Source organism: Comamonas testosteroni ATCC 11996 (genome assembly GCF_000241525.1).
GTDB classification, from domain to species: Bacteria; Pseudomonadota; Gammaproteobacteria; order Burkholderiales; family Burkholderiaceae_C; genus Comamonas; species Comamonas testosteroni.
In genome coordinates this window covers 1-54,750 of record NZ_AHIL01000004.1, presented here as the reverse complement: position 1 = coordinate 54,750, position 54,750 = coordinate 1, and the positions used below count along the sequence as shown (strand labels likewise).

Genomic DNA, 54,750 nt, shown 5'->3' with positions numbered 1-54,750 from the left:
CTGCAACTCGCCCACGGCCTGGCCGTGGCCGGGGAGGCGCTTGGCGAGGTTCTCGTAATAGATGTCGTTGGGCGCGGTCAGCAGCGGAATGCCAGCCATCTGCAGGCTGTCGATGGCCGTGGGCAGGTCTTCGCACAGCAGTGCGATGTGCTGTATGCCCTCGCCGTTGAACTTCATCAGGAATTCCTCGATCTGGCCACCGCCCTGCTTGGCCTCCTCGTTCAGAGGAATGCGGATCAGGCCGTCAGGCGCAGTCATGGCCTTGGAGGTCAGGCCCGTGTACTCGCCCTGGATGTCGAAGTAGCGAATTTCCTGGAAGTTGAACAGTTTGTTGTAGAAGTCGGCCCAGTAGGCCATGCGGCCACGGTAGACGTTGTGCGTGAGGTGATCGACGACCTGGAAACCGTGGCCCTTGGGATTGCGGTCCACACCGGGCAGAAACTCGAAGTCGATGTCGTAGATGGACTTGCCGTCTTCGTAGCGGTCGATCAGGTACAGCGGCGCACCACCGATGCCCTTGATGGCGGGCAGGCGCAGCTCCATGGGGCCGGTGGGAATGTCCACGGGCTGCGCGCCCAGCTCCAGTGCGCGCTTGTAGGCCTTGTGCGCATCCTTGACACGGAAGGCGAGGCCACAGGCACTGGGACCGTGCTCGGCCGTGAAATAGGCTGCCTGGCTCTTGGGCTCGCGATTGATGATGAAATTGATGCCACCCTGGCGATACAGCACCACGTCCTTGGAGCGATGCTTGGCCACCAGCGTGAAGCCCAGCTTCTCGAACAGAGGCTCCAGCACACCGTCGGCAGGCGAGGCGAACTCGACGAATTCAAAGCCGCACAGGCCCATGGGGTTTTCGAACAAATCGGTCATGACGAGGTTTCCTGCAAAAAAATGAAATGGATACGACTTACGCAAATCAGGCTCAGGCAAGACGCCTACCCCATGGGCATGCCTCTTATGCACCCTTGTTTGCGTAAGTCCTGATGGATGATGGCGCGATCAGACTGCTTTATCCAGTGCCTGGACTTCGATCTCAACGCCAACGCCAAAAACCAGCTGTGCCTGCACCAGGCTGCGCACCGGGTAACTGCCTTCCTTGAAATAGCTGGCGTAGACCTTGTTGAAGGCATCGAAATGAGCCAGGTCGCTGAGCCAGATATTGGCCTTCACCACGTCGTCCAGCGAGCTGCCCACTGCCTCCAGCCGCGCCGCGATGGCCTTGAGCACGGCATGTGTCTGCTCTTCGATGGGGCCGGTAAGCGGGCGCTTGTCCTCGCCGAAGGGGATCTGCCCCGACAGCATCAGAAAGCCGCCTGCACGGACTGCAGAAGAGAAGGGCATGCCGCCGGGCGCGGGATAGAAGGTTGCAGTGGAGTTCATCGAAGTGCTCTCAAGGTTCAGGGGTTACAACAGGCTGGCGCAAAGGTCTGCGCAAGCCCTCATTCACACGACTTGCGCAAATCAGGTTCGAACAAGAGCTTTTCCTCAAAAAAACAGTCCTGCCGCATCCTTGTTTGCGTAAGCCCTCATTCAATCAAACCGCAGTCTGCACCAGCCGAACGGGCTGGCGAAAAACCATGCGGTACATGGCATAGACCGCCAGCACCCACACCGGAATGGCATAGGCAGAGGCACGTACTCCGGGCGTGAGCAGCATCACGACCACCACCAGCACCATGGCCACCAGACAGATGTAGTTGGTCAGCGGGAACAGCGGTGCCTTGAAGCTGCGCGGCGTGCCCTTGGCGTCATGTAGCTTGCGGTAGTTCAGGTGCGAAATGATGATGATGGTCCAGATGATCACCAACGCCGCCGTGATCAACGAGATCAGCAGCTCGATCACGCCGGCAGGCGCCACATAGTTCAGCACCACGCAGAAGGCAGTGACGATGCCGGGGTAGACGATGGCCTTCACGGGCACACCGCGTTTGTTGACTTCACCCAGCGACTTGGGGGCGTTGCCTTCCTGGGCCATGCCATACAGCAGACGGCTGGAGCTGTAGACCATGCTGTTGTAGACCGACAGCGTAGCGGTGAGGATCACGAAATTCAGCATATGCGCGGCCAGGTGCTCGCCCATGCCCGAGAACACCAGTACAAAGGGACTGCTGCTGTAGGTGCCGCCACCAGCCTTGAGCTGGGCCACCAGATCAGTCCAGGGCGTCAGCGACAGCAGCACGGCCATCGAGCCCACATAGAACAGCAGCACGCGCACCATGAGCTGGTTGATCGCCTTGGGGATGACCTTGCGCGGCTCTTCGGTTTCTGCAGCGGCAAAGCCCAGCATTTCCACGCCGCCGAAGGCGAACATGATGAAGGCAAAGGCCATGAACAGACCCTTGAAGCCGTTCGGCAGGAAACCGCCTTGCGTCCACAGGTTGCTGATCGTCTGCGTGGGGTTGTGCGTGGTGGACAGCAGGTAGATGCCGGTGGCGATCATCGCCACCACGGCCACGATCTTGATCAGCGCGAACCAGAACTCAAACTCGCCATAGGCCTTGACGTTGATGAAGTTCACGCCGTTGATAAGCACAAAGCAAACGGCGGCCGTCACCCAGACCGGGATATCGGGCCACCAGAACTGGATGAACTTGCCCACGGCGGTCAGCTCCAGCATGCCCACCAGCACATAGAGGGCCACGCAGTTCCAGCCCGACAGGAAACCGGCAAAGCGCCCCACGTAGCGGTTGGCGAAATAGCTGAACGAACCGGCAGAGGGCTCCTCGACCAGCATCTCGCCCAAGAAACGCATGATGAAGAAGATCAGCAGGCCGCCGATGGTATAGCCCAGCAACACGCCAGGGCCGGCCAGCTCGATGATGCCGGCCGAGCCCAGAAACAGCCCGGTGCCTATGGTGCCGCCCAGCGCAATCAGCTGGATATGGCGGTTCTTGAGCTTGCGCTCCAGATGCCCGTTGGAGGAAGGGGTATGCATGGTTTGTCTCCTGTTATCTATATCTACCTATGCGGATCCGAAAGGCGCTTACTGCTCGGCCCGGCCACGCCACATATCCCATGCCAGCGTGAGTCCCACGCCGACGTCGCGCAGCGGGCGCGGCGGGATGTAGTTGGCAGTGCCCTCGACGAGGAAGTCGTCGATCAGCGGGTTCTTGCGGCCCAGCGCCAGGTCGGCGATCAGCATGCCGGCAGCGGTGTGGCGCACGATGCCCGAGCCGTTGCAGCAGGACGCTGCCCAGGCGTTGTCGCCAATCCGGCCAAAGGCGGGCGCATGGTTGTGCGAGACCGCCAGCCAGCCCATCCAGAAATGCTCGAGCTCGATGGCCCCGAGTTGTGGAAAGCGGCGGCGCAGCAGCGCCTGGTTCATGGCCCTGGCCTTAGCGCGTCGCCCGTCAGTGGTGCGCAAGCTGGGTGAATACTCGAACCCCTGGCGGATCATCAGCCGCCGGTCGTGCGTCAGGCGTACCGTGGAACCCGCCACACCATGCGCGGGCGTCACACCCCAGGCGGCATCCGTTCCCAGCTGGGCGATCTGGGCATCGCTGAGCGGGTGAGTGAGGCTGGCGAACAGCAGAATCGGTACCTGGCGCTCCTGGTAGACGCCGAATGACTGCGAGAACGCATTGACGGCCAGAATGGCCTTGCGCGCACGGATGCTGCCCTGAGCCGTGCGGACAAAGGGAGCCGCGCCTTCGAGCTTCGCCTCGATGACCGGCGAGTTCTCGAACAGCTGCACCTGGGACGGCAGGCTGTCGGCCAGACCACGCACCAGCGCCGCTGGATTCATGAGGCGCGTGCCCGGCGTGTAGACGGCTGCCGCGTAGTAATCGGAGCCTATGCGCTGGCGCAGCGCATCACGGTCCAGATATTCATGGGACTCCTGCCAGGCATCCAGATTGCGTGCATAGGGCTTGAGCGACTTCTGCGCCACCTCCTCCGTCACTGCCACGTGGTAGCGGCCGCGCTTTTGCCAGCCACAGGAGATGCTGTGCTCAGTCACTGCCCGCTCCAGCGCATCCACCGCAAAGCGGTTGACGCGGATCACGCGGCGGCCCGCCTCCACGGCGGCGTCCGATGGCGCCGAGCTGTGCGGCAGATCGATCGCGAAGCCCGAGTTGCGGCCCGAGGCATTCTCCCCCACCACGCCCGCATCCACCACGGCGATGGAAGCATCAGGTTGCTGTTGTGCCAGCTGGCGTGCTGCCGCCAGCCCCGCATAGCCGGCGCCCACGATGACCCAGTCCACCGCCACATCGCCCTGCAGCGGCGCCTTCGACTGACGAGTTCCCAGCAGCGCGCTCCATCCATTGGTGCGGTCGTCGGCGGGAAGGCGGTAAACAGAGCGTGGCATGGCGGTTTCCAATAAGAGCCCTCGGAAGCTGACTCGCTCTCCAAGGTCGCTGATGAACAACAATGGAGGCGGAGTCTAAAACATAAAACATTAAACGTTTAATCTTTATTCCTCATGGATTACCCGAGGGTGAAATTACCCAAACAGGCCCATCCAGCCATCAGTGCCGGAGCGTGTAGCATCTGGTGTGGTGCGTCATCGACGCCTTATGAATCACACACGCAGCCCATGAATCAAACAGGAAGCAAAACCGCCCCCCGCCGTACCCAGGCAGAACGCAGTCAGACCACCCAGCGCAAGATCATCAAATCCGCCATACGGCTGCTACAGAAGGTTGGATTTCAGCAGACCAATCTGCAGGAAATTGCGCGTGGTGCCAAAGTCACGCTGGGGGCGGTTCAGCATCAGTTCGGCAGCCGCCAGGCGCTGATGGAGCAGGTGGTCGATGAAATCATGGCGCCGCTGGCGGCTGCGGGCGCAGGCTGGCCCGAAGATGCCGCGCAGCTGCCGCTGGAGCCGCGCGCTCGCGAATTCGTGCGCAGGGCCTGGCAAACCGTCTATGCCCAACCCAGCTATGTGGCAACCTGGAGCATGTTTTTCGGCTGCAAGAGCACACCGCTATTCGAGCGCATCAACGCGCACCGCTCCCAGCATGACCCCGCCTCCTTCGAACACTTCGTGGAGGTTTTCCCGGAAATCGCCGAGCGCCATCCTCAGCCCAGCCACTTTGCATCTGTGGTGTTTGCTGCGCTGCGAGGCCTGGCCGTCATGCGCCTGTTCGAGATAGACGATGCAGCAGCCGAACATCAGTTGGAGGTGATCTCCCAGATGATCGTGAACGCAGGCACGATCAACCAGGCTTGAGCCGCGGGCAGCAGCGGCTTTCGCACCCTGAACAAGCCAGGTCCATATTCAGCCAAAGTGGCCTGAAACCATTTCTGTACAAGCGCCTCACGCTATCAAATATGGGAACCAACCTCAGGCTGTTGACCGACGCCCCCAGTTCATCACGGCTGTACCCAGCACCGCCATGGCGCCGCCGAGCACCATGGAGCCTTCAATACTCTCGCCCAGCAACAGGGCTGAAAGCAGAACGCCGATCACCGGCACCAGCGTGATATAGCCCGAGGCGGCACCCGCGCCCAGCGATTTGACGCCCGCGAAGTACCAGGCATAGGCCAGAGCCGTGGAGCCATAGGCCATGAAGACCATGGCAGTCCAGGCCGTGCCACTGGCCTGAAATGCCGCAGCCAGCCCCTGCGGGCCTTCCAGCACCAGACTGGTGGTCAGAAGCAGCAAGGCACCGAAAATGGAAGTCACGGTGGTCGCAGCCAGCGCATCCACGCCTGCCAGCATGGCGCGGCCGATCAGCGTGTAGCAAACCCAGCAGGCCACGCAGCCCAGAATCAGCATCTCGCCCACCCCTATTGTTCCGCTCAGCAACTGCATGGGATCGCCATGCGAGATGACCACCACGGCGCCGCAGGCCGCCAGCAACATGCCCAGTGCAATGGTGATGTTGATGCGCTCCTTGAACAGCCACACGGCGAACGCCAGCGTGACCACCGGATTGAGCGTGATGAGCAGCGCCGCCTTGCCCGCAGGCAGATGCTGCAGACCCGTGAGGAAAAAGCTGGCGTAGCCGAACACCCCGGTCGCGCCTGCGGCAAACATGCCCAGCCAGGTCTTGACAGACCAGTGCCGGAGAGCTCCCAGCCCGCCGGAGAAATACAGCCAGGGCAGCAACAGGGTCGCGGCCAGCAAAAAGCGCAGCGCCGATGCCGCCAGCGGCGGCATGTTGAGCGCCAGAATGCGGCCTGCCGGCCAGGAAGCGCCCCACATCAGGGCCATGCCCAGCAGGCGCAGATGTGCGCTCATCAAAGAGCTCTTGACGGATTCGGAAGTCATGAAGATGGCAATAAAAAAAGCCGCGGCCATTCGATCGCGGGCAGCGGCTCAGATCAGGGATCTGAAGACCCAATATACCCGCTACGGGCGTATAGGCCGCTCTTTTTTTCAGTGCGCAGCGCTATGTCTGCACATGCCCCAGCATTGCCGCATGCTTGTGCAGCGCGTCGCGCACCAGAGGCCGCAGCTGCGCGGCTTCGGAAGGCTCGTTCAAGGCCGCCAGAATGCGAAGCCGCATGCGCGGCTCCCAGAACTTCTGGATATGCTGGGCAACACCGTCGAGCGCCTCGTCATGCTCGGGCATGGCCTCGAAGAACTCGGCTATGCGATTGGCCATGCGGATCAGGTTGTTCACATCCATCACTGACCTCCCATCTCCAGCTGCGCCGCGGCCAGATGACCGAGCTGCTGGTCGTTGAAACGCCTGTAGCCCTGCTGCCAGCTTGAAGGCTGGGCCACGGGCAATACCTGCACGGCCGTCACCTTGTACTCGGGGCAGTTGGTGGCCCAGTCCGAGCTGTCGGTGGTGATCACGTTCGCGCCCGACTCGGGGAAATGGAAGGTGGTGTAGACCACACCGGGCTGTATGCGCTCGGTCACCGTGGCGCGCAAAACCGTCTGGCCGGAGCGGCTTTCAATGCCCACCCAGTCGCCATCGCGGATGCCGCGATCCTGTGCGTCATGCGGATGAATCTCGAGTCTGTCTTCACCGTGCCACTGGCTGTTGGCCGTGCGCCGCGTCTGCGCCCCCACGTTGTACTGCGAGAGAATGCGCCCCGTGGTCAGCAGCAGCGGAAAGCGCTGCGTGACCTTTTCATCGGTGGCAACGTACTGCGTGATGATGAAGCGGCCCTTGCCGCGCACGAACTTCTCCTTGTGCATGATGGCCGTTCCCGCCTCTTCGGTGCTGTCGTTGCACGGCCACTGAACGCTACCCAGGCGCTCGATCTTCTCGTAGCTCACGCCTGCGAAAGTGGGGGTCAGCTCCGCAATCTCGGCCATGATTTCACGCGGATGGCCGTAATTCATGGGGTAGCCCAGTGCCTTGGACAAGAGCTGCGTCACCTCCCAGTCGGCATAGCCGGCCAGCGGCTGCATGAGCTGGGTCACGCGCGAGATACGGCGCTCGGCATTGGTGAAGGTACCGTCCTTTTCCATGAAGGACGATCCGGGCAGGAACACATGGGCGTACTTGGCGGTTTCGTTGAGGAAGATATCCTGCACCACCACGCACTCCATGGCCGACAGCGCTGCCGTCACATGCTGGGTGTTGGGGTCGGACTGCACGATGTCCTCGCCCTCGCAGTACAGACCCATGAAGCTGCCTTCCAGCGCGGCCTCGAACATATTGGGAATGCGCAAGCCCGGCTCGGGACTGAGCTTCACGCCCCAGGCGCCTTCAAACTCGGCTCTGGTGATGCTGTCCGAGATATGGCGATATCCCGGCAGCTCATGCGGAAAGCTGCCCATGTCGCAGGAGCCCTGGACATTGTTCTGCCCGCGCAAGGGGTTCACGCCCACACCTTCGCGACCCACATTGCCCGTGGCCATGGCCAGATTGGCAATGCCCATGACCATGGTCGAGCCCTGCGCATGCTCGGTCACTCCCAGGCCGTAGTAGATGGCCGAGTTGACCTGCCTGCCTGCCGGATGATCCATCGCCCCTCGCGCATACAGCCGCGCCGCGCCGCGTACCAGCTCGGGAGCCACGCCGGTGATGTCGGCCGTGGCCTCGGGCGAGTTCTCCGGCCTGGCAACGAACTCCTTCCATTGCGCAAAGGACTTGGCGTCGCAGCGCTCGTCAATATAGGCATCGGCCAGCCAGCCCTCGGTGACGATCACATGGGCCAGCGCCGTGATCATGGCCACATTGGTGCCGGGCTTCAGCTGCAGGTGGTAGTCGGCCTTGACATGGGGCGAGTTGACGAGCTCGATCTCGCGCGGGTCGATCACGATCAACCCGGCGCCGGCACGCCGGGCGTCGCCACGCAGCCGCTTTTTCATGCGCGAGCCAAACACCGGATGCGCCGTCGTGGGATTGGCGCCGATCACCATGATCACATCGGAGTGCTCGACCGACTTGAAGGTCTGCGTGCCTGCCGACGTGCCATAGGTCTGGCCCAGGCCATAGCCCGTGGGCGAGTGACAGACGCGCGCGCAGGTATCGACATTGTTGTTGCCGAAGGCTGCGCGAATCAGCTTCTGCACCAGATAAGTTTCCTCGTTGGTGCAGCGCGACGAGGTGATGCCACCAATCGAGTCCCTGCCGTGCTTGGCCTGGATGCGGCGGAATTCGCTGGCCGCATGACCAATGGCCTCCTCCCAGCTCACTTCGCGCCAGGGGTCGGTGATCTTCGCGCGGATCATGGGCTGGGTGATACGATCCTTGTGCGTGGCATAGCCCCAGGCAAAACGCCCCTTGACGCAGGCATGGCCTTCGTTGGCCTTGCCGTCCTTCCAGGGCACCATGCGCACCACCTGCTCGCCCTTCATCTCGGCCTTGAAGCCGCAGCCCACGCCGCAGTAGGCGCAAGTCGTGATCTCGCTGTGCTCGCTCTGGCCCAGCTCGACCACGGTCTTTTCCTGCAAAGTGGCCGTGGGGCATGCCTGCACGCAGGCGCCGCAGCTCACGCAGTCGCTGGCCATGAAGCCGTCGCCCTGGCCTGCCGTGATGCGCGACTCGAAACCGCGTCCGCTGATCGTCAGCGCAAACGTGCCCTGCGTTTCCTCGCAGGCGCGCACGCAGCGATTGCAGACAATGCACTTGCTGGGGTCGTAGTTGAAATAGGGATTGGAGGTATCGACCTCGACCCTGGCTTCGCCCTTGAAGTGGTTGGCTCCGTCCATGCCATAGCGCACCTCGCGCAGACCGACCACTCCGGCCATGTCCTGCAACTCGCAGTCGCCGTTGGACGAGCAGGTCAGGCAGTCGAGCGGGTGGTCCGAGATATAGAGTTCCATCACGCCCTTGCGCAGCTCCTGCAACTGCGAGCTCTGGGTGCGCACCTTCATGCCCGCTTCGGCAGGCGTGGTGCAGGACGCAGGAAAGCCCTTGCGCCCCTCGATCTGCACCAGACACAGACGGCAGGAACCAAAGGGCTCCAGCGAATCCGTGGCACAGAGCTTGGGCACCTTGATGCCGCCATCGACGGCGGCGCGCATCAACGATGTACCCTTGGGCACGGTGACCTCCCGGCCGTCGATATGCAGCGTGACCAGTTCCTCGGACAGGCTGGCAGGCGTTCCGCAATCGGTGTTCTTCAGATGTTCCAGCATGGCGCTCTCCTCAGGCGGGGTTCATGGTCTGCACGGGCTCGATACCGAAGTCCTGCGGATAGTGCTGCAGCGCAGAGCGCACTGGATAAGGGGTCATGCCGCCCATTGCGCACAGGCTGCCGTGCTGCATGGTGTCGCACAGGCTCTCGAGCAGCGCCACATTGGCAGCATGCTCGGAGCCGCCTTGACGCGTGATGCGGTCTATCACCTCAATCCCTCGCGTGGAGCCGATGCGGCAGGGCGTGCATTTGCCGCAGGACTCGATGGCGCAGAACTCCATGGCATAGCGCGCCAGCTGCGCCATATCGGCGCTGTCGTCATGCACGACCAGCCCGCCATGGCCGACCACATTGCCTTTTGCGGCATAGGCTTCGTAGTCCAGTGGATCATCCCAGTCCTCGGGAGCCACATAACTGCCCAGCGGGCCGCCAACCTGAATGGCCTTGACGGGCCGGCCGCTGGCCGTGCCGCCGCCAAAGTCCTGCACCAGCTCGCGCAGCGTGAGGCCGAAAGCTTTTTCCACCAGCCCACCTTGCGCAATATTGCCTGCCAGCTGGAACGGCAGCGTGCCGCGCGAGCGGCCCATGCCATAGCCCTGATAGAAGGCCGCGCCCCTGGCAAGGATGATGGGCACAGTCGCCAGCGTGATCACGTTGTTGATGACCGTGGGCTTGCCGAACAGGCCTTCGATCGCGGGCAGCGGCGGCTTGGCACGCACAATGCCACGCTTGCCTTCGATGCTCTCCAGCATGGCGGTCTCTTCGCCGCAGACATAGCTGCCCGCGCCCTTGCGCACCTGCAGATAGAACGCCTTGCCGCTGCCGGCCACATTGCCGCCCAGCCAGCCTGCGGCACTGGCACGTGCAATCGCCTCGTTCAGCACCGCAATCGCATGCGGATATTCGCTGCGCACATAGATATAGCCCTGAGTCGCTCCCACGGCCAGACTTGCGATCGCCATGCCTTCGATCAGGCAGAACGGGTCGCCCTCCATCAGCAGGCGGTCGGCGAACGTGCCCGAATCGCCTTCATCGGCATTGCAGGCAATGTACTTCTGCGGCCCTGTTCCCGCACTTTCTGCAGCCGCAACGGTCTTCCATTTGATCCCCGCCGGAAATGCCGCCCCGCCACGACCGCGCAGGCCGGAGTCCAGCACCTGCTGGACGATGGCTTCGGGTGCCATGGCCGCAGCGGCCCTGAGGCCTTGCCAGCCGCCCTGTGCCTCATAGTCCCGCAGACTCAGCGGATCGATGATGCCCACGCGCGCAAAAGTCAGGCGCTCCTGCCGTGCCAGATAAGGCATCTGTTCGGTCAGCCCATGGCATAGCGCATGGGGCTGGCCCTGCAGCATGCCGGCGTCCAGCAGCCCCGGCACGTCGGCCGCCTGAACCGGGCCGTAGGCCACGCGGCCCTGCGCAGTCTCGACTTCGACCAGGGTCTCCAGCCACAGCAAGCCGCGCGAGCCATTGCGCACCAGCTCCACCGCCAGGCCTCGCGTCGCGCACTCGCGCTGCAGCGCCTGGCCCACCGCATCCGCGCCCACGGCCAGGGCTGCGGCATCGCGCGGCACATAGATGCGCGTGGCAGCAACAGCTTCACGCTCGATAGCTGGCTTCGGTTCATCTGCCTTGGTTTCAAGCTGCTTTTGCTGAATTTCCTCCAGCAGGGCATCGAGCCGGTCAGCAGTCATCCGTGCATGGACTTCGCTCTCGTCGACCATCACGGCCGGCGACTGGGCACACAGCCCCAGGCAGTAGACAGGCTCCAGCGTCACGCTGCCATCGGCGCTCGTGCCATGGGCCTGGCAGCCCAGTGTCTCTTGCGCATGGGCAAACAGTGCATCGCCACCACGCGACTTGCAGGCTTCGGCCCGGCAGACCTGGATCAGCGTCCTGCCGTGCGGCTGCTCGCGCAGATGTGGGTAATAGCTGACAACACCATGGACCTCGGCACGCGAAAGATTCAGGGCCTCGGCAATGGCGGGCACCGCAGCACGGGGGATGAAGCCCAGCCTGTCCTGCAGGGAATGCAGCAGCGGCAGCAAACCACCTGGTTCCTGGCCAAAGCTTGTCAGACAGTGCGTCAGGGCGTCCTGCTGTTCGAGGCTGAGCAGCGGCGCAGACTCCTGCGGCTGCGCAATAGGGTGATGGGGCATGGGGCGACCTTGTTATGAGGGCGCACCAGCGCCCTTTGTCTCATGCCGTATTTCAGCCCCGGCCGTATCTCAGGTCAAATTCTTTGAATTGATGAAGCGATTCAAATTGCAAATCAACGCACGGCCCCGGCAAAGCTCGCACATTGCTGACGCCAGGCCTGGGATTGCATGAGCGCAAGGGCGGCCTGCTGCGCGCGGGTCGCCTGATCCTGCGAAGGGGCCAAAAAAGCGATGGCTGTCTGCACCTTGGGCGCAATCAGAGGGCGCACCGAGATCCGGTCCGATTCGGGCAACGTCGCCACCAGCGCACCGGGCAGCACGCTGTGCAGACCGCCTTCGGTCACGGCCAGCATCAGGCTCAGCACGGAATTGGTCTCCATGGCCGCACTGACCCCGCAGCCTGCCGCCATGAAGCTCTGATCCACAATCAGCCGGTTATGCATGTCCGGCGTCAAAAGACATAGCGGCAGCCTGGCCGCCTGAGACCATTTCACAGGCTTCTGGCTCTGCTCTGCCGCCGCAGGACTGAGCAGGAAATAATGCTCCTGATACTGCGGCCAGACGGAGATGCGAGCGCTGCGCGCCGCACGGCTGCCCGACTCCAGCCTTTCGCTGTAGCCCAGGGCCAGGTCCAGCGAGAGATCTTCGAGTCCGGTTTCTATCTCCAGCGAGCTCATGGAGAGAACCATGGGCGTGATGCCCGGGTGCTGGACCCGCAGCAGCGCGGCAAAGCGCGTCAGCATGGGAATCGCCGTAGGCACGGCAGCCATGCGCAACTGCCCTTTGAGCTGGCCGGCTGCGGCGCTCAGATCCTGTCTCAGCGCCTCCTCGGCTCTGAGCATGGACAGCGCCGTGACCAGCACCTGCTCGCCCTCGGCGGTCAGTCCGCCAAACACGCGACCGCGCCTGACGATGACGGCACCGAACTCGTCCTCCAGCGCCTTAAGCGCATTGGACAGTGCAGGCTGCGTGATATGACAGGCCTGCGCCGCCCTTGCGAAATGGCGGTGCTCGTTAAGCGCCACCAGATAACGCATGGAGGTCAGAAGGTTCATCAGGTATTGCTGCTGACCGTGATCGTGGGGAACTTGCTGGAGAAGTCCTTGGCCTTGAGAGCCACCTTCACGGCCAGATCGCGCGCCACCTTTTTGTAGACCTGGGCAGCTTCGCTCTCGGGCTCGGCCACCACCGTGGGCTTGCCGCTGTCGGCCTGCAGACGGATCTGCAGCGACAGGGGCAGCGCCCCCAGATAGTCGATGTTCTGCTCGCTGGCCATCTTCTTGCCGCCGTCGGCTCCAAAGATATGTTCGACATGGCCGCAATTGGTGCAGACATGGGCGGCCATGTTTTCGACCAGGCCGAGAATCGGCACGCCGACCTTCTCGAACATCTGAATGCCCTTCTTGGCATCGATCAGGGCGATGTCCTGGGGCGTGGTCACCACCACGGCGCCCGTCATGGGCACGCGCTGGGACAGCGTCAGCTGGATGTCACCGGTCCCGGGGGGCATGTCGACCAGCAGATAGTCCAGATCCTTCCAGTTGGTCTGGCGCAGCATCTGCTCCAGCGCCTGGGTGGCCATGGGACCGCGCCAGATCATGGCCTGGTCGTTGTTGACCAGCAGCCCGATGGACATGACCTGCACGCCATGGTTCTCCAGCGGCTCCATGGTCTTGCCGTCATGGCTTTCGGGCTTGCCCGAAACGCCCATCATCATGGGCTGGCTGGGGCCGTAGATGTCGGCGTCCAGAATGCCCACTCGGGCACCTTCGGCGGCCAGCGCCAGCGCCAGATTGGCCGTGGTCGTGCTCTTGCCCACGCCGCCCTTGCCGGAGGAGATGGCGATGATGTTCTTCACGCCGGGCAGCAGTTGCACGCCGCGCTGCACGGCATGCGAGGCCACCTTGGTGGTGATGTTGACCGAGACATTGCCCACGCCCGCCACAGTCCTGGCTGCAGCGATGAACTGGCTGCGCAGCTCAGGATGCAGGCTCTGGGCCGGATAGCCCATTTCCACATCGAACGAGACGTCGTCACCGGCAATCTGCAGATTGCGCAGGGCGCGCGTGCTCACAAAGTCCTTGCCAGTGTGCGGATCAAGCACGGTGGCCAGCGCGCTCAGAAGCGCTTGTTCTGTAACAGCCATTGGATTTAGTTTTCCAGAGGTTTCTTCAATGAGGGATAGTCTAGCGAAGCTGTCCAACCCCTGTGCACAGGAGACAATGCAGCCCTTTGCCCAAGATTTGAGAGACAGCCCGTGAAATTGAAGATGGCCGAAAATTCCCTGTTCGCAGTCCTGATGCGCTCGCGCTGGTGGATCAGCTTTGCGATCTGCGCTGCGGTGGTGTTGGTGTCGCTGGCAGTGTTCCCCAAAGACATTTCGCCTTTTGCCGCCCTGGGCGCCTTCCCGTTCTTCGTCGTCGGCTGCATTGCCTGCTACAGGCAGCTGCGGGCCCCCAGCCCGGCAAGGCTGGAGCAGATTCAGCAGGTGATCGCCGAGCAGTCCTGGGCCGACTTCAGCGCACAGTTGCAGACGGCCTGGCAATCCGAAGGCTATGAGGTTCAGCGCCTGAACCAGGCCGGCGCCGACCTGCTGCTGACGCGCAACGGTCAGACCAGCGTGGTCGGCGCGCGCCGCTGGAAAGCCGCCGCCCATGGCGTGGAGCCGCTGCGCGAGCTGCAGGCCGCGCAGCACAAGCTCAAAGCCGATCTCTGCGTTTACGTGGCTCTGCAGCCTCTGGGCGAGAATGCCGCGAGCTGGGCCGCGCAGAATCAGCTGGTGGTGCTGGATGCCAAGTCCATCGCCACACTGATTGCCAAGAACCAGAAAAAGAGCTGACAGCCGCCGCAGACTGTCCCCAGGGCCGCCGCCGTCCCGCTCGACGGCCCGGCCCACCTACCGCCCGCGGCCCAATCCGGGCACACTGCAGCCATGGCGGCAGTTCAGTTCTCTCCCACCCTCCCACCCAGTCTTGCCGAAGCAGAGCGGCAGAGCTCCATAGGCCCTAGCTCCAGCATCGGGCTGACCGGCCTGTTGCTCAGCGGCGGCGGCGCCCGGGCTGCCTACCAGGTCGGCGTGCTGGCCGCCATCGCCGAGCTGCGCCGCGCTCGCGGTCTGCAGCATGGCCCCAATCCCTTTCCGGTACTGGCAGGCACATCGGCAGGCGCCATCAATGTTGCAGCCCTGGCTTGCCATGCCGATGCCTTTGACAGCGCAGTGCGGCGCATGCTGCATGTCTGGGGCCATATGCATACCGAGCAAATCTACAAGGCCGACTCGCTCAGCGTGCTGCGCAGCGGCGCACGCTGGCTGACGCTGTTGTCGCTGGGCTGGGCGCTGGCCCGCTGGAGCCGCATGCGCCCGCGTTCGCTTCTGGACAACGCTCCGCTCAAAGCCCTGATGAACAGCGGCCTCATGCCTTTCGAGCGCATTCCACAACTCATCGACAGCGGTCATCTGCACGCCCTGGCCATTACCGCATCCAGCTACAGCAGCGGTCAGCACATCACTTTCTTTCAGACCCGCGAGGCCTTGAGCCCCTGGGTGCGCGACCAGCGCAAGGCCGTGCAGGCCCTGCTGAGCGCCGATCACCTGCTGGCCTCGTCGGCCCTGCCCTTCATCTTTCCAGCCATGCCGCTGCCCATGGACGGACATCTCGAGCATTTCGGCGACGGCTCCATGCGCCAGACTGCGCCCCTGGCACCAGCGATTCATCTAGGTGCCAGCAAACTGCTGGTCGTCGGCGCAGGCAGACGCCACGAGCCTGTGAACAGCCAGCCGCAGATCGATGCCAGCTATCCCACTCTGGCCCAGGTGGCCGGGCACGCGCTGTCCAGCATCTTCCTGGACACGCTGGCTGTGGATATAGAGCGTGCCGAACGCATCAATCACACGCTGAGCCTGATTTCGCCGGCCGAGCGCATCCACAGCCGGCTGCGCCCTATCGAGGTACTGGCCATCACCCCCAGCGAGCGCATCGACGATATTGCCACGCGCCACATCGACAAGCTGCCGCTGCCGGTGCGCACCCTGCTGGCCACGCTGGGCGTGCGCGCCGGCACGGGCAACCCCATGCGCGATGGCGCGCTGGCCAGCTACCTGCTGTTTGAGCAAGGCTATACCCGTGAACTGATAGCACTGGGCCGCAAAGACGCGCTGGCCCGAAGTGAGGAGCTGTGCGCCTTCCTGGATTGGCCTCAAGAATGTAACAAATGTTAATGATGCGAAAGGAGCCTGGCAAATGATGCGTGAGACACTTTGCATGACCTTCATCATCGTTCCGACAACCGCCTAGTGACTCCATCCTCGCAGCCCATCCGCGCTTCCAAATCGCTCAAGCTTTCGCTGATCCTGCCTTTTGTTGCACTGATTGCGCTGCTGACATCGGCCCTGGGCATGCTCTGGTACTGGACCGGCAGCAACACGGTGTCCGCCTTGTCAGAGCAGGTGATGCAAGAGAAAGCCGAGCGCATCGCGCTGATCGTGGATCGCCACCTGTACCCGTCCAGCGCAGTGCTGGAGGCTGCGTTCCCCAGCGGCCAGCCCGTCGCTGCCGATATCAGTGACCATATCCCCGACCTGATCTCCCGGCTGTGGGTGGCGACCTCGCTGCATACCCGACCCAATGACTATGTGTACTACGCCAATATCGCGGGCCAGGGCATTGCTCTCAAGCGAGTGGCTCCAGAACTGGGCCAGTTGCGCCTGAAGACTCAGCCCGGCGAGCACCGCAGCTACTTCAAGATCGCCGGCATGCCTGCCGAGCCGATCTACGAATCCACCGAAACCAATCTGTTCGAGCCGCGCCAGCGCCCCTGGTTCAAGCTTGCCGCGGAGTCGGCCGATGTAATCTGGACTCCTGCCTATATCGACTTCAGTGCCAAGGACCTGGTGCTCACGCGCGCACGCCGCATTCTCTCCAGCAAGAGCAGTCTCGAGGGTGTGGTGGCCACTGATATTTCGCTTCGCGCGCTCAACGAATTCGTCAACCAGTTGCACCTGAGCGAACATGGCCGGGCCTTCATCATCGAGGCCGACGGCTCCCTGATCGCAGCCACCGGCATGCCCAACATCCACCAGCGCGAAGACGGCAAGCTGGAGCGCATGACCGCCGCCAACAGCCAGGACCCGCTGATTCAGGCGGTGTACGAAAAAATCCAGGGCGCCTTCCAGTCCTCGCTGTCCAGTGACGGCCCCGGCACGGCGCTGCTCGAAGATGACAGGCACAACCATATTCGCATTGCCTACCGGCGCCTGAGCAATGGAGCCGGTCAGGACTGGATGGCCGTGGTGGCCGTGCCGCACAAGGACATGCTGGCCGGCGTCTACCGCCATATGGCCCTGGTGGGCAGCCTGGGCCTGCTGGCCCTGGTCGTGGCCGTCGTCATCGGCACCCGCATCTTCGGTGCCGTGGCCAACGATATGCGCTCGCTGACCCGCGCCGTGCGCCGCGTCGGCCAGGGCGAGATCGACACGCCGATCGAAGTGCAGCGCCGCGATGAAATTGGTGAGCTGGCCCACAATTTCCACCGCATGCGCCACAGCCTGTTTACCGATCCACTGACCGGAGCCAGCAACCGCAGCGCACTGCAGCATATTCTGACCACACTCACCCGCCCCCTGCCCGGCCAGAACATGGCCGCCCCGTTTGCCCTGCTGTTTGTGGACCTGGACCGCTTCAAGCCGCTCAATGACCGCTGGGGCCATGACAACGGCGATCTGGCACTGGCCGAGATCAGCCTGCGCCTGCGCAATCTGCTGCGCCCCGACGATGTCGTTGCCCGCCTGGGCGGTGACGAGTTCATCCTCATCCTGCGCGGAGTCAGCGACGAGGAGCAGGTTCAGGCCGTGCGCCTGAAGATAGAACATGCGCTGCAGCAGCCGCTGAGCACGCTGCAAGGCATTCCCGAGGGCGAAGCCGTGACCGTGGGCGCATCCGTAGGGCAGGCCCTGTATCCCAGGGATGCGCAGGATGCGCAAAGCCTGCTCAAGGTGGCCGACCAGGACATGTACCGCAACAAAAGGCCTGCAGTGAGCTGAGTGCAGCCTCGGCTATCGCTTCCAATTTCAGAGCTTCTGACGCTTTATATTCATGGAATTAACGTTGTTTTCATATTGAAAACAATATGGAAGCTGCGTAACCAGCTACAAAAAACAAAGCAACTACCGTTCCCGAACGAACTCGGCGGGTGCCGCCGCAAAACCCGCGCCCGCAGCCTGGAGCCAAGCCCTTCTAGAATGACGGGTTCTCTGTGAAAGCTGTTTCCTCATGACCGCACGCAAACTATTCGTCACCACCGCCCTGCCGTACGCCAACGGCAACTTCCACATCGGCCACATCATGGAATACATCCAGGCCGACACCTGGGTGCGTGCGCAGCGAATGCAGGGCAATGCGGTCAACTTCGTGGGCGCCGACGACGCCCACGGCGCCCCCATCATGATTGCCGCAGAAAAGGCCGGCAAGACGCCCCAGCAGTTCGTGGCCGACATCGCCGCCGGCCGCAAGCAGTATCTCGACGGCTTCCACATCGCCTTCGACAACTGGAGCAACACCGACAGCGCCGAAAACCACGAGCTGTCCAAGCAGATCTATCTGGACCTGAAAAAGGCCGGCTTCATCGAAACCCGCACCATCGAGCAGTTCTTCGACCCCGAGAAGAACATGTTCCTGCCCGACCGCTTCATCAAGGGCGAATGCCCTCGCTGCCACGCCAAGGACCAGTACGGCGACAACTGCGAAGTCTGCAGCTCGGTCTACGCGCCCACCGACCTCATCAACCCGTTCTCGGCCCTGTCGGGTGCCACGCCGGTGATGAAGTCGTCCGAGCATTTCTTCTTCAAGCTCTCGGACCCGCGCGCCGTGGAGTTCCTGACCGAGTGGACGCAGAACGGCAAGCATGTGCAGCCCGAAGTGGCGGCCAAGATCAAGGAATGGTTCGGCGTGCGCACCAACCCCGACGGCTCGACCAGCGAAGGTCTGGACGACTGGGACATCAGCCGTGACGCGCCTTATTTCGGCATCGAGATTCCCGATGCGCCGGGCAAGTACTTCTATGTCTGGCTGGATGCGCCCGTGGGCTATCTGGCGTCGCTCAAGGAGCTGCTCAACAAGCGCGGTGAGGACTACGACGCCTACATGGCCGATCCCGATCTGGAGCAGTACCACTTCATCGGCAAGGACATCATCACCTTCCACACGCTGTTCTGGCCTGCGATGCTCAAGTTCAGCGGCCGCAAGACGCCGACCAGGATCTGCGTGCACGGCTTCATGACCGTCAACAACGGCGAGAAGATGAGCAAGAGCCGCGGCACCGGCCTTGATCCGCTCAAATACCTGTCGCTCAAGATGAACCCCGAGTGGCTGCGCTACTACCTGGGCGCCAAGCTCAACGGCAAGAACGAAGACATCGACTTCAATCCCGAAGACTTCATGCTGCGCGTCAACTCCGACCTGATCGGCAAGTACGTCAACATCGCTTCGCGCGCCGCAGGCTTCATCAGCAAGCGCTTTGACGGCAGGCTGGGCGTGGTCAGCGAAGACGGCCAGGCCCTGCTGGCCGCGCTGCGCGAGCAGCAAGCCGCCATCGTCGCCGCCTACGAAGGCCGCGACTCGGCCCGCGCTGCACGCGAGATCATGCTGCTGTGCGACAAGGTCAACAGCTATGTGGACGCCAACAAGCCCTGGGAGCTGGCCAAGAAGGAAGGCATGGATGCACGCCTGCACGATGTGTGCACGACCTGCATCGAAGCCTTCCGCATCCTGACCATCTACCTGAGCCCCATCCTTCCCGGCGTGGCCGCAGAAGTCGCCAACTTCCTCATCGTGCCGCCCGAGAGCTTTGCCGACGTGGTCAAGCCCCTGGGCGCAGGCCACCAGATCGGCGTCTACCAGCATCTGATGCAGCGCGTCGATCCCAAGCAGCTCGAAGCCCTGTTTGAAGCACCCGCCGGTCAGGCAGCCCCCGCCGCCGAACCCGCCAAGGCCGAGAAAAAGGCCGCCAAGAAGGCCGAGCCCGTGATCGACCCCAACGCCCCCGGCGGCGAGCCGCTGGCCGAGACCATCAGCATCGACGACTTTGCCAAGGTCGATCTGCGCATCGCCAGGATTCTGGAATGCAAGTCAGTCGAAGGCTCGACCAAGCTGCTGCAGCTGACGCTGGACGTGGGCGAGAAGGACGAGAACGGCCAGCCCAGGACCCGCAATGTGTTCAGCGGCATCAGCAGCATGTACCAGCCCGAGCAGCTGCAGGGCAAGCTGACGGTGATGGTCGCCAATCTGGCACCGCGCAAGATGAAGTTCGGCCTGTCCGAAGGCATGGTGCTGGCCGCCAGCCACGCCGACGAGAAGGCCCATCCCGGCATCTATGTGCTAGAGCCCTTCCCCGGCGCCATGCCCGGCATGCGGATTCATTGATCTCATGATCCCCCCTGAGCCGCCTTCGGCGCCTTACCGCCGGGGGGACGACAGCCTCGCGGCGGGGCGGCGGGGCCGCCTTAGGCCCTTGCTCGGTGTCTCCTCGCGGGGACGTGCCTCATCAGGCTCCTACGGCTTCTGGCTGGCTGGAGCTTTTTTATGCCTGGCGCTCTCGGGCTGCACCGTGATCGCCGTCACCGGCACCGCCATCAGCGTGACGGCCGGGGCCGTGGGTCTGGCCGCCGATGCCGCCATCGGCACAGCCAAGATCGTGGGCAAGGGCGTGGGCAAGGCAGCTGACGCCTTGATGGATGACGACCCGCCCGATACCAGCGGCGTGAATATTCGCTACCGCGATCCGTCGGCCACCGCTCCCGCAGCGGCAGAAATGCCGGCAACGACCGCCAGCCCCACACCTGCCACGCCCTCTGACGGACTGCCGCCGCAAAACTAACGAACCGCTCGCATTCGTTAACAGGAAACCACATTGCGCTACATATAAGATAGCGAAATGCGGTTTTTTCATGCCCTGAAGCGCAGCTGCAAGCACAAGCGCAGCGCATAACTAAATAACCAATAACTTCCTGTTACACCACCGGGATATTGAGCTTGTCAGGACGGGGCCGCTTCCTAGAATCCGACTCCATCAGCTCTGCCTGCTCCGCCCCTGCCCAGAAGAATGCTCGACATTCGCCACACATAACAAAGGCCGCGCACATTCAGGCATCGAGGTCATAAATCCCCCACGCGGCCTTGCGTGGGGACAACGGGAGGCCCCATGCGATCGAAACTCTTGCTCACTCCAGCGCGCCCTGCGCTATGGCTGGCTTTTGCCCTGGCAGCGCCGCTGCCCGGCCTGGCCAGCTCTGCCGCCACCTCCTTGCGTGTGCAGGATGTGGCCGTGCTGGCTGCCAGTTGCGCCAACTGCCACGGCCCGGACGGCCGCTCCACGGGCGTCATTCCTCAGCTGCGCGGCCTGCCTGAAACCCATCTGCTGCAGCGCCTGCAGGCCTTCAAGGCCGGCACCGCCAAGGACGCCACCGTCATGACCCGTCTGGCCAAGGGCTACGACGATGAGCAACTCAAAGCGCTGGCCCAGTGGTTCAGCAAGAAGGGCCAGTAAATGCAGATCAATCGTCGTCAAATTCTCGGCGGTGCCGCCGCTGGTGCAGCCAGCTTCGCCATGCCCGCCATCGTGCAGGCCAAGGCAGCTTCGGCCCATGTGGTCGTGATCGGCGGCGGCTTTGGCGGAGCCACGGCCGCGCGCTATCTGCGCCAGTTCGCGCCGCATATCCAGGTCACGCTGGTGGAGCCGGCCGAGCGCTTCTATACCTGCCCTTTCTCCAATCTGTACCTGGCCGGCCTGCGCAGCTGGGACAGCATAGGTCACGGCTACGGCGGTCTGCGCAAGGCCGGCGTGAACGTGGTCCACGCGCGGGCCGACCAGGTCCTGACCGACTCCAGGCGCGTGCTGCTGTCCAACGGTCAGGCGCTGAGCTATGACAAGCTGGTGCTCTCGCCCGGCATCGACATGCGCTGGAATGCGCTGGAAGGCTATGACGAGGCGGCAGCCCAGCTTGCCCCCCATGCCTGGAAGGCCGGAGCGCAGACCCAGTTGCTCAAGAAGCAGCTCGAAGCCATGCCCGACGGCGGCAAGTTCGTGATGGTCATTCCTGCCAACCCCTTCCGCTGCCCGCCCGGCCCCTACGAGCGCGCGGCCATGGTGGCCCACTACCTCAAGCAGCACAAGCCCAAGTCCAAGATTCTGCTGCTGGACGACAAGGATGCGTTCTCCAAGCAAGGTCTGTTCATTCAGGGCTGGAAGGCGCTTTACGGCGACATGATCGAATGGGTCAAGCAGGCCGATGACGGCAAGGTCACGCGCGTGGATGCCAAGAACCTGGAAGTGGAAACCGCATTCGGCACCAGGCACAAAGCCGATGTGCTCAATGTCATCCCGCCCCAGAAGGCCGGCTTTATCGCCGACCGCGCCGGCGTGACCAACGCCAGCGGCTGGGTACCGGTCAAGCCAGAGTCCTTTGAATCCACCCAGGTCCCACATGTCTATGTGCTGGGTGACGCCACGATTGCCGCGCCCATGCCCAAGTCGGGCTTTGCCGCCAATACGCAAGGCAAGGTGGCCGCAGCCGCGATTGCCGCCGAACTGAGCGGCAGCCCCCTGCCTGCAGCGGCCTTTGCCAACACCTGCTACAGCCTGATCGGCACCGACTACGGCATCTCCGTGGCCGGCGTCTACCGCACGGCGGCGGGCAAGCTAATCGAGGTGCCAGACTCAGGCGGCGTGAGCCCCTTGAACGGCGATGCAGCCTTCCGCAAGGCCGAGGCCGACTACGGCGCAGCCTGGTACAAGGCCATCAGCGCGGATATCTGGGGTGGTTGAATAGAGGCATCCCCCTGAGGCGCTGACGCGCCTTCCCCCTTCTCTCGTGGCGCTTCGATTGCGGGAAGGGGGACGCTGGCTTTGCTGCGGGGCGGCCCTTGCTCGCCAGCCCGGGCGAAAGTTCACGCTTCATGCGTCTGGTGTGAATCTCTGCCGCCCGTCCTCCTCTGCTTTATTGAACGACTGATATGTTGTTGTGGTCTGTTTTTTTGCTGGGCATGGCCTTCGGCGTCGCTGCGCGGCTGGGGCGATTCTGTCTGCTGCGCGGGCTGCGCCAGCAAATGGGGCTGGATACCGAAGTCGCTGCGGGCCAGGCACCTGCATTGCAGGCCTTTGCCCTGGCATTGGCCGTGGCCTTGCTGGCCTCGCAGGGGCTGCAGGCTCTGGGAATGCTCGATCTGGGCCAGGCCGCCATTGCGCGGCCCGGCTTTTCCATGGCTGGCGTGCTGATTGGCGGTTTGCTGTTTGGCATCGGCATGGTGCTGGCCCGCGCCTGCGGAGCACGCTCTCTGGTGCTGCTGGCAGGAGGCAATCTGCGCTGCCTGGTCACCGTCGTGTTTCTGGCGCTGGGCGCGCAGCTGGCCATGACCGGTGTACTGACGCCTCTACGCCTTTGGCTGCAGGCCCTCGCCCCCCTCACGCTGGCCCAGGCAACCTTGCCCGCCTATCTGTCTTCCGTGAATACATGGCTGCTGACGCTTGGTCTGGCCTTGCTGCTGCTGGCCTACGCCCTGCTGCGCCCCGGCCTGCGCCAAAGCCGCTTGCAGTGGGGCAGCGCGTTGCTCATAGGCCTGCTGGTGGCTGCCGGCTGGTGGCTGACTGCGCATATCGGGGTCGATGAGTTCGAGCCGGCCCGCCTCACCTCGCTGAGCTTCATCGGCCCGATTGCCGAGGCCCTGCTCTATCTGCAGCTGTCCGTGGGACGCGAGCCCGGCATAGGCCTGGCGCTGACGGCGGGCGTGCTCGCCGGCGCCTTTCTCGCAGCCCTTGGCAGCCGCACGGCGCGCTGGGAAGGCTTTGACTCCACCAGCCGCCTGGCTGCCAGCGCCGGTGGCGGCCTGCTGATGGGCATTGGCGGCGTGCTGGCCGCAGGCTGCTCCATCGGCCAGGGACTGAGCGGGCTGTCCACTCTGTCGCTGGCCAGCTTTGCGGCCGTTGCCGGCATCCTGCTCGGAGCGCTTGTCAGCCTGCGCCTGCTGCGCCAGCAATAGCGCTGGCTTCGCTTGGGTATTCACCGATTCCGGATCTGGGCCTGCTCCTAGAATCTCCAGCCACCAGCTCTGCTTGTGCCGCGTGTCGGCTGAGAGGCAATCCCATCGCGCTGCGCCCAAGCTTGCTTCCCTCCCCCGAATCCGAGGCCTCGATCTGGCCCTATTCCCATTACAGGAGCAATGCTCATGCAACGTCGCCATTTCCTCTGGACTCCGCCCGCACTCGCTCTGGGCGCCGCTGCCGGCCCGGCAATGGCTGCACCCGCCATCATCAGCAGCCAGTCCCCCATTCTGCCGCGCAAGGGCAAGGGTCCACGCATCGTGATCTGCGGCGGCGGCTGGGGCGGCCTCACGGCGGCACGCTATCTGCGCGAGCTGATTCCCGCTTCCGACGTCGTGCTGCTGGAGCGCAATCCGACCTTCTGGTCCGGCCCCATGAGTAACAAGTGGCTGGTGGACATCGTGGGCACGGACTTCGTGAACCGCGACATGCTGCACCCGGCCAACAAGTATGGCTACACGCTGCTGCAGACCGAAGTCACGGGCTTCGAGCGCGACAAGAAGCTGGTGCGCACGGCCCATGGCCTGATCGAGTATGACTTCCTGATTCTCTCGGGCGGTATTCGCAACGATTACGAGGCCTGGTTCGGCAACGACCAGCGCGCCATCGAGCACACGCGCACGCATTTCCCCAACGCCTACATCCCCAACCAGGAGATGCTCTCGCTCAAGAGCAAGGTCAAGAACTTCAAGGGCGGCACGCTGGTGATGACGCTGCCGCCACCGCCGCATCGCTGCCCGCCCTCGCCCTATGAGCGTGCCTGCCTGATCGCCTGGCATATCAAGAAGAACAAGATTCCCGGCAAGATCCTGATCCTCGACCCCAAGCCCAAGATCGCCCCCATCGGCGTGGGCTACAAGCAGGCTTTCGAGGAGCTGTACGCAGACATCATCACCCATGTGCCCAATGCCGGCGTCAAGGAAGTGGACCCCTTCAACAAGCAGATCAAGACCGCCGCGGGCGACTTCAAGTTCGACGACGCCATCCTCATGCCGCCCCACCAGGCCGCAGACATGGTCTGGAAGGCAGACCTCATCGGCAAGGATGCTGCCACCGGCAAGCCCACGGGCTGGGCCGATATGCACAACCGCCTGTTCCATGCCAAGAGCGACGACCGCGTGTATTTTGTCGGCGATCTGATGGGCGCGATCTCGCCCCAGTTCGGCCACTACCCCAAGAGCGGCCATGTGGCCAACTACATCGGCAAGATCGTCGCCCGGAACATTGCCGAGCGCGTGGCCGGCAAGGAGGTCGTGGCCCGGCTGCCCGACAACCTCTGCTACATGATGGTCAACGGCGACCCTCAGGAGGAAATTTCGGTGAAGTTCGAATACGAGGTGGACGCCAGCGGCCAGGTCAACCAGACCCAGATCGACATGGATGTGCGCACCTCCGATCTGGTCAAGGAGGACTTTGCCTGGATCAACGGCAAGTTCGGAGATTTCCTGGGCACTTAAATCTCCCCCTGAGCGGCTTTGCCGCGTCCCCCTCTCTCTTCGGGAGGAGGACGACGCCCTCTGCTAGGCGCCCCCGCCGCGAGGCGGCTCTTGCTTGGCGTCTCTCACTTGGAGCCGGTGTGAGTTTTGAAGTTTTGTTAATTGGATTGAAGAAAAGCAATGTTCAAGAACACCACCCGTAGAAGCATGGTGCTGAGCGCGGCGGCAGCCGGGGCCAGTCTGGCTCTGCCCGCATCGGCTCTGGCGCAAGCCAGCAGCGCGGCCAAGACTCCGCTGGTCGGGCCACTGGCGCCGAATCCGGCCGAGTTCAAAAAGCTCATGGAGCAATTCACCGGCGGCAAGGCCACTCAGGCCGATGGTCTGCAGCTCGATGTGCCCGTGCTGGCCGACAACCCCAGCGCCGTTCCCGTCAAGGTCAAGGTGACGCTGCCCATCACCGAGCAGGACTGGTGCGAGGAGATCATCGTGCTGGCCGAACTCAACCCCTCGCCGCTGGCCTGCCGCATGCAGTTCACCGCAGCGGCCGGAGTGGCCGAAGCGGCGGCCCGCATACGCCTGTCCCAGTCGCAGACCGTGCATGCCCTGGCACGCATGAAGAGCGGCAAGATCCTGGTCGCCAAACAGGCAACGACCGTGGCTGCCAGCGGCTGCGGCATGTGAATCTGGAAACACCCCCTGAGTCGCTGCGCGCCTTCCCCCTCTGTTGTGCCACGCTTTGCGTGGCCAAGGGGGACACCGCCCGCGCGGCAGGTCGGTCTTTGCGCGGCGGTTGCTGGCCCAGGCCCACTTCTGGTTCGGGGCGTAGTTGCATCCACATTCACGATGGATGCCTGAACTGAAAGGAATTTAGATGAATAAGCCACCCCGCGTCTGGGTCAGCAATGCCAGCCCCAAGAAAGGCGAAGTGCTGCGCGTGCGCGCGCAGATGGAACATGTCATGGAAAGCGGTCTGCGCACCGACCCGGCCACGGGCAAGGTGCGCCCGCGCAATATCGTGAGCCGTTTCGAAGCCCGGCTGGGCAACGCCTTGCTGTTCAGCTGGGAGCCCGGCATCTCGATTGCCCAGAACCCCTATATCGAGTTCACCTTTGTGGCCCGGGAAAGCGGCGAGCTGCAGATGCAGTGGAAGGACGAGCAGGGTCAGACACTGAGTGCACAGAAGACGATCAGCGTCGCCTGATGGCGAGAGCCATGAGAAATGGCTCCCCACGCTTGCCCACTAGGTGTGGCTGCGGGCCCTCCGAGAGGGCCTAGGCGGCCCCGGCGTTTTCATCTTGGGGCGGCCCGGCGATGAAAAAGCCCCGCCCGGTTTGCACCGGGGCGGGGCTTTTTCATGGATGACAGGCCTCAGTTGCCCTGATAGCGGCCGGGGCGATGGCTGATCCACAGAAACATGCTCATGATCACCGCCGCAAGCACCGAATACGCCACACGCTCCAGCGGCACGATGGCCAGCGCCAGCAGCACCACGCTGCAATCGATCATCATCTGCACCTTGCCGGCGCGAATGCCGTAGCGGTCCTGCAGATAGAGCGAGACGATGGTGGCCCCGCCCAGGCTGGAGTGGTGGCGTGCCAGGAACAGGCAACCCGACCCCATGAGCAAGCCTCCAGCCACAGCCGCATAGAGCGGATTCAGGTAGTCGATATGGATGAAGCGCGGGCCTACATCGGCCATCAGCGCCAGCATGGCGACCGAGACAAAGGTCTTGATCGTGAACTCCGCGCCCATGCGCTTCCAGGCGAACCAGTAGAACGGCAGATTGATGACGAAGAAGATGGCCCCGAACGGCAGTCCCGTCACATAGTGCAGCAAAAAGGCAATGCCCGCCGTGCTGCCCGTGAGCAAGCCCGCCTGGGCAAACAGCATCATGGTGATGGAGACAAACAGCGAGCCCGTGAACAGGGCCTGTGCGTCCTCGAAGCGGCCATGGCGCAGGCCCGAAGTGGCCGGTGCCGCAGCAGCGGGGGCATCCATGCGGCCGGCCAGCGCAGAGCTGGCCGAAGAAGATAGCGGTGTGGACATGTCGGGTAAGACAGCAAGATTGATGCCCATGATCTCGATAAAGACCGGGGCGAGCCGGTGCGGATAACACCGGGAAACCCCTTAATTTTACGGATGGACTCATGCTGTATGCACATGATTTGCTGCAACGCAACAAATCTCGAAGGGGAATTTCAGAGGCAACTCCGTCGTATATTTCAAGCTTTTCGGCTTCCATCACTTACAGGACAAGCACTAAAAGCTATCAATTCGGAAGCACCTCAACTCCCCCGCCACCTCAGCATTCAGGCCCTCTCCAGGCCAGAGGCAAAAAAGCCCTGTCTGCACCATCGCAAACAGGGCTTTGAACAGATCCGGTGGCTTTGCAGGCGATCAGCCGCGCGACTCGTCGGGCAGGCGTTCGCGGTTGAGCGTGCGCAGCACCCGGCCATCGGAGCCAAAGGTCACCGTGAACTGCATCTCGCGCGTGGGCGGATCGATGTAGTTCCAGTCCCAGTCGGTTTCCGGCTTGAGCTTGTAAGTCATCATCTTGGCGGGCTTGCCCAGCATGCGGCGCACCTCGTTTTCCTCCATGCCGGGCACGATCCTGGCAAACACATGCGGGGCCAGCACCTGGCGCAACGCACTCATCTTGCCGTCAGCGCCTATGGTGATCATGTAGTTCCTGGCGCCGGCCGGCTGACGGTTGTACTCGAAGGTGCGCGAGCCGTCTTCCTCGTTCCAGATGCGCTCGGGCTCGCCAAACTTCGCGCGCACATCGGCTTCGGTGGACAGGCCCTCCTCCAGCTCCTTGATCTTCTGCTCGTCGCAGCCCAGCAGCGCCAGGGTGCTGATCGCAGCCGCCGCCAGGGCCGCCGTCATACGCGAAAAAATATTCATGGGCTTGAATCACAATGCTTGCCAGACAGAATGCGAATTCTGACAGCAAGCCACCCGCGCACGCGCGCCACTTTTGCAAACGCTTGTCAAAACGGAGTCATCCCCAGTGAGCACAACCCTAGAACAACTGTTTTCCCAATTCAGCAGCGCCGCACAGGCGGCCCGGGATCAGCAGGACAAATGGCTGATCATCGATCCCGTCTACGAACACCTGGAGACACTGCAGGACGCCGCACTGGAGCAGGTTCTGCCGCATATCCTGACGCTGATCGAAACCTATCCCGACCTCGACTACGGCGGCCCCGGACCGTTTGGCAGCCTGATTGAGGAGCACCCCATGGCCGCCTACACCCCGGCCTTGCTGGCGTCGCTGGAGCGTCAACCCAGCGTGCAGGTGATAGGCTGGCTGGACCGCACCATGCGCGTGGATGAAGACTTTCAGCGCGGCGATCCGAACCCGGTCGGAGCCAGCGAATTTGCCACCGTGCTGCGCAAGATCGTCGATTCGCCACTGGCCTCGGACGATTGCAAGGAGTTCGCGCAGATCTGTCTCAAGGATCTATAAGAACGAGCTTGCAATTTCCTCGCGCCGCGACAGAGGCTTTGCGGGATGGGATGCAAGGGGGCGGCCCCCCGCGCGCGATACCGCAGCAATAGCCGTGCTATTGCGAGGATTCGCGCGGCCGGCGAGGCAACGCCGCAGACCGCCCCTGACCGGGCGTCCGCAAAGACACTGTCCCGCAGGGTTGGCGCGAAATCGGGCGATTTCTGCGCGCTGTCTCTTGCTTGCACCCCGGTGCAAGCGGCGAGCCATCGCTTCGAGCTCATCCCGATTGCGCTCCAACGCGGCCGCGTAGAGATCGCAAGCACGTTCTAATAGCCCGCAGCGGGCCTGGCGCCCGCGACGGGCTAAAATCCGCTGTTCTGAGAGGTTTTACACATATGTCTTTCTTCCGTCGCCCCGACTACCGTTCCGACACCACCAACTTCATCAACGACCTGAAGCAGCAAAAGCCCGAGCTGGACAAGCAACAGCAAGCCGGTCGCGCCCTGCTGTGGGACAAGGACGTGAACTATGAAGTCTGGGAAGATCTGCGCGCCGGTCGCGTGGAACAACAGCCCTACGTGTACCAGACCAACCACTCCTGATCTTTTCGATGAAATCAGCCTCAAGCGCTTACTCATCAAGCGCGCTCAGCTCTGCAATCCATAGCAGACCATGAGCGAGGCTGAAGAACAGACCCTGTTGCCGGGCCAGAACCCGGACGCCCCTGACCCGTCGCCTTCGGTCGTCGATCAGGTGGCTCTGGCACGCCTGTACGGCGAGCCGCTGTTTGCGCTGCCCCAGGATCTCTATATCCCGCCCGACGCGCTGGAAGTCTTTCTCGAAGCCTTTGAAGGCCCGCTGGACTTGCTGCTCTATCTGATCCGCAAGCAGAACTTCAACATCCTCGACATCCCCATGCTGGACGTGACACGCCAGTACATGACCTATGTGGACGAGGTGCGCAGCCGCAATCTGGAGCTGGCCGCCGAATACCTGCTGATGGCGGCCATGCTCATCGAGATCAAGTCGCGCATGCTGCTGCCGCCCAAGAAGCAGGAGGACGGCGAGGAAGCCGAGGATCCGCGCGCCGAGCTGGTACGCCGCCTGCTCGAATACGAGCAGATGAAGCTGGCCGCCCAGCAGTTGGGGCAGCTGCCCACCTACGGGCGCGACTTTCTCAAGGCCACGGTCTATATCGAGCAAAGCCTGCAACCGCGCTTTCCGGATGTGGAAATCGGCGAGCTGCAAGCGGCCTGGCGCGACATCCTCAAGCGCGCCAAGCTAGTGCAAAGCCACAAGATCACGCGCGAGGAGCTGTCGGTGCGCGAGTACATGAGTCAGATCCTCAAGCAGCTGCAGGGCCAGCGTTTCGTGGAGTTCGAGCGCATCTTCAATCCGGAAAAAGGCTCGACCGTGCTGGTCGTGACCTTTATCGCCATGCTGGAGCTGGCCAAGGAAACGCTGATCGAAATCACCCAGGCCGAAGCCTACGCGCCGATTTATGTGCGCCTGGCCTATACCCCGGTGTGAGGCCTGAGAACAGTTGCAGGGCCTCGGCCTTGTAACCCTATGGCCCACCAGAAGTTCAGCAAGGGCTTACATTCACATCCTGGGCTGCTGCGCAGCCGCCCCTTGTTCCACCGCGCCTTGACGCGACACATTCGACATGACATACAGCGTCAAAGAAATTTTCTACACCTTGCAAGGCGAAGGCGGCCAGGCCGGCATGCCCGCCGTGTTCTGCCGCTTTGCGGGCTGCAATCTGTGGACGGGCCGCGAGCAGGACAGGCCCAATGCCATCTGCCAGTTCTGCGATACCGATTTTGTCGGCACCGACGGCACGCTGGGCGGCAAGTTCGCCACGGCCGATGCGCTGGCCGAGCGCATTCTGAGCCAGTGGCCTGCCAACGACAGCCAGCACCGCATGGTGGTGTTGACGGGCGGCGAGCCCTTGCTGCAGGTCGATCAGGCCCTGATCGCCGCCCTGCATGCGCGCGGTTTTCGTATCTCGGTGGAAAGCAACGGCACGGTGGCCGCACCCGAAGGCATTGACTGGCTGTGCATCAGCCCCAAGGCCGGCGCCGACTGGATTCAACGCAGCGGCCAGGAGCTCAAGCTGGTCTGGCCTCAGCCCACGTTCGATCTGGAAGCCATTGAAGCCAGCACCGATTTCCAGCACTATTTTCTGCAGCCCATGGACAACGCCCAGCAGAGCAGCAATATTGGCGCCTGTATCGAGCAATGCATGCAGCGCCCCGGCTGGCGCCTGAGCCTGCAAACCCACAAGCTCACTGGAATTCGATGAAACACCCCCTGAGTCGCTTCGCGCCTTCCCCCTCTCTCGCTACGCGGGAGGGAGACGACAGCCTCGCTGCGGGGCGGCCCTTGCTTGCTGTCACTAGCGTTGGTGCGCGCCGGTTGCATGCGCAAAGCCAGAAATAACGTTTATGCAGTTCACCGTTCACCAGCGTTTTTTCTTCGATGCGGCCCACACGCTGGAGCGCGCTATCGAAACCGAGAGCAGCCGCCGTATTCACGGCCACACTTACTGGGCCGAGGTCAGCGTGAGCGGCCCGCGCAATCCGGACAACGGCATGGTCATCGACCTCGGCCACCTGCGCGCGCGCCTGGAGCTGCTGCGCGATCAGCTCGACCACCACTTTCTCGATGAAGTGCCGGGCCTGGGCAAGCCCACGCTGGAAAACCTCTGTCTCTTCATCGCCAATGCCCTGGCCGACCTTGAGCCTGCGCCCAGCCGCATCCGCGTCTGGCGCGACAGCATTGGCGACGGCTGCGTGCTCGATCTGTCCTGAAGACAGCCGCCGCACAAACCCAAAAACAACCCCCAAAAAAAGGCCCCGCTATTGCGGGGCCAGCTTGCTGAGAGTCAGACGGCTTCCCCACCAGGAGGCCTAACTCGGCAAGATCATCAGGCATAAGAGAGCAGCCACCGCAGCTCTCTGATGCCCGTGCTCTTAGAAATTGTGGCGCAGGCCGATTTCGTAACCCGTCAGGCTCTTGCCCACAGCGGGTGTAGGGCTCAGCGACGAACCCAGCTTGCGGGAAGCCTTGTCGTCGTTGCTCATGCGTGCCACGGCCGCATAGATTTCGGTGCGCTTGGACAGCTTGTAGCCATAGCCCAGGGCCAGACGCTGGGAGTCCGCATCGCTTTGCTTCTTGTCCTTGTACCAGGTATAGGCAGCACGCAGTTCGCCGGCGCCCAGAGGCATCTTCACGCCCAGGCTGTACAGATCGACACGCTTGCCGTTGCCGCGGTCGGATGCGATCAACAGCATGGGAGTGACAACGCCGAAGTTGTAGGAAGCGCCCAGATTCATGGTCTTGTAGTCCACGCCAGCGGCAGCCGTGCCGCCGCGGGCGATGCCGTAGGCTGCGGCAACGTTCAGGGGACCGTTGGCATAGCCCAGACGCAGGCCGGTGGAGCTGGCCAGGCTGTGGTCATCTGCTTGCTCGCCAAAGCTATGAGTCAGCTGACCATAGAAGCCGCCCAGCTTGGGCAGCAGATAGCTGATGGCGTTGGAATTGCGCTTGGGGTTGGAGCCTTCAGAAGTGCCTGCAGCCGAGCCGCTGATCAGGTTATGGCCGTTGATGGCACCCATGCCGGTGTCACCGAAGGCATGGAAAGTCTCCAGGTTCTGGTAGGCGGGGGTCTTGTCGCGGCCCAGGCGCACTTCACCGAAGTTGCCCAGCAGGCTGACGGTGGAGCGGCGATCGAACTTGAAGCCGGAAGCCGTGCCGTCGTCCACGCTCAGGCTGCCCTCCAGCCAGAAATCGGCCTTCAGGCCGCCGCCCAGATCTTCCACGCCGCGAAAGCCCAGACGGCTGCTGGAGTTGCCGCCGTTGGCCAGGCCGGAAACGCTTTTGCCAGTCGTGGAGATGTGGGCCACCGACACGTCGGCCACGCCAAAGACGGTCACGCTGGATTGAGCCAGAGCACCGGCGGAGACAGTCAGGGCGGCAAGGGCGAGAAGAGTTCGTTTCATGCTGTTCACTTGTTTGTAGAAATGAGAAAGCCCATGCAGTACGGAGATGGCCTGCCTTGGACGGGCCCCGTCTGGGACTGAAGTCATTAAACAAAGTGAAAATGAAACATTGGTTACAACCCTTAAATTCGCAACAAAACAACTATCACAACGACAATCGTCACATCGTCCTACAACAGCGGCTGGCAGAACTCTCGACATCGAGAATGCCCAGGCGCCGCATTTCCCTGTCAATGCCCTCAATGAACTACATGGGTTTTACCGATCGCATTTAGACTTGCGTGATTTTTCGCAAGCACAGGCCTGCCCCATTCCAGCAACGCGCAAAGCGCCCCAGAGAGACAACCATGTTCCGCACCCTGCTCAAATCCAAGATCCACCGCGTCAAGACCACGCAATGCGAGCTGCACTACGAAGGCTCCTGTGCCATCGACGAGGATCTGCTGGATGCCGCCAACATTGCTGAGAACGAACAAGTCCACATCTGGAATATCGACAATGGCGAGCGCTTTGTGACCTACGCCATCAAGGGCGAACGCGGCTCGGGCATGATTTCCGTCAACGGCTCGGCCGCTCGCCGGGCCAGCGTGGGCGACCTGCTCATCATTGCCGCCTTCGCCCAGGTTCATGAAAGCGATGTGGCCGAGCACCAGCCGCAGCTGGTCTTTGTGGACGACAGCAACAAACAGGTCGAGCTGCGCCACAAAGTGCCCACCCAGATGCTGTAAAAACGGCTTTTGCCTCCAACACCGAGCGAGAGAACTCCATGCCTCATCTGCATATTGAATACACCGACAACCTGACCGGCCTGAACGAGCGCGCACTGATGCGCGACATCAACGCCGTGGTCTGCGCCCACCCCACCGTTCTCGATGAAGCCGATGTCAAGGCCCGCATTGCCCGCCTGAATATGGACCATGTCTATATCGGCACCCAGCCCGAAAAGCGCGGCTTCGTCCATGTGCACCTGCAGCTGATGGCAGGCCGCAGCACCGAAGCCAAGAAGCAGATGTCGGACGGCATTGCCGAAGTCCTGCGCCGCCTCGTGCCCCAGCCTGCCGATGTGATGGTGCAGCTGAGCGTGGACGTATCCGATATGGACAAGGCCACCTACTTCAAGGGTCGCCTGTAAGCCCTCGGCCACACAAGCCAGAGCGCCCGCAGCCATGCTTGCGGGCATTTTTGTTTCAGGGACCTTGGTTTGAGTTAAAAATCGCCTCAACCCCTTATCCTAAAAGAGCAAGCAGCTCCTGAATCATGAGCAAACCAGAGCCTCGCCCCCGCTGCCCCAGCTGTCACCGGGCGCTGCGCACCTGCGTCTGCGCGCTGGCCCGTCCGGTCGCACATCAGGTCGAAGTGCTGATCCTCATGCATCCCATGGAAGTGCATGAAGCCAAGGGCACCGGGCATCTGCTGCATCTGTGCCTGCCCCGCAGCCGGGTCATGGTGGGCGAGGAATTCGATGCTGCCGAGCTGGAAGCGGCTCTGCATGGCAGATGGACCAGCTGGGCCGATACCGATGGTGCGCCACGCCACAGCCTGCTGCTCTACCCCGATACCGCAGAGCAGGATGCCGCCCTGGGGCTGGCTGCGGCCTGCCCCCTGCCTTTGCCCTGGCCGCAGCCGCCAGAGCGCCTTCGACTGGTGGTCATCGACGGCACCTGGCGCAAAAGCCGCAAGATGCTCTATCTCAATTCCGCACTGCAGGCCCTGCCGCGCCTGCCCCTGCTCGACGTGGAGGACTCCGGCTACACCATCCGCAAGGCCCATCTGCCCGGGCAGCTCTCCAGCTTCGAGGCTGCCGCCCAGGCCCTGGCACAGCTGCACAACTGGAGCGCGGGTGGGGACGCCAATGCAACACTGCATGAAGTCTTCAGGCAATTTGTGGCGCAGCAACTGCAACTGCGCCAACGCAATCAGGCGCCCCAAAGGAGCGCCTGATGTTCAGCCGTCAAACGGCTTTCCGGCTCAGCGGTTATTGGCCACCTGCTCGGGCACATCGGCAGGCTTGGCGGGATCGGTCACCACCAGAGCAGGGCCGCTGCGCTCACTCTTGCCGCGCTTGCGCTCTGCTGCTCCATCGTCGGCGCTCAGGCTGTCGCGGGTGTTTTTCTGCACGGCAATCGCACCGAACAGGGCCAGTGCAAAAGCCATGGCATAGAAACCTTTTTCGCTGAGCTGCAACGTGGCGTTGAAGAGACCTGCGCCCAGAAGCAGCACCGCAATGATCAGCGCCACCCAGCTGATGCCGTAGTAAATGCCGGTCACGGCAACGCCTTCGAGCTTGTCTCGCACGGTTTTTTGCAGCGAGATGGCTGAGTACAGGCCCAGCACCAGCACGGCAAAGTAAAAGCCTTTTTCGTTGAGCTGCATGGCAGCATTCCACAACCCGACCAGGAAGGCGGCGATGCCCAGCAGCAAGGCGGCCCAGGATGCGCCGACAAAGGCGGAGGAAGGCTTGTGGCTGGTGATGGCTTGAGAGTTCATGAGCGGGTCTCAGAAGTTGTGGTGAGCGAATAGTAGAAAATCCGTTCGCTCAAGCCAAGAGTTTCTTCACCCAGTACCGCCAGAAGATACCCAAAGAGCTGTTTTTCCTCACCAGGCGCTGGGCTTGGGTTGCAAGCATGCTTACATATGCCCTGAGCTACAACCGTTGCCAGGCCATCGCGCGCAGGCTTTGGGCCTCAGTCCTCATCCTCGACTTCGTCCCCATCCATGGCCGCATTGAGCTCTTCCTGGACATGGGGCGGCATGCCGTCTTCCCAGCCATGCTCATCGACATAGGCATAGATATCGGGTTGCTCGCCGGGCACGGCCTGCAGCATGATGGCCGGAATCTGCCATTTGGCTTCATCGCCCTTGACGGCTTCGCTGGTCCAGTCATAGCCAGGGTGCTTTTCATTGCCCGTGGGCGAGGCCAGATCGTTGGCCGGGTCCCAGCCAATGGTGGCGGGTGCAAGGTTGCCTTGTTCAAAGCGCTGGCTCAGCGCCTGCACGCGGGCCCAGCCTGAGCGGTTGATGCTGGGTACCTTGTCCTGCGAAGCATAGTGCTGGAAGTAGCCCGGCTGCTGATACCAGTACAAGGCCTTGGCAACGGCCGGCTCCAGCTTGGGATGCTTGCTGATCCAGTCGGGTAGCGCGCTGCCGTTGTCGTAGTTCATCGTGGTGACCACGGCCAGCCACTGAAGGGGCGTGGCAGTAGCCAGGAATTCCTTCATCAGATCCAGATACAGGGCATCAAAGTCATCGTCATCCATGGCTCAGACTCCTCCAGGTTGCTTACACCCGCACGATAACAAACCAGGCCTATGCGATCAAACGAGCATCCAGCCAGCCACGCAGGCTATTGATAAAGGCCCAGCCGCTGGCATGGCTTGCCTCTTGCAGCGTCACCACCTGCTCTGTCAGCCGACCCTGGGACAGGGCCAGTGCCCGCCCCACGCCTGGCAGCAGCCCGCATTGCAGCGGCGGGGTGACCCAGCGCCCATCGAGCTGCACGGCAATATTGCCGCGCGTGCCTTCGGTGATCTGACCGTCCTCATTGAAAAGCACGATATCGAAAATGCCGGCACCCTGGGGCTTGAAAGCGTCGTAATGCTGACGTACCGAGGTTTTGAAACGCACCACATCGCTATGCGCCACCGCGTTTGCAATGGGTTGATGCGCCAGCTGCAGCGCGACGGGCTGGACCGAGGGCGGCAAGGGCTCGGCCGTGATCTGCACCTCACCGGTGACCGAAAGCGCCAGCCGCACGCGCCAGTCGCCCATGGAATGCGTCTGCCTGGCCATGCGCTCCATATCGGACTCCAGCTGCATCTGCATCAGCGGATAGCGAAAATGCTGGGCCGTGATCTGCAAACGGGCCCAGTGCAAAGCCCAGTTCTGCCAACGGCCATCCTTGAGCGCCAGGGTTTCGAGGATTTCAAGATTCGTGTTCATGCTCAAACGCCTTGCTCAAGCACCTTCAGAAAAGTCTGCTTGTGTTGCCATTCCATCCATTCGTCGGCCGCATTGGCGCTGGCCGTGATGCCGCTGCCTATGCCGCAGCTCAGACGCCCGTTCCTGAGCACCACTGTGCGAATGGGAACATTGAATGTTGCGTGAATACGCCCCGACTCAGCCCCGGGTCGCACCACGCCCAGAGCGCCGCAGTAGACGCCTCGGGGCTCGGGCTCCAGCTCGCGAATCAGGCGCATGGCCTGGCGCTTGGGCGCCCCGGTAATCGAGCCGCAAGGAAACAGCGCCCCGAATACATCCACCAGCCGCACATCCGAGCGTGTGCGTGCCACCACATCCGAAGTCATCTGCCAGACGGCAGGCAGCGCCTGAACCTGAAACAGCTGCGGCACTTTCACGCTGTGCGGCACGGCTATGCGTGACAGATCATTGCGCAGCAAATCCACGATCATCACGTTCTCGGCCCGCTCCTTGGCCGATTCGCGCATGGCTTGAGCAGCACGTGCATCGGCTTCAGGGGTCTTGCCGCGCGCCGCCGTGCCCTTCATCGGGCGAGTCAGAATCCGCTCGCCGTCCCAGTCGAAAAACAGCTCCGGAGACAGCGACAGCACCTGCATGTCGCCGCAATCGACCAACGCTGCATAGCCTCCGGGCTGGGCCTGCTGCAGCCTTGCGAACAGCGCCTGGGCCAATGCGGAAGCATCCGGCTCTTGCGTCGGCGCAAGCTCGGCAGACAGAGGGGCTGTGTAATTGATCTGATAGCAGTCGCCCGCCGCAATCGCCGCATGGATACGCGCCACATGGGCATCGAACTGCGCGCGGCTGAGCGCCGTTTGCCAATGCACCGCTGCGGCCTGCACCGGCCGGGTCTGCATAGGGCCTGCCAGCGGCGCGCGGTACAGGCCGAACCAGGCCAGCGGCTGGCCTGCTGCCGCTGCATGCACGGCCTGGGCATAGGCCCGGTCGAAGGCTGCGGCCGCCTCGTAGGCCAGCCAGCCCACGCACCACAGCCCCTGTTCGGCCGCCTGCTGCACGGCCTCCAGCACGGCCGGTACATCCTCGGGAGCATGGGCTTGCAATATGCGCTCGGGCTCGCCAAAGCCATGCCGCAGACGGGCAGCACCCGCCTGCCAGGGAGCGGTGAAATCAAGAACGGTTTTCAAGTCAGATCACCTGCAAGCGCACTATCGATATGCGCCGAATGCTATCAAACTTGCTATATCCATCAGCCTGGCATTGCCGGCATAAAAAAACGCGCTGAAGGAATCCCTCAGCGCGCATCCACCAATGGGCCACCTCTGTCGGGTGGCTAAGAGAGAACTCTGTTACTTGCCGCCCAGTTGCGACTGGTACTTGGCTACGGCAGCCGTGTAGGCGGGGCTGGCCAGCAGACGCTGATATTCGGCATAGGCCTTGCGGTACTCGCTGCTGAATTCTGTTTCGACATAAGCCGCTGGCGTGGGCATATAGCCAAGGCCGGCGCGCTGGTACATCTCAAGGTCGGCCATCACTTCGGCACGACTTTTGCTGGAGGTTACGGAAGTTTGGGGGAGGTCTTGAGCCATGGCAACCGCAGCGCTGGCGGTCAGCACGGCTGCGGTCAACAAACGGGTGAGGGAGCGCATTTTCAATCCTTTCAACGGCGCAGCAGCGGGAAGAAGACCTGCCGCGTGCTGCACGTCTGAACTATGCGCCCGGCCCCCACGCGCCGTCTGTGCGTTTTCTCACGCAAAAATGCATTCCACATTATAAAAATCAATGCGCTTCTTCGAGCAGCAGCCGCAGGCCGTCGACGCGGCAAAGACGCAGATTGCGCCCTTCACGTCTGAGCAGACCCAGACGCGTGAGTCGCGACATCTCGCGTGCGACCTCTTCGCGGCTGGTGCCCAGCATCAGGGCCAGATCGTTCTGACGCGGAGCAGGCGACAGCAACGCCTCGTCGTTCTCGACGCCCGCCATCTCGGCGCGTTCCAGCAACTGGGCATGCAGACGGCCCCGCACCGTGAGGGTTCCCAGACTGACCACACGCCGCGCCAGCACCCCTGCCAGTTCGCTGAGCCGCTGAACCACCGCCCGCATGACCAGAACATCACTCATGATCAGCGCCTCTAGCTCCGCATTCGATAGCGATGCAACCAGGCTCTCATGCGTGGCCTGCACCTGCACGGAGACATGGCGAACCGGCGGCTGCGGCGCGAACGCGCCAAAAAAGAAACCGGGCTCCAGATAACCCAGAATCATGGACCGCCCGCTGGCGCTGTAGCTGCCGACACTGAGCTGGCCGTTGATCAGCATGTACATGCGTTGATCGGTATAGGCCCCGTGCAGCACCTGTCCCGACTCCAGCCGGTGCCAAAGGCATTGCCCCGCCAGCACGGACAGCCTCTCGTCGGAAAGCGACTCCAGCCAGCTCACGCTGCGCAGCCCCTGCCAGGCCACGGCTGAAACAGGGGAAGAAACCGACGACAGCTGAGGCTCGACCATGGACATGAACAACCTTGTGCAAAAAGAAATGGAAGGCCGCAGAACGCAGGGCCATGCAATGCATGACCACACAGCATAGTAAGGTGGCCGACAGCAGCCATACCTTTTTCAACGTGGCGCTGCAGCGCAGCATCGCATAGACTCGCGGGCAAATTTGCCTGCAGGCTTTTCTGCGGGGTCCAGCCATAGACAAGACCAGGAGACATCCCATGACCGCCAGCGGCACGCCTTACGGCACCATTCCCCCCTCTTCGCCCCAGCCCCAGCGCCGTCCCGTCAGCCTGCCGCGTCTGGCTCAGATGCGCGCTGCCGGTGAAAAAATCACCATGCTCACGGCCTATGACGCCACGTTTGCCGCCGTGGCCGATGCGGCCGGTGTGGAGTGCATTCTGGTCGGCGACTCGCTGGGCATGGTCTGCCAGGGCCTGCACAGCACCGTGGGGGTGACGCTTCAGGATATGGCCTATCACACGGCCAGCGTCACGCGGGGCCTGCACCGCGCCCAGGCCACGGCTTGGGTGATTGCCGACATGCCCTATGGCAGCTATGCCGAAAGTCCCGAGCAGGCCATGCGCAGCGCCTGCGAGCTGATGCAGGCCGGCGCCCATATGGTCAAGCTCGAAGGCGGCGGATGGACCGCTCCCACCGTGCGCTTTCTCGTCGATCGCGGCGTGCCCGTCTGTGCCCATCTGGGACTGACGCCGCAGACCGTGCATGCCCTGGGCGGCTATCGCGTCCAGGGCAAGGACGAGCAGGCAGCGGCCACGCTGCGCCAGCATGCGCTGGAGCTGCAGGATGCCGGAGCCGCCATGCTGGTGCTGGAGATGGTGCCCGCCGCCCTGTCCGCACAGCTGACAGAGGAGCTGCCGCTGTGCCACACCATCGGGATTGGCGCGGGCAGTGGCACGGCCGGCCAGGTTCTGGTGCTGCACGACATGCTGGGCGTGAACCTGGGCAAGATGGCCAAGTTCGTGCACAACTTCATGGCCGATGCGGGCAGTGTCAAGGGTGCCATGGAAGCCTATGTGCAAGCCGTCAAGAATGGCAGCTTCCCCGACAATGCGCTGCATGCCTGGTGAACCCGGGCCTTTGTTTTTGTCACGACTTACGCAAAACGGGCTCGGGCCGGGCGACTGCCTCAGAAGGCAGGCCGTTGTTGCATTCTTGTTTGCGTAAGTCCTATTTGTTTTCCCCCACTGTTTGAGTCATGCAAATCGTTCACACCATCGCCGACCTGCGCGCCGCCCTGGCTGGTCGCGGCCGCCCTGCTTTCGTACCCACCATGGGCAATCTGCACGAAGGCCATCTCAGCCTGGTGCGCCAGGCCCGCCAGCATGGCGACGTGACCGTGGCCAGCATCTTCGTGAACCGCCTGCAGTTTCTGCCTCACGAAGACTTCGACAGCTACCCGCGCACCTTCGATGCCGACTGCGCCAAGCTGCAAGCCGAGGGCTGCGACATCGTCTTCGCCCCCAGGGAGAAAGACCTCTACCCCGAGCCGCAGACCTTCAAGGTCCAGCCCGATGCGCAACTGGCAGATATTCTGGAGGGGCACTTCCGCCCCGGCTTCTTCACCGGCGTCTGCACCGTGGTCATGAAGCTGTTCCAGGCCGTGTTTGCCACCACGGGCGGCGGCACGGCCGTTTTCGGGCAGAAGGACTACCAGCAGCTGATGGTGATCCGCCGCATGGTGCAGCAGTTCGCCCTGCCCATAGAGATCATCGGCTGCGCCACTGCGCGCGCCGACAGCGGCCTGGCACTGAGCTCGCGCAACGGCTACCTCAGCGATGAGCAGCGTGTGCAGGCCATGGCGCTGTCGCAGGCGCTCAAGGCCCTGGCCGATGCCGCCCGCCTGGGCGGCAATCTGGCCGATCTCGAAGCGCAGGCCATGGCCGCGCTGCGTGCCAAGGGCTGGGAGCCCGACTATCTGAGCGTGCGCCAGCGCAGCGATCTGCAAGCGCCTGCCGATGCGCGCAGCGGCGATCTGGTGGCCCTGGGCGCGGCACGCCTGGGCAGCACCCGGCTCATAGACAACCTGGAGTTCTAGGAGTCCGAAGCCCTTTTAGGCGCTGTACGGCAAGGGCATGTCGGCGCTTGCCCGGTGCCTCTGTTTCAGGGCGTTCCGGTATTCAGCATCAAGAGCAATGCAGAGGCGAGGAGCACTCTCAGCACTGGTAGGAGTCCGTCGATGACCGACCGGGCAGAGCCTGCAGCGCAAGCCCCTGCCCCTTGAGCCGGCCAAACAGGCCGTCGCCCATTTCGAGCTCCAGCACAAAACCGGCATCGCTGTCAAAAGGCAGGGGCAGGCTGCGCAGGCGCTGACCAGCAATATGCAGCTGCGCTTGCCGGACACGGCCCGCTGCGGCCAGAATTCGCGTCAAATCCGCGTCCGACTCTTTGTCGGTCTGCGCAGTTTGCTTGCATATCAATAGCACAGGCTGCCACAGGCCCTCCCCGGCCCCGGCTCGGTCACCGTCCAGCAAATGGGCTGCGGAAAAGCGGATCTGCAGCACGCCGCTCTGCAGGCTGATTGCGGCGATCTCGGAATCTTCAAACTCGAAATTCATGCGCCCAAGCATAGCGCTCTGGCACCTTGGCAACAGCGGCCAGGGCCGCCGCCGCGCATACTGTCGGCCACCCCATACACCGGCATGAAAGAGGACGCCAATGAGCGAGAAACTGTATCTGGATGACCTGTACGTAGGCCAGAAGTTCGTCAGCGAGGGCTACCCGCTGGATGAGGCGCAAATCATTGCCTATGCCAGGCAGTTCGATCCCCAGGTCTTTCACCTCGACCCCGAAGCTGCCAAGCACACCTTCTTCCAGGGCCTGGCCGCCAGCGGCTGGCATACGGCCTCCATCAGCATGCTGCTGGTGACGCAAAGCATTCCCCTGGCCGACGGCGTGATCGGCGGCGGCATGGAGGAGCTGGCCTGGCCCCAGCCCACGCGCCCCGGCGACGTGCTGCAGGTGGAGTCCGAAATCGTGGAGATCATCCCCTCCCAGTCCAAACCCAACCGGGCCCTGGTGCGCGTGCTCTCCCACACCAAAAACCAGCGCGGCGAGGTGCTGCAGCGCTTCAGGCCCAAGATGGTGTGCTTCAAGCGCCCAGGCTGACCCTCACGCAGCAAAAGTGCTGGGCACTGCTTAACATCGCCCACCGGCGCTGTCTGCCCTGCATGGGCAGCGCCTCACTTGCTGCTGCGATATGAACCCCAATTTTTCCCTGAGCCGATGGCGCGCCGAATGGGCACCCAGCGTACCGCGCGAGCTGCTGGCCGGCGCCGTCGCCACATTTGCGCTGATTCCCGAGGTCATTGCCTTTTCCTTTGTCGCGGGCGTGGACCCGGCCGTGGGGCTGTATGCCTCCTTCATCATCAGCATCGTGATTGCCGTGTTCGGCGCGCGCCCGGCCATGGTCTCGGCAGCGGCCGGCTCGGTGGCCCTGGTGGCGGCTCCGCTGGTCGCCTCGCATGGTCTGCAATATCTGCTGGCAGCAGGCCTGCTGGCCGGCGTCATGCAGATCGCTTTCGGCCTGTGCAAGATGGGCTCTCTGGTGCGCTTTGTCTCCAGTTCGGTGCGCACGGGCTTCGTCAATGCGCTGGCCATTCTGATCTTTTCAGCCCAGCTGCCGCATCTGCATGGCGCCAACACCGCCACCTGGGCCATGCTGGCCCTGGGCCTGGCCCTGATCTACGGCCTGCCCTGGCTGGGACAGAGACTGCAGCTCAAGGCGCTGACCGCCATTCCCTCGCCACTGATCTGCGTGCTGGTGCTGACCCTGCTGGGCAGCTTCATGGGGCTGCCGCTAAAGACCGTGGCCGATCTGGGCCATCTGCCGGACAGCCTGCCGCTGCTGGCCCTGCCTGAGATCCCCGCGAGTCTGGAGACGCTGCGCATCATCGCCCTGCCGGCCCTGGCCATTGCCATGGTGGGCCTGCTGGAGTCGGTGCTCACGGCGGCCGTGGTGGACGACCTCACGGGCACGCCCAGCAACAAGAGCCGCGAATGCACGGGCCTGGGCCTGGCCAATGTCTCGGCCAGCCTGTTCGGCGGCATCGCGGGTTGCGGCATGATCGGCCAGGCCGTGGGCAATGTGAAATACGGCGGCCGCGGTCGTCTGTCCACCCTGTTTGCCGGGGTGTTTCTGCTGATTCTGATGGTCGCTCTCAAGCCCTGGGTGTCCCGGGTGCCGGTGATTGCTCTGGTGGCCATCATGGTCATGGTGTCGGTCTCGACCTTCGACTGGAAGTCGCTGGGCAATCTGGTGCGCCACCCGCGTCTGTCCAGCTCGGTGATGCTGGTGACGGTGATCATCACCATCGCCACCCACAATCTGGCCGCCGGCGTGGTGGCCGGCGTGCTGCTCTCAGGCGTGTTCTTCACCTTCAAGGTGGCCAATATGCTGCAGGTCCGGGGCAGCCTGGACGAGGCTGACGATCTCTATACCTGGACGGTGAGCGGTCAGGTGTTCTTTGCCTCGGCCGATGCGCTGATCGAAGCCTTCGACGTGCGTGCCGCGGCCGGCAGGCGGGCCCGCATCGATGTCAGTGGCGCTCATTTCTGGGACATCACCGCCGTGGGCGCGCTGGACAAGGTGATGGAGCGGCTGCGCCAGCATGGCTGCCGCGTGGAACTCAAGGGGCTGGATGACGCCAGTCAGCGGCTCATAGAACGCATCAGGGTCTAGGTTTGGCGGCCGGTGGCCGCTTATTTCAGGCTGGTCTGCGACAGGCGCTTGGCGTTGGCCACGGCCTTGCGGCGAATCGGCGCCAGGCTTCTGGCCGCCACCTTGTCGGCCGCCACGGGCAGCTTCTGGCCCATGGTCCAGGGGTTGCGCATCCAGGCCAGACACAGTTGCTGCTGCACCTTGAACATTTCGGCCCCCATGGTCAGCCAGGCCTGGCTGAAGGCAACCTGCTTTTCCACCACCATGCGCGTGAACTCCTTCTGATCGCGCGCAGAGAGCACCGGACCGCTGAGCGCCATGCGCGTGAGCCGGTGGTTGATGACCTGAGGCACGGCCATGCTGATGTCCAGCAGCTCGCTGGCGGTGCGGTGAGGGATGGCGGATTCAGGCATGTGTAACTCCTAGCATTCAGGCGCTTTATTGTGCACTGCAACATAGAAGTTTGCGCAAGCTCACCCGCGAAGGCCCCATCGCCGAATTCATGGCCTGTGTCCAAGCAGGCTGAGGGCCTCCTGCTCCAGTGCCGCCGTCAGCCAGGGCAGGCCCGCATCGGCGGGGCGGTGCAGCGGCAGCAGCATATGCACCTGAAACGCGATCGAGAACGCCAGCGGCCGCACCACCAGTTGCGGGCCGGCGCAGGCCCGCGCCGTCAGCGGGTTGACGATGGCCAGACCCAGGCCATGCTGGACCATGGAGCAGACGGCCACGGCGCTGGCGGTCTCCAGGCTCAGCCGGCGCTGCACGCCGGCGCGGGCAAACACCGCATCGATCTGGGCCCGGTAGGGATCGTCCCTCGCCAGGCTGATGAAGGATTCGCCTTCAAAGTCCCGCTCGCCCAGCAGCGCCTTCTGCGCCAGCGGGTGGTTGGCAGGCAGCACGGCCACTTCGTCCATGGCCGGCAAGGGCTGGCTGCGCGTGCCCGGCGGTGCATCGGCCAGCTCGGACAGGCCCAGATCGAAGCGCTGGGCCGCCATCCACTCCTGCAGCAGCGGCGCCTCCTGGGTGCTCACGCTCACGGCCACTGCGCCGTGACTGGCATGCAGACGTGCCAGCGCGCCCGGCAGCAAGGCGTGGCTGAGTGCCGGCAGGCACAGCACGCTGATGCTCGCGCCCTGCGGGCGCCCCAGCTCCACGGCACGGTCGATCACGCGCTCCAGGCCCTGCCAGCTGCGCCGCACCTCGTCCCAGAGCAGCAAGGCCCGCGCATTGGCACGCAGCCGGCCCTGCACACGCTCGAACAGCGCATAGCCAAGCAGTTGCTCCATGCGCGCCAGCTCGCGGCTCACCGTGGGCTGGGAGGTATAGAGCAACTGCGCCGCGCCGGTGACGCTGCCGGCCGTCATGACGGCACGGAACACCTCGATATGGCGATGGGTGATGCGCTGAGAAGCTTCTGAATCGGTCATGCGCAAAGCATATCAATACTGAATGATCTTCAAAAATCAAGCTATTGGACTGAATAGACACCCCCGTGCATGATGCGCAGAACTATTCCCTTTCAAGAGACCGCCATGGCAAACCCCTTCTCTCCCGCACAGCTCTGGAACCTGGCAGACCAGTACGGCACGCCGCTGTGGGTGTATGACGCCGCCACCATCCGCGAGCGCATTGCCCAGCTCAAGGCTTTCGACACCGTGCGCTTTGCCCAGAAGGCCTGCTCCAACATCCACATCCTCAAGCTCATGCGCGAGCAGGGCGTTAAGGTGGATGCGGTCTCGCGCGGCGAAGTCCTGCGTGCGCTGGCAGCCGGCTTCAAGCCCGGCTTTGGCGAGCCTGCCGACATCGTCTTCACGGCCGATGTGATGGACGAGGCCACGCTGGCCACCGTGGTGGAGCACAAGGTTCCCGTGAATGCGGGCTCCATCGACATGCTGCACCAGCTGGCTGCCGTCTCCAGGGGCCACCATGTCTGGCTGCGCATCAACCCCGGCTTCGGCCACGGCCACAGCAACAAGACCAACACCGGCGGCGAGCACAGCAAGCACGGCATCTGGCACAGCGAACTCGAAGCGGCACTGGACGCTATCAAAGCCGGCGGCCTGGTGCTGGCCGGCCTGCATATGCATATCGGCTCGGGCGTGGACTACGGCCATCTGCAGGAAGTCTGCGGCGCCATGGTCAAGCTGGTCGAGCGCACCAAGGCAGCGGGCGTGGACCTGCATGCGATTTCCGCCGGCGGCGGCCTGTCCATCCCCTATCGTGCTGGCGATGCCACCATCGACACCAACCACTACCACGGCCTGTGGGATGCGGCGCGCAAGCAGGCAGAAGGCATCGTGGGCCACAGTCTGGGACTGGAGCTCGAGCCCGGCCGCTTCCTGGTGGCCGAATCCGGCGTGCTGCTGGGCACCGTGCGCGCCACCAAGAATGCGGGCAGCAACCACTTCGTGCTGGTCGATACCGGCTTCAACGAGCTGATGCGCCCCAGCATGTACGGCAGCTACCACGGCATGGAAGTGCTGCGCCGCGACGGCCAGAGCCTGCCCGCGCAGGACAGCGTGGTGGCCGGCCCGCTGTGCGAATCGGGCGATGTCTTCACCCAGGGCGACGGCGGCGTGGTGCTGCCCCGCTCGCTGGCCGGCGCCAGCGTGGGCGACCTGCTGGTGATTCACGACACGGGCGCCTATGGCAGCTCCATGTCCAGCAACTACAACACCCGCCCGCTGGCCGCCGAAGTGCTGGTCGATGGCGCGCAGAGCCAGCTGATTCGCCGTCGCCAGACGGTGGAAGAACTGCTGGCTCTGGAGATTGGTTTGTAACTCCCCCTGAGCCGCTTGCCTGGGCGGCCCCGCGCCTTCCCCTGGCCGGGCGCCCCTCTCTTTACGCGCTGCGCGCCAAGGGAGGGGGACGACAGCATCGCTGGGGCAGCCCTAGCTGCGGGGCGGCGCGGCCGGCTAGGCCCTTGCTTGCTGCCCCTTATCCTCAAGTCGCGCCCTGCTGTCAAGCTGCTCTTTACTTTTAATAGCAGCTAGCGTTTATTCATCAGGGGCTTCAGGCCAAAAATGGTCTGAAATCTGCTTTCTCCAGGCACCGCCCAGTGCCCGGCAAGTTCTTCCATGTCACAGCACTCCGCCCCTTCAGTTCATCGCCATACGCTGACGGGCATCGGCTTCACGGTGCTGGCCTGCGCCTGTTTTTCGATACTCGATACGGGCTCCAAATATGCGGGCGCCCTGCTGCCGCTGCTGATGGCTCTGTGGCTGCGCTATGCGCTGCAGTCGGCGCTGACCGTGGGCTTTGGCGTGGCTCGCCATGGACTGGACATCTTTCACACCCGGCGCCCGGGTTTTCAGTTTCTGCGCGCCATTCTGTTTTGCCTGAGCAATGCGCTGGCCATGCTCAGCCTGCGCTATCTGCCGCTGGCGGAGTTCACGGCCATCGTGGCGCTGACGCCGCTGGCCCTGACCTTGCTGGCCGCGCTCTGGCTGGGGCAGCAGGTCAGCCCCTTGCGCTGGGTGCTGGTGGCGCTGGGCTTTGCGGGCACGCTGGTCATCCTGCGGCCGGGCGGCGGCCAGTTCAGCGGCTGGGCCCTGGTCTGGCCTGCGCTGCAGCTGCTGGCCAACACCGCCTATCAGATTCTGAGCAGCCGCATGGCGGGCAAGGAGCGCCCGCTGACCACACAGATCTACACCAGCCTGCTGGCCCTGAGCCTGACCTGCATGGCCCTGCCCTGGGTCTGGCAGTTGCCGGACAGCGCCGCGCTCTGGCTGGCCGCGATTGCCATGGGCGCAGGCAGCGCCGTCGGACATCTGATGCTGCTCAAGGCCTATGAAAAAGCCGAGCCTGCGACCATCACGCCGTTTCTCTACAGCCAGATTCCCTGCGCGCTGCTGGCCGGCTGGCTGGTCTATGGCCATATCCCCGACCAATGGGCCGTGCTGGGCATGCTCCTCATTGCGCTGTGCGGGGCGGCGAGCGCCTGGCTCAGCATCAGAGAGACGAAGTAGCGGGCCTGAATCCAACGACCGGCGTCATAGAAAACAATAGCTGCTACTGCCTATATCCATTGATTTTCAGATAGAAAGACATCTGAAATCTATAAATATCAAGCGATTGCAGCTATCGTTTTATTGCCTTAGTGCCTTATTCGCCGCGCGGATCACGCACCATCAGGTGCTGCACAGCTTCGGTGACCGGCAACTGGCCGTCCAGCAGGGCCACCACGGTTTCGGTGATGGGCATTTCCACGCCGACCTGACGTGCCCGGGCGAGCACGGTGCGGGCGCTGTACACGCCCTCGGCCACATGGCCCAGCGATGTCACGGCCTGCTCCAGGCTCTTGCCTTCGGCCAGCAACAGACCCACCTTGCGGTTGCGCGAGAGATCGCCGGTCGCAGTCAGCACCAGATCGCCAAGGCCGGACAGGCCCATGAAGGTCTCGGCGCGCGCGCCCAGCGCCACTCCCAGACGCGTCATCTCGGCCAGGCCGCGCGTGACCAGTGCCGCGCGCGCGTTCAGCCCCAGCTGCAGACCATCGCAAAGACCCGTGGCAATGGCCAGCACATTCTTGACGGCTCCGCCCACTTCCACGCCCACGATGTCGTTATTGGCATAGACGCGCATGGCCTCGCCGTGAAAGGCCGACACCAGCAGCTCGCTCACGCCCTCATGGGCGCTGGCTGCCACCAGAGCCGTAGGCTGCTGGCGTGCCACCTCGGCCGCAAAGCTGGGGCCGCTGAGGGCACCGCTTTGCAGCTGCGGCGCCACCTGCTGGCAGACTTCATGCGCCATCAACCCATAGCTGCCGGCAGGAGCATCGGCGGCCACGGCCTCGAAGCCCTTGCACAGCCAGACCACGGGCCGGCGGCAATCCTTGAGCTGGCCCAGCCACTGGCGCAGCGCCGCCATGGGCGTGCCCAGCACGATCAGATCGGCATCCGCCACATGGTCCATCACATCGCCACCGACCACCGTGAGCGCATCCGGAAAGCGGATGCCGGGCAGATAGCGGCTGTTGGCACGCTCGGCCTGCATGAGCTGCGCCTGCGCCGGATCCCGCGCCCAGAGGCTGACGCGATCCTGGTCCTTATGGGTGGCCGCGCTGATGGCCATGGCCGTACCCCAGGCGCCAGCGCCGATGACAAGAATTTTCATACCTGAATTTTGATAGCAGTTTGCGCACAACCCACAAGAAAAAGAGGCCTCTAGGGCCTCTTTTTGCCTGGCTGCCGATTCTTGCACATCGCAGGAATCAGCAATTGCCGTCAGCTTACTGGGGCAGCTGGCCTTCGGCCTGTGCTGCGGCAGCCGCTTGCTGCTGCTCGTACATGGCCTGGAAGTTGATTTCGGCCAGGTGCACGGGAGGGAAGCCGGCGCGGGTCACCACGTCGGCCACGTTGCCGCGCAGATAGGGGTAGATGATCTGGGGGCAGGCAATGCCGATCACGCCGCCCATCTGGTCTTCAGGCACGTTGCGGATTTCGAAGATGCCGGCCTGCTTGGCTTCGACCAGGAACACGGTCTTGTCCTGAATCTTGGTCTGAACCGTGGCGGTCACGGCCACTTCGTAGACGCCTTCAGCCACGGGGGTGGCTTCCACGCCCAGCTGGATGTCCACGCTGGGCTGCTCCTGCTCCAGCAGGATGGCGGGAGAGTTGGGCTGCTCCAGGGACAGGTCCTTCAGATACACGCGCTGGATCTGGAACACGGGGCTGTTGTCTTGTTCGGCCATGATGAGCTTGGTCTTTCAGAAAAATCTTGAGAGGGAAATGAAAATGCCTGCACGCAGGATCAGCACGCAGCTATCCTCACAGCAGGCATTTCCCAGAAAATAGCACTTGGCATTATGCAGTGGCCGCCCATGGCTGCATCCTGGCAGCCGGCACAAAGTGCAAATTCATGTCCTGGGACAACATGGGCGGCGCAGATGCGTCAGCCTTGCAGCAGAGGCAGCAGACCGCCCTTGGCATCGAGTGCCATCAGATCGTCGCAGCCGCCCACATGGGTCTCGCCAATGAAGATCTGGGGCACGGTGCGGCGGCCCGTGGTCTTCATCATGTGATCGCGGGCGGCGGTATCGAAGTCGATGCGCACCTCTTCGATCTGCTCCACGCCCTTGGATTGGAGAATCTGCTTGGCACGGATGCAATAAGGGCAGACGGCGGTGGTGTACATCTTCACGGCTTGCATGGGCAACTTCCTCGGTGTTTTTGCAATGCCGCATGCAGCGCTGCATGCGTCAGGGTTCTCAGTTGAGGCCGGATCAGGCTTTTTCAACCGGCAGGCCGGCATCGCGCCAGGCCTTCATGCCACCAGCCAGTGCCTGGGCCTTTTCGTAACCCAGCTTCTTGGCTACGGCTTCGGCACGCGCGGCGCGGGCGCCCGTTGCACAGACCAGCACCACGGGCAGCTGCTTGTTCTTGACGGTGGTGGGCAGCTTTTCTTCCAACTGGCTCAGCGGCAGATTCCTGGCGCCGTTGACATGGCCGGCGGCAAACTCTTCGGGCTCGCAGACGTCCAGCACCACGGCTTTTTCGCGGTTGATCAGGTGCACAGCAGCCGCTGCCGACAGCGAACCACCTGTGGCCCCACGCAGTGCGGGCAGCAGCAGCATCACACCCGAAGCCACGGCAATCAGGATCAAATACCAGTTATCAATGATGAATTTCACGTCATTCCTTGGGATGGCAAACCGAACGATTTTAGAGGCAGGCCAGCCTGCGGGCCGCAGCCGCGGGCCACAAACCTGCAGCCCGCAAGCCCATCGCCCCGGTTGACGCGCCCTGGGCTGCAAGTGGGCGCTGCGCACAATCCCCGAAGCTCGCTACAGGAATAGCGGGCAGGCAGGCGCCGGATCGGCCCGGCTTACCTTGCCTCGAGCCCGGACAAAGCCCAGCCTCTAAAATGCACGCTTTTGACTTTGTGTCATTACTGCTTTGCTACTTTGAGAGAATCCATGTACAAGCTCGTTCTGATCCGCCACGGTGAATCCACCTGGAACCTTGAAAACCGCTTCACCGGCTGGACCGATGTGGATCTGACTGCCACCGGCGTCGAACAGGCCAAGAAGGCCGGCCAACTGCTCAAGGCAGAAGGCTATGACTTCGATGTGGCCTATACCAGCGTGCTCAAGCGCGCCATCCGTACCCTGTGGCATGTGCAGGATGAAATGGACCGCACCTGGCTGCCCGTGGTGCATAGCTGGCGTCTTAACGAACGCCACTACGGCGGTCTGCAGGGTCTGAACAAGGCCGATATGGCCAAGCAGTACGGCGACGAACAAGTGCTGGTCTGGCGCCGCAGCTACGATGTGCCGCCTCCCGCACTGGAAGCCACCGACCCCCGCAGCGAACGCAGCGATGTGCGCTACGCCAAGCTGCAGCCCGAGCAGATCCCGCTGACCGAGTGCCTCAAAGACACGGTTGCCCGCGTTGTGCCGTTCTGGGACGAGTCCATCGCCCCCGCCATCAAGGCCGGCAAGCGCGTGGTGGTTGCTGCTCACGGCAACTCCATCCGCGCCCTGATCAAGTATCTGGACAACATCGCAGACGACAAGATCGTGGGCGTGAACGTGCCCAACGGCATTCCTCTGGTCTATGAGCTGGACGCCGATCTCAAGCCCATCCGCCATTACTATCTGGGCGACGCCGAAGCCGCCGCCAAGGCTGCAGCGGCAGTTGCGGCCCAGGGCAAGGCCTGAGACCTATTCACCGCCGGTCCAGCCTGAACCGGGCTGATACGGCAAAAGGCCTATGGAACCTCATAGGCCTTCCACCGTCCAAGGTGTATATTGCGAATGGTTTAAGGGGTGCTATGGGTCAAAAAATCAAAATTGCAGGCTGGATCTCTGTGGGCGTGGTCGCCGGTGCGTTGACCACCGTATCCCTGCAGACGCTGGCTCGCGGGGGTGTGACACCTCTGCCACTTGAAGAAATCCAGCAGTTATCGGCCGTCTTCGGCCTGATCAAGACCGATTACGTGGAGCAGGTCAGCGACAAGAAGCTGATCACCGACGCCATCTCCGGCATGGTCTCCAGCCTGGACCCTCACTCCCAGTACTTCGACAAGAAGACCTACAAAGAATTCAAGGAAGGCACTTCCGGCAAGTTCGTTGGCGTCGGCATCGAGATCACCATGGAAGACGGGCTGATCAAGATCGTCTCTCCCATCGAAGGCTCGCCCGCTTTCCGCGCCGGCCTCAAGACCGGCGACCTGATCACCAAGATCGACGACACGGCCGTCAAGGGCCTGACGCTCAATGACGCTGTCAAGCGCATGCGCGGTGAACCCAATACCAAGGTGCGCCTGAACATCCTGCGCAAGGATGAAAGCCGCAGCTTCCCCGTCACCATCACCCGTGAAGAGATCAAGACCCAGTCGGTCAAGGGCAAGGTGATCGAGCCCGGCTACGCCTGGATCCGCCTGAGCCAGTTCCAGGAACGCACCGTGGACGACTTTGTGCGCAAGGTCGAGGAAATCTACAAGCAGGAGCCCAATCTCAAGGGCCTGGTGCTGGACCTGCGCAACGATCCCGGCGGTTTGCTGGATGCGGCCGTAGCCATCTCTGCGGCCTTCCTGCCCCCCGATGTGCCCGTGGTCTCCACCAACGGCCAGCTGGCCGAAAGCAAGGCTGTCTACAAGGCATCGCCCGAGTTCTACGCCCAGCGCGGTTTTGGCGACCCCTTGCAACGCCTGCCTGCGGCCCTCAAAAAGCTGCCTCTGGTGGTGCTGGTCAACGAAGGCTCGGCCTCGGCCAGCGAAATCGTGGCCGGAGCTCTGCAAGATCACAAGCGCGCTACCGTCATGGGCAGCCAGTCCTTTGGCAAGGGGTCGGTGCAAACCGTGCGCCCTCTGGGGCCCGATACGGCTCTCAAGCTGACGACGGCGCGCTACTACACACCTAGCGGAAAATCCATTCAGGCCAAGGGTATCGTGCCCGATGTGATGGTGGATGAGACTGCTGACGGCGATCTGTTTGCTGCATTGAGCATGCGTGAAGCAGACCTTGAAAAGCATTTGTCCAGCGGACAGGGTGCGGAGGTCAAGAACGATTCACTTGAAAAGGCCCGCGAGGAAGCCCGCAAACGCCTGGAAGAGGAAGCCAAGAAGCCAGCCGCCGAACGCCGCCTGCCGGAGTTCGGGTCTGAAAAGGACTTTCAGCTGCAACAGGCACTGAACAAGCTCAAGGGCCAGCCCGTCAAGGTCAGCAAAACCCTGACAGAGCGCAAAATCGAAGAGAAGCCCGGAGACGCGACGGCTGCAGACAAAAAGCCCGCTGACAAGAAAGCGCCCGAAAAAGGCGAATCCGACAAGAGCAAAAAATAAGCACCGGGTTATGGGACCCGCTCAAAATCAGCCGGGCTTGCCCGGCTTTTTTCTTGGAACCATGGAAGCAAACCGATGAATGACGATCAATTGCTACGCTATTCCCGTCACATCATGCTCGACGAAATCGGCATCGAAGGCCAGGAGCGCATTCTGGCGGCGCATGCAGTGATCATTGGAGCCGGCGGCTTGGGCTCGCCTGCCGCACTTTATCTGGGCTCGGCAGGTGTGGGGCGCATCACCATCGTCGACAACGACGTCGTGGACATGACCAATCTGCAGCGCCAGATTGCCCACACGACCGAACGCATAGGCATGCCCAAGGTGGAATCGATCCGCACGGCCGTACATGCCATCAATCCCGGAATCGAGATCCGCTGCATCCAGCAGCGTGCAACCGAGACCCTGCTCGACGAGCTGCTGCCCGAGGCCAGCATCGTGCTCGACTGCACCGACAACTACAAGACCCGCCAGACCATCAATGCGGCTTGCGTACGCCACGGCGTACCCCTGGTCGAAGGAGCGGCCATCCGTGTCGATGGCCAGCTGATGGTCATTGATCCACGCAACCCCGACAGCCCATGCTATGCATGCGTCTTTCCGCCGGAGGCTGAATTCGAAGAGGTTCAGTGCTCAACCATGGGGGTCTTTGCTCCGCTGGTCGGACTGATCGGCACCCAGCAAGCTGCAGAAGCACTGAAGCTGATTGTCGGTTTTGGCCGATCTTCTGTCGGACAACTTCAAATGCTTGATGCACGTTCCATGGAGTGGAGTAGGATGAAAATTGCTAGGGTTAAAACCTGTGATATCTGCGGAACGCCGAACACAAATTACAAAAAATAACAATACAATGATTTTTTCATGGGCCGTAATTGATTTTCCACATTGAGAATTGAAATGACTCTCACCGCTTGATCCTTGGCGTCCACCTCATCAGCTTGCTACCGTCGTGAAACTGCGTACTTTTTTTGTTGAAGACAATCCCACGATTCGCGACAACCTGATTGCGACGATGGCGGAGCTTGCCGATGTGGAAGCGGTAGGGGTGGCAGAGACCGAAGCCGATGCTGTACGCTGGCTCAGCCACAACCCTGACGCCTGGGATCTGGTCATCGTGGACCTGTTCCTGCGCGAGGGCAGCGGTCTGGGCATCGTCACAAGCCTTCAACATCGACCACAGCAGAAAAAGCTGCTCGTGTTGAGCAATTACGCGACGGCCGATATACGACAGCGCTGCCTTGAACTCAGCGCAGATGCCGTATTTGACAAATCCAACGAAATAGATTCACTTATCGATTTCTGTATTGATTTGAATACCAGTAAATCTTGAAAATAACGCAAAATAAAAAAGGCTTGAATATTTCAAGCCTTTTTTATTTGAGCATCCATTAATCGATCAGTCGATTTTTCAACGCATAGTATGTCAAGTCGCTATTTGAGGAAAGGCCCATTTTTTCCATGAGTCTTGTCCGGTAAGTACTCACTGTTTTCACGCTCAACGAAAGCGATTTGGCAATGTCTCCAGCCGTCTCGCCGCGCGCAAGCTTCAGGAACACCTGAAACTCACGCTCCGACAATTGCTCGTGTGCCGGAACGTCATCCTTGCGGTTGAGTTGCTGGGCCAAAAGATCTGCAACTGCCGGTGTCAGGTAGCGCCTTCCCAGAGCCACCGTCCGGATGGCCTCTGCAATATCCTGAGGGTCGCACTCCTTGTTGAGATATCCGC

The 54,750-nt window shown here is 62.7% G+C and carries 57 protein-coding genes (1 of these 57 only partly in view); 30 read left to right on the top strand and 27 right to left on the bottom strand.

The window, feature by feature from the left end; genetic code table 11:
* From hppD to CTATCC11996_RS02660, 4 genes are all read right to left on the bottom strand, one after another.
* Positions 1–870 carry the 5' portion of a 4-hydroxyphenylpyruvate dioxygenase gene (gene hppD, locus CTATCC11996_RS02675; protein ID WP_003072755.1) on the bottom strand. It extends 219 nt beyond the left edge of the window, so only the first 870 of its 1,089 coding nucleotides appear in the window; it begins with the start codon at positions 868–870; its stop codon lies off the left edge, out of view.
* Between the two features lie 129 nt (positions 871–999).
* Entirely contained in the window at positions 1,000–1,380 is a 381-nt protein-coding gene (locus CTATCC11996_RS02670) for a RidA family protein (protein ID WP_003072751.1), read from the bottom strand.
* Positions 1,381–1,534: 154 nt separating this feature from the next.
* Positions 1,535–2,935: an amino acid permease gene (locus CTATCC11996_RS02665; protein WP_003072750.1), complete on the bottom strand. Its 1,401-nt coding sequence runs from the start codon at positions 2,933–2,935 to the stop codon at positions 1,535–1,537.
* A gap of 48 nt (positions 2,936–2,983) precedes the next feature.
* Positions 2,984–4,309: an NAD(P)/FAD-dependent oxidoreductase gene (locus CTATCC11996_RS02660; protein WP_003072748.1), complete on the bottom strand. Its 1,326-nt coding sequence runs from the start codon at positions 4,307–4,309 to the stop codon at positions 2,984–2,986.
* 228 nt (positions 4,310–4,537) lie between these two features.
* Between CTATCC11996_RS02660 and CTATCC11996_RS02655 the strand changes: the two genes are divergently transcribed.
* Complete coding sequence (locus tag CTATCC11996_RS02655; protein WP_003072746.1) at positions 4,538–5,173, top strand: TetR/AcrR family transcriptional regulator; 636 nt, start codon at positions 4,538–4,540, stop codon at positions 5,171–5,173.
* A 114-nt stretch (positions 5,174–5,287) separates the two neighbouring features.
* Here CTATCC11996_RS02655 and CTATCC11996_RS02650 read toward each other — a convergent pair whose 3' ends face one another.
* From CTATCC11996_RS02650 to apbC, 6 genes are all read right to left on the bottom strand, one after another.
* Positions 5,288–6,217, bottom strand: coding sequence for a DMT family transporter (locus CTATCC11996_RS02650; RefSeq protein ID WP_172590561.1), 930 nt, complete (start codon positions 6,215–6,217; stop codon positions 5,288–5,290).
* A 121-nt stretch (positions 6,218–6,338) separates the two neighbouring features.
* Positions 6,339–6,578, bottom strand: a complete 240-nt coding sequence (locus CTATCC11996_RS02645; protein ID WP_003072741.1) for a formate dehydrogenase subunit delta — start codon at positions 6,576–6,578, stop codon at positions 6,339–6,341.
* Positions 6,578–9,493: a formate dehydrogenase subunit alpha gene (gene fdhF / locus CTATCC11996_RS02640; protein ID WP_003072739.1), complete on the bottom strand. Its 2,916-nt coding sequence runs from the start codon at positions 9,491–9,493 to the stop codon at positions 6,578–6,580. Before fdhF ends, CTATCC11996_RS02645 begins: the two co-directional genes overlap by 1 nt.
* Positions 9,494–9,503: 10 nt before the next feature.
* Positions 9,504–11,648 (bottom strand): formate dehydrogenase subunit gamma, encoded by a 2,145-nt coding sequence (locus tag CTATCC11996_RS02635; protein ID WP_003072737.1) that lies wholly within the window; start codon positions 11,646–11,648, stop codon positions 9,504–9,506.
* A 113-nt stretch (positions 11,649–11,761) separates the two neighbouring features.
* Complete coding sequence (locus CTATCC11996_RS02630) at positions 11,762–12,703, bottom strand: LysR family transcriptional regulator (RefSeq protein WP_003072735.1); 942 nt, start codon at positions 12,701–12,703, stop codon at positions 11,762–11,764.
* Positions 12,703–13,794, bottom strand: coding sequence for an iron-sulfur cluster carrier protein ApbC (apbC, locus tag CTATCC11996_RS02625; RefSeq protein WP_003072732.1), 1,092 nt, complete (start codon positions 13,792–13,794; stop codon positions 12,703–12,705). Before apbC ends, CTATCC11996_RS02630 begins: the two co-directional genes overlap by 1 nt.
* A 123-nt stretch (positions 13,795–13,917) precedes the next feature.
* Here apbC and CTATCC11996_RS02620 point away from each other — a divergent pair, with 123 nt between their 5' ends.
* The 11 genes from CTATCC11996_RS02620 to soxZ all read left to right on the top strand — a co-directional run bounded on the left by CTATCC11996_RS02620 (position 13,918) and on the right by soxZ (position 26,375).
* Entirely contained in the window at positions 13,918–14,487 is a 570-nt protein-coding gene (locus CTATCC11996_RS02620; RefSeq protein WP_003072730.1) for a restriction endonuclease, read from the top strand.
* 93 nt (positions 14,488–14,580) lie between these two features.
* Complete coding sequence (locus tag CTATCC11996_RS02615) at positions 14,581–15,867, top strand: patatin-like phospholipase family protein (protein WP_003072728.1); 1,287 nt, start codon at positions 14,581–14,583, stop codon at positions 15,865–15,867.
* Between the two features lie 75 nt (positions 15,868–15,942).
* Positions 15,943–17,688, top strand: a complete 1,746-nt coding sequence (locus CTATCC11996_RS02610) for a sensor domain-containing diguanylate cyclase (RefSeq protein ID WP_003072726.1) — start codon at positions 15,943–15,945, stop codon at positions 17,686–17,688.
* 229 nt (positions 17,689–17,917) lie between these two features.
* Positions 17,918–20,065 carry a methionine--tRNA ligase gene (gene metG, locus CTATCC11996_RS02605; RefSeq protein WP_003072725.1) on the top strand — a complete coding sequence of 716 codons (2,148 nt, stop codon included), beginning with the start codon at positions 17,918–17,920 and terminating at the stop codon, positions 20,063–20,065.
* Positions 20,066–20,069: 4 nt separating this feature from the next.
* Complete coding sequence (locus tag CTATCC11996_RS02600) at positions 20,070–20,519, top strand: hypothetical protein (protein ID WP_223305733.1); 450 nt, start codon at positions 20,070–20,072, stop codon at positions 20,517–20,519.
* Positions 20,520–20,858: 339 nt separating this feature from the next.
* Entirely contained in the window at positions 20,859–21,188 is a 330-nt protein-coding gene (locus CTATCC11996_RS02595) for a c-type cytochrome (RefSeq protein WP_003072720.1), read from the top strand.
* The gene (locus CTATCC11996_RS02590) at positions 21,189–22,466 is read left to right on the top strand and encodes an NAD(P)/FAD-dependent oxidoreductase (RefSeq protein ID WP_003072718.1); all 1,278 of its coding nucleotides are present in this window, start codon (positions 21,189–21,191) and stop codon (positions 22,464–22,466) included.
* A gap of 188 nt (positions 22,467–22,654) precedes the next feature.
* Complete coding sequence (locus CTATCC11996_RS02585) at positions 22,655–23,677, top strand: YeeE/YedE family protein (protein WP_003072716.1); 1,023 nt, start codon at positions 22,655–22,657, stop codon at positions 23,675–23,677.
* Between the two features lie 186 nt (positions 23,678–23,863).
* On the top strand, positions 23,864–25,195 hold the full coding sequence (locus CTATCC11996_RS02580; protein ID WP_003072714.1) for an FAD-dependent oxidoreductase: 1,332 nt from the start codon (positions 23,864–23,866) through the stop codon (positions 25,193–25,195).
* Between the two features lie 159 nt (positions 25,196–25,354).
* Complete coding sequence (locus CTATCC11996_RS02575; RefSeq protein WP_003072713.1) at positions 25,355–25,855, top strand: thiosulfate oxidation carrier protein SoxY; 501 nt, start codon at positions 25,355–25,357, stop codon at positions 25,853–25,855.
* A gap of 190 nt (positions 25,856–26,045) precedes the next feature.
* Complete coding sequence (gene soxZ, locus CTATCC11996_RS02570; protein ID WP_003072709.1) at positions 26,046–26,375, top strand: thiosulfate oxidation carrier complex protein SoxZ; 330 nt, start codon at positions 26,046–26,048, stop codon at positions 26,373–26,375.
* 167 nt (positions 26,376–26,542) lie between these two features.
* Here the strand turns inward: soxZ and CTATCC11996_RS02565 are convergent, their stop codons facing one another.
* Both CTATCC11996_RS02565 and CTATCC11996_RS02560 read right to left on the bottom strand, forming a co-directional pair.
* Positions 26,543–27,250 carry a YitT family protein gene (locus CTATCC11996_RS02565; protein ID WP_003072706.1) on the bottom strand — a complete coding sequence of 236 codons (708 nt, stop codon included), beginning with the start codon at positions 27,248–27,250 and terminating at the stop codon, positions 26,543–26,545.
* A gap of 321 nt (positions 27,251–27,571) precedes the next feature.
* Complete coding sequence (locus tag CTATCC11996_RS02560) at positions 27,572–28,078, bottom strand: hypothetical protein (RefSeq protein ID WP_003072702.1); 507 nt, start codon at positions 28,076–28,078, stop codon at positions 27,572–27,574.
* 106 nt (positions 28,079–28,184) lie between these two features.
* Between CTATCC11996_RS02560 and CTATCC11996_RS02555 the strand changes: the two genes are divergently transcribed.
* The 5 genes from CTATCC11996_RS02555 (at position 28,185) to CTATCC11996_RS02530 (ending at position 31,438) form a co-directional block, all read left to right on the top strand.
* On the top strand, positions 28,185–28,643 hold the full coding sequence (locus CTATCC11996_RS02555; protein ID WP_003072700.1) for a hypothetical protein: 459 nt from the start codon (positions 28,185–28,187) through the stop codon (positions 28,641–28,643).
* A 377-nt stretch (positions 28,644–29,020) separates the two neighbouring features.
* Positions 29,021–29,227 carry a DUF3460 family protein gene (locus CTATCC11996_RS02545; protein ID WP_003051953.1) on the top strand — a complete coding sequence of 69 codons (207 nt, stop codon included), beginning with the start codon at positions 29,021–29,023 and terminating at the stop codon, positions 29,225–29,227.
* A 70-nt stretch (positions 29,228–29,297) separates the two neighbouring features.
* On the top strand, positions 29,298–30,155 hold the full coding sequence (locus CTATCC11996_RS02540; protein ID WP_003051948.1) for a segregation and condensation protein A: 858 nt from the start codon (positions 29,298–29,300) through the stop codon (positions 30,153–30,155).
* A 136-nt stretch (positions 30,156–30,291) separates the two neighbouring features.
* Complete coding sequence (gene queE, locus CTATCC11996_RS02535) at positions 30,292–30,930, top strand: 7-carboxy-7-deazaguanine synthase (protein WP_003072695.1); 639 nt, start codon at positions 30,292–30,294, stop codon at positions 30,928–30,930.
* A gap of 142 nt (positions 30,931–31,072) precedes the next feature.
* Positions 31,073–31,438: a 6-pyruvoyl trahydropterin synthase family protein gene (locus CTATCC11996_RS02530; RefSeq protein ID WP_003072694.1), complete on the top strand. Its 366-nt coding sequence runs from the start codon at positions 31,073–31,075 to the stop codon at positions 31,436–31,438.
* A 162-nt stretch (positions 31,439–31,600) separates the two neighbouring features.
* On the opposite strand, the gene CTATCC11996_RS02525 is transcribed toward CTATCC11996_RS02530, so the two are convergent.
* Positions 31,601–32,629 (bottom strand): porin, encoded by a 1,029-nt coding sequence (locus CTATCC11996_RS02525; RefSeq protein WP_003072692.1) that lies wholly within the window; start codon positions 32,627–32,629, stop codon positions 31,601–31,603.
* A 347-nt stretch (positions 32,630–32,976) separates the two neighbouring features.
* Between CTATCC11996_RS02525 and panD the strand changes: the two genes are divergently transcribed.
* The 3 genes from panD (at position 32,977) to CTATCC11996_RS02510 (ending at position 34,570) form a co-directional block, all read left to right on the top strand.
* Complete coding sequence (panD, locus tag CTATCC11996_RS02520; protein WP_003065787.1) at positions 32,977–33,357, top strand: aspartate 1-decarboxylase; 381 nt, start codon at positions 32,977–32,979, stop codon at positions 33,355–33,357.
* A 38-nt stretch (positions 33,358–33,395) separates the two neighbouring features.
* Positions 33,396–33,761, top strand: a complete 366-nt coding sequence (locus CTATCC11996_RS02515; protein ID WP_003072690.1) for a 5-carboxymethyl-2-hydroxymuconate Delta-isomerase — start codon at positions 33,396–33,398, stop codon at positions 33,759–33,761.
* A gap of 125 nt (positions 33,762–33,886) precedes the next feature.
* Positions 33,887–34,570, top strand: a complete 684-nt coding sequence (locus tag CTATCC11996_RS02510; RefSeq protein ID WP_003072687.1) for a tRNA-uridine aminocarboxypropyltransferase — start codon at positions 33,887–33,889, stop codon at positions 34,568–34,570.
* 27 nt (positions 34,571–34,597) lie between these two features.
* Here CTATCC11996_RS02510 and yiaA read toward each other — a convergent pair whose 3' ends face one another.
* The 6 genes from yiaA to CTATCC11996_RS02480 form a co-directional block, all read right to left on the bottom strand.
* Positions 34,598–35,116 carry an inner membrane protein YiaA gene (gene yiaA / locus CTATCC11996_RS02505; protein ID WP_003072686.1) on the bottom strand — a complete coding sequence of 173 codons (519 nt, stop codon included), beginning with the start codon at positions 35,114–35,116 and terminating at the stop codon, positions 34,598–34,600.
* A 197-nt stretch (positions 35,117–35,313) separates the two neighbouring features.
* Positions 35,314–35,886: a DUF4274 domain-containing protein gene (locus tag CTATCC11996_RS02500; RefSeq protein WP_003065778.1), complete on the bottom strand. Its 573-nt coding sequence runs from the start codon at positions 35,884–35,886 to the stop codon at positions 35,314–35,316.
* A gap of 49 nt (positions 35,887–35,935) precedes the next feature.
* Positions 35,936–36,568, bottom strand: coding sequence for an aminotransferase class IV (locus CTATCC11996_RS02495; protein ID WP_003072683.1), 633 nt, complete (start codon positions 36,566–36,568; stop codon positions 35,936–35,938).
* A 2-nt stretch (positions 36,569–36,570) separates the two neighbouring features.
* A complete protein-coding gene (gene pabB, locus CTATCC11996_RS02490; protein ID WP_003072680.1) occupies positions 36,571–37,749 on the bottom strand; it encodes an aminodeoxychorismate synthase component I in 1,179 nt (392 codons plus the stop codon).
* A gap of 162 nt (positions 37,750–37,911) precedes the next feature.
* The gene (locus CTATCC11996_RS02485) at positions 37,912–38,211 is read right to left on the bottom strand and encodes a DUF4148 domain-containing protein (RefSeq protein WP_003072678.1); all 300 of its coding nucleotides are present in this window, start codon (positions 38,209–38,211) and stop codon (positions 37,912–37,914) included.
* A gap of 130 nt (positions 38,212–38,341) precedes the next feature.
* On the bottom strand, positions 38,342–39,076 hold the full coding sequence (locus tag CTATCC11996_RS02480; protein ID WP_003072676.1) for a Crp/Fnr family transcriptional regulator: 735 nt from the start codon (positions 39,074–39,076) through the stop codon (positions 38,342–38,344).
* 203 nt (positions 39,077–39,279) lie between these two features.
* Here CTATCC11996_RS02480 and panB point away from each other — a divergent pair, with 203 nt between their 5' ends.
* Positions 39,280–40,149, top strand: a complete 870-nt coding sequence (gene panB, locus CTATCC11996_RS02475) for a 3-methyl-2-oxobutanoate hydroxymethyltransferase (RefSeq protein ID WP_003072672.1) — start codon at positions 39,280–39,282, stop codon at positions 40,147–40,149.
* A gap of 128 nt (positions 40,150–40,277) precedes the next feature.
* Positions 40,278–41,117 carry a pantoate--beta-alanine ligase gene (gene panC / locus CTATCC11996_RS02470; RefSeq protein WP_003072670.1) on the top strand — a complete coding sequence of 280 codons (840 nt, stop codon included), beginning with the start codon at positions 40,278–40,280 and terminating at the stop codon, positions 41,115–41,117.
* A gap of 118 nt (positions 41,118–41,235) precedes the next feature.
* On the opposite strand, the gene CTATCC11996_RS02465 is transcribed toward panC, so the two are convergent.
* Entirely contained in the window at positions 41,236–41,637 is a 402-nt protein-coding gene (locus CTATCC11996_RS02465; protein WP_034348087.1) for a hypothetical protein, read from the bottom strand.
* A 100-nt stretch (positions 41,638–41,737) separates the two neighbouring features.
* Between CTATCC11996_RS02465 and CTATCC11996_RS02460 the strand changes: the two genes are divergently transcribed.
* Positions 41,738–42,187 carry a MaoC family dehydratase gene (locus CTATCC11996_RS02460; RefSeq protein ID WP_003072667.1) on the top strand — a complete coding sequence of 150 codons (450 nt, stop codon included), beginning with the start codon at positions 41,738–41,740 and terminating at the stop codon, positions 42,185–42,187.
* A 91-nt stretch (positions 42,188–42,278) separates the two neighbouring features.
* On the top strand, positions 42,279–43,760 hold the full coding sequence (locus CTATCC11996_RS02455; protein ID WP_003072665.1) for a SulP family inorganic anion transporter: 1,482 nt from the start codon (positions 42,279–42,281) through the stop codon (positions 43,758–43,760).
* Positions 43,761–43,780: 20 nt separating this feature from the next.
* Here CTATCC11996_RS02455 and CTATCC11996_RS02450 read toward each other — a convergent pair whose 3' ends face one another.
* A complete protein-coding gene (locus CTATCC11996_RS02450; protein ID WP_003072662.1) occupies positions 43,781–44,152 on the bottom strand; it encodes a polyhydroxyalkanoate granule-associated phasin in 372 nt (123 codons plus the stop codon).
* Positions 44,153–44,239: 87 nt separating this feature from the next.
* A complete protein-coding gene (locus tag CTATCC11996_RS02445; protein ID WP_003072660.1) occupies positions 44,240–45,166 on the bottom strand; it encodes a LysR family transcriptional regulator in 927 nt (308 codons plus the stop codon).
* 105 nt (positions 45,167–45,271) lie between these two features.
* Here CTATCC11996_RS02445 and lysA point away from each other — a divergent pair, with 105 nt between their 5' ends.
* Together lysA and CTATCC11996_RS02435 are read left to right on the top strand one after the other, a co-directional pair.
* Entirely contained in the window at positions 45,272–46,519 is a 1,248-nt protein-coding gene (gene lysA, locus CTATCC11996_RS02440; protein WP_003072659.1) for a diaminopimelate decarboxylase, read from the top strand.
* A gap of 297 nt (positions 46,520–46,816) precedes the next feature.
* Complete coding sequence (locus CTATCC11996_RS02435) at positions 46,817–47,707, top strand: DMT family transporter (protein ID WP_003072657.1); 891 nt, start codon at positions 46,817–46,819, stop codon at positions 47,705–47,707.
* 136 nt (positions 47,708–47,843) lie between these two features.
* Here CTATCC11996_RS02435 and CTATCC11996_RS02430 read toward each other — a convergent pair whose 3' ends face one another.
* The 4 genes from CTATCC11996_RS02430 to CTATCC11996_RS02415 all read right to left on the bottom strand — a co-directional run bounded on the left by CTATCC11996_RS02430 (position 47,844) and on the right by CTATCC11996_RS02415 (position 50,370).
* Positions 47,844–48,854 carry an NAD(P)H-dependent glycerol-3-phosphate dehydrogenase gene (locus CTATCC11996_RS02430; RefSeq protein ID WP_003072656.1) on the bottom strand — a complete coding sequence of 337 codons (1,011 nt, stop codon included), beginning with the start codon at positions 48,852–48,854 and terminating at the stop codon, positions 47,844–47,846.
* 115 nt (positions 48,855–48,969) lie between these two features.
* Positions 48,970–49,431, bottom strand: coding sequence for a protein-export chaperone SecB (gene secB, locus CTATCC11996_RS02425; protein WP_003066740.1), 462 nt, complete (start codon positions 49,429–49,431; stop codon positions 48,970–48,972).
* Between the two features lie 200 nt (positions 49,432–49,631).
* Entirely contained in the window at positions 49,632–49,889 is a 258-nt protein-coding gene (gene grxC, locus CTATCC11996_RS02420) for a glutaredoxin 3 (protein ID WP_003072654.1), read from the bottom strand.
* Between the two features lie 73 nt (positions 49,890–49,962).
* A complete protein-coding gene (locus CTATCC11996_RS02415; RefSeq protein ID WP_003051897.1) occupies positions 49,963–50,370 on the bottom strand; it encodes a rhodanese-like domain-containing protein in 408 nt (135 codons plus the stop codon).
* Between the two features lie 285 nt (positions 50,371–50,655).
* On the opposite strand from CTATCC11996_RS02415, the gene gpmA reads away from it, so the two are divergent.
* The 4 genes from gpmA to CTATCC11996_RS02395 all read left to right on the top strand — a co-directional run bounded on the left by gpmA (position 50,656) and on the right by CTATCC11996_RS02395 (position 54,354).
* The gene (gene gpmA, locus CTATCC11996_RS02410; RefSeq protein WP_003072651.1) at positions 50,656–51,399 is read left to right on the top strand and encodes a 2,3-diphosphoglycerate-dependent phosphoglycerate mutase; all 744 of its coding nucleotides are present in this window, start codon (positions 50,656–50,658) and stop codon (positions 51,397–51,399) included.
* Positions 51,400–51,512: 113 nt separating this feature from the next.
* Entirely contained in the window at positions 51,513–53,024 is a 1,512-nt protein-coding gene (locus CTATCC11996_RS02405) for a S41 family peptidase (protein ID WP_003072649.1), read from the top strand.
* A gap of 75 nt (positions 53,025–53,099) precedes the next feature.
* Positions 53,100–53,867: a HesA/MoeB/ThiF family protein gene (locus CTATCC11996_RS02400; RefSeq protein WP_003072647.1), complete on the top strand. Its 768-nt coding sequence runs from the start codon at positions 53,100–53,102 to the stop codon at positions 53,865–53,867.
* Positions 53,868–53,973: 106 nt separating this feature from the next.
* Complete coding sequence (locus tag CTATCC11996_RS02395) at positions 53,974–54,354, top strand: response regulator (protein WP_003072645.1); 381 nt, start codon at positions 53,974–53,976, stop codon at positions 54,352–54,354.
* Between the two features lie 58 nt (positions 54,355–54,412).
* On the opposite strand, the gene CTATCC11996_RS02390 is transcribed toward CTATCC11996_RS02395, so the two are convergent.
* On the bottom strand, positions 54,413–54,750 hold a 338-nt coding region (locus CTATCC11996_RS02390), incomplete at its 5' end, for a LuxR C-terminal-related transcriptional regulator (RefSeq protein WP_003072642.1).

Excerpts from the sequence above, each read along its gene's own strand:
- CTATCC11996_RS02575 (WP_003072713.1), top strand. The coding sequence starts at position 25,355 with ATGTTCAAGAACACCACCCGTAGAAGCATGGTGCTGAGCGCGGCGGCA.
- apbC (WP_003072732.1), bottom strand. The coding sequence starts at position 13,794 with ATGGCTGTTACAGAACAAGCGCTTCTGAGCGCGCTGGCCACCGTGCTT.
- grxC (WP_003072654.1), bottom strand. The coding sequence starts at position 49,889 with ATGCAAGCCGTGAAGATGTACACCACCGCCGTCTGCCCTTATTGCATC.
- CTATCC11996_RS02635 (WP_003072737.1), bottom strand. The coding sequence starts at position 11,648 with ATGCCCCATCACCCTATTGCGCAGCCGCAGGAGTCTGCGCCGCTGCTC.
- CTATCC11996_RS02645 (WP_003072741.1), bottom strand. The coding sequence starts at position 6,578 with ATGGATGTGAACAACCTGATCCGCATGGCCAATCGCATAGCCGAGTTC.
- CTATCC11996_RS02560 (WP_003072702.1), bottom strand. The coding sequence starts at position 28,078 with ATGAATATTTTTTCGCGTATGACGGCGGCCCTGGCGGCGGCTGCGATC.
- panB (WP_003072672.1), top strand. The coding sequence starts at position 39,280 with ATGACCGCCAGCGGCACGCCTTACGGCACCATTCCCCCCTCTTCGCCC.
- CTATCC11996_RS02465 (WP_034348087.1), bottom strand. The coding sequence starts at position 41,637 with ATGAATTTCGAGTTTGAAGATTCCGAGATCGCCGCAATCAGCCTGCAG.
- CTATCC11996_RS02615 (WP_003072728.1), top strand. The coding sequence starts at position 14,581 with ATGGCGGCAGTTCAGTTCTCTCCCACCCTCCCACCCAGTCTTGCCGAA.
- CTATCC11996_RS02500 (WP_003065778.1), bottom strand. The coding sequence starts at position 35,886 with ATGGATGACGATGACTTTGATGCCCTGTATCTGGATCTGATGAAGGAA.
- lysA (WP_003072659.1), top strand. The coding sequence starts at position 45,272 with ATGGCAAACCCCTTCTCTCCCGCACAGCTCTGGAACCTGGCAGACCAG.
- CTATCC11996_RS02450 (WP_003072662.1), bottom strand. The coding sequence starts at position 44,152 with ATGCCTGAATCCGCCATCCCTCACCGCACCGCCAGCGAGCTGCTGGAC.
- CTATCC11996_RS02670 (WP_003072751.1), bottom strand. The coding sequence starts at position 1,380 with ATGAACTCCACTGCAACCTTCTATCCCGCGCCCGGCGGCATGCCCTTC.
- CTATCC11996_RS02540 (WP_003051948.1), top strand. The coding sequence starts at position 29,298 with ATGAGCGAGGCTGAAGAACAGACCCTGTTGCCGGGCCAGAACCCGGAC.
- CTATCC11996_RS02435 (WP_003072657.1), top strand. The coding sequence starts at position 46,817 with ATGTCACAGCACTCCGCCCCTTCAGTTCATCGCCATACGCTGACGGGC.
- CTATCC11996_RS02565 (WP_003072706.1), bottom strand. The coding sequence starts at position 27,250 with ATGGGCATCAATCTTGCTGTCTTACCCGACATGTCCACACCGCTATCT.
- CTATCC11996_RS02445 (WP_003072660.1), bottom strand. The coding sequence starts at position 45,166 with ATGACCGATTCAGAAGCTTCTCAGCGCATCACCCATCGCCATATCGAG.
- CTATCC11996_RS02460 (WP_003072667.1), top strand. The coding sequence starts at position 41,738 with ATGAGCGAGAAACTGTATCTGGATGACCTGTACGTAGGCCAGAAGTTC.
- CTATCC11996_RS02455 (WP_003072665.1), top strand. The coding sequence starts at position 42,279 with ATGAACCCCAATTTTTCCCTGAGCCGATGGCGCGCCGAATGGGCACCC.
- CTATCC11996_RS02660 (WP_003072748.1), bottom strand. The coding sequence starts at position 4,309 with ATGCCACGCTCTGTTTACCGCCTTCCCGCCGACGACCGCACCAATGGA.
- panC (WP_003072670.1), top strand. The coding sequence starts at position 40,278 with ATGCAAATCGTTCACACCATCGCCGACCTGCGCGCCGCCCTGGCTGGT.
- soxZ (WP_003072709.1), top strand. The coding sequence starts at position 26,046 with ATGAATAAGCCACCCCGCGTCTGGGTCAGCAATGCCAGCCCCAAGAAA.
- CTATCC11996_RS02630 (WP_003072735.1), bottom strand. The coding sequence starts at position 12,703 with ATGAACCTTCTGACCTCCATGCGTTATCTGGTGGCGCTTAACGAGCAC.
- CTATCC11996_RS02650 (WP_172590561.1), bottom strand. The coding sequence starts at position 6,217 with ATGACTTCCGAATCCGTCAAGAGCTCTTTGATGAGCGCACATCTGCGC.
- CTATCC11996_RS02405 (WP_003072649.1), top strand. The coding sequence starts at position 51,513 with ATGGGTCAAAAAATCAAAATTGCAGGCTGGATCTCTGTGGGCGTGGTC.
- CTATCC11996_RS02485 (WP_003072678.1), bottom strand. The coding sequence starts at position 38,211 with ATGCGCTCCCTCACCCGTTTGTTGACCGCAGCCGTGCTGACCGCCAGC.
- CTATCC11996_RS02590 (WP_003072718.1), top strand. The coding sequence starts at position 21,189 with ATGCAGATCAATCGTCGTCAAATTCTCGGCGGTGCCGCCGCTGGTGCA.
- CTATCC11996_RS02580 (WP_003072714.1), top strand. The coding sequence starts at position 23,864 with ATGCAACGTCGCCATTTCCTCTGGACTCCGCCCGCACTCGCTCTGGGC.
- CTATCC11996_RS02515 (WP_003072690.1), top strand. The coding sequence starts at position 33,396 with ATGCCTCATCTGCATATTGAATACACCGACAACCTGACCGGCCTGAAC.
- CTATCC11996_RS02430 (WP_003072656.1), bottom strand. The coding sequence starts at position 48,854 with ATGAAAATTCTTGTCATCGGCGCTGGCGCCTGGGGTACGGCCATGGCC.
- metG (WP_003072725.1), top strand. The coding sequence starts at position 17,918 with ATGACCGCACGCAAACTATTCGTCACCACCGCCCTGCCGTACGCCAAC.
- CTATCC11996_RS02665 (WP_003072750.1), bottom strand. The coding sequence starts at position 2,935 with ATGCATACCCCTTCCTCCAACGGGCATCTGGAGCGCAAGCTCAAGAAC.
- CTATCC11996_RS02480 (WP_003072676.1), bottom strand. The coding sequence starts at position 39,076 with ATGTCCATGGTCGAGCCTCAGCTGTCGTCGGTTTCTTCCCCTGTTTCA.
- secB (WP_003066740.1), bottom strand. The coding sequence starts at position 49,431 with ATGGCCGAACAAGACAACAGCCCCGTGTTCCAGATCCAGCGCGTGTAT.
- CTATCC11996_RS02495 (WP_003072683.1), bottom strand. The coding sequence starts at position 36,568 with ATGAACACGAATCTTGAAATCCTCGAAACCCTGGCGCTCAAGGATGGC.
- CTATCC11996_RS02600 (WP_223305733.1), top strand. The coding sequence starts at position 20,070 with ATGATCCCCCCTGAGCCGCCTTCGGCGCCTTACCGCCGGGGGGACGAC.
- CTATCC11996_RS02510 (WP_003072687.1), top strand. The coding sequence starts at position 33,887 with ATGAGCAAACCAGAGCCTCGCCCCCGCTGCCCCAGCTGTCACCGGGCG.
- panD (WP_003065787.1), top strand. The coding sequence starts at position 32,977 with ATGTTCCGCACCCTGCTCAAATCCAAGATCCACCGCGTCAAGACCACG.
- CTATCC11996_RS02400 (WP_003072647.1), top strand. The coding sequence starts at position 53,100 with ATGAATGACGATCAATTGCTACGCTATTCCCGTCACATCATGCTCGAC.
- CTATCC11996_RS02545 (WP_003051953.1), top strand. The coding sequence starts at position 29,021 with ATGTCTTTCTTCCGTCGCCCCGACTACCGTTCCGACACCACCAACTTC.
- CTATCC11996_RS02620 (WP_003072730.1), top strand. The coding sequence starts at position 13,918 with ATGGCCGAAAATTCCCTGTTCGCAGTCCTGATGCGCTCGCGCTGGTGG.
- queE (WP_003072695.1), top strand. The coding sequence starts at position 30,292 with ATGACATACAGCGTCAAAGAAATTTTCTACACCTTGCAAGGCGAAGGC.
- fdhF (WP_003072739.1), bottom strand. The coding sequence starts at position 9,493 with ATGCTGGAACATCTGAAGAACACCGATTGCGGAACGCCTGCCAGCCTG.
- CTATCC11996_RS02585 (WP_003072716.1), top strand. The coding sequence starts at position 22,655 with ATGTTGTTGTGGTCTGTTTTTTTGCTGGGCATGGCCTTCGGCGTCGCT.
- CTATCC11996_RS02655 (WP_003072746.1), top strand. The coding sequence starts at position 4,538 with ATGAATCAAACAGGAAGCAAAACCGCCCCCCGCCGTACCCAGGCAGAA.
- yiaA (WP_003072686.1), bottom strand. The coding sequence starts at position 35,116 with ATGAACTCTCAAGCCATCACCAGCCACAAGCCTTCCTCCGCCTTTGTC.
- CTATCC11996_RS02525 (WP_003072692.1), bottom strand. The coding sequence starts at position 32,629 with ATGAAACGAACTCTTCTCGCCCTTGCCGCCCTGACTGTCTCCGCCGGT.
- gpmA (WP_003072651.1), top strand. The coding sequence starts at position 50,656 with ATGTACAAGCTCGTTCTGATCCGCCACGGTGAATCCACCTGGAACCTT.
- CTATCC11996_RS02530 (WP_003072694.1), top strand. The coding sequence starts at position 31,073 with ATGCAGTTCACCGTTCACCAGCGTTTTTTCTTCGATGCGGCCCACACG.